The 57,671-nt window shown below is 70.9% G+C and carries 39 protein-coding genes (2 of these 39 cut by a window edge); 21 read left to right on the plus strand and 18 right to left on the minus strand.

Translation table 11 applies throughout. The features are described from left to right. The 5 genes from ACFYYF_RS33300 to ACFYYF_RS33320 all read right to left on the minus strand — a co-directional run. Positions 1-9,515, minus strand: the 5' portion of a protein-coding gene (locus ACFYYF_RS33300) for an SDR family NAD(P)-dependent oxidoreductase (protein ID WP_388781197.1). The gene continues 4,483 nt to the left of window position 1, outside the view; the window shows 9,515 of its 13,998 coding nt (coding positions 1-9,515); its start codon is at positions 9,513-9,515; its stop codon lies off the left edge, out of view. 207 nt (positions 9,516-9,722) lie between these two features. Continuing rightward, positions 9,723-11,471, minus strand: coding sequence for a fatty acyl-AMP ligase (locus ACFYYF_RS33305; RefSeq protein WP_388781200.1), 1,749 nt, complete (start codon positions 11,469-11,471; stop codon positions 9,723-9,725). A gap of 492 nt (positions 11,472-11,963) precedes the next feature. Next, on the minus strand, positions 11,964-12,848 hold the full coding sequence (locus tag ACFYYF_RS33310; RefSeq protein ID WP_388781203.1) for a hypothetical protein: 885 nt from the start codon (positions 12,846-12,848) through the stop codon (positions 11,964-11,966). A 532-nt stretch (positions 12,849-13,380) separates the two neighbouring features. Beyond that, the gene (locus tag ACFYYF_RS33315; protein WP_388781206.1) at positions 13,381-14,316 is read right to left on the minus strand and encodes an alpha/beta hydrolase family protein; all 936 of its coding nucleotides are present in this window, start codon (positions 14,314-14,316) and stop codon (positions 13,381-13,383) included. Positions 14,317-14,695: 379 nt separating this feature from the next. After that, positions 14,696-15,340: a GAP family protein gene (locus ACFYYF_RS33320; protein WP_388781208.1), complete on the minus strand. Its 645-nt coding sequence runs from the start codon at positions 15,338-15,340 to the stop codon at positions 14,696-14,698. A gap of 434 nt (positions 15,341-15,774) precedes the next feature. On the opposite strand from ACFYYF_RS33320, the gene ACFYYF_RS33325 reads away from it, so the two are divergent. From ACFYYF_RS33325 to ACFYYF_RS33335, 3 genes are all read left to right on the plus strand, one after another. Then, positions 15,775-16,371, plus strand: a complete 597-nt coding sequence (locus tag ACFYYF_RS33325; RefSeq protein ID WP_388781211.1) for a dihydrofolate reductase family protein — start codon at positions 15,775-15,777, stop codon at positions 16,369-16,371. Positions 16,372-16,523: 152 nt separating this feature from the next. Continuing rightward, positions 16,524-17,648 carry a DUF6183 family protein gene (locus ACFYYF_RS33330; RefSeq protein WP_388781214.1) on the plus strand — a complete coding sequence of 375 codons (1,125 nt, stop codon included), beginning with the start codon at positions 16,524-16,526 and terminating at the stop codon, positions 17,646-17,648. Positions 17,649-17,964: 316 nt separating this feature from the next. After that, complete coding sequence (locus ACFYYF_RS33335; RefSeq protein WP_388781217.1) at positions 17,965-19,467, plus strand: FG-GAP repeat protein; 1,503 nt, start codon at positions 17,965-17,967, stop codon at positions 19,465-19,467. A 180-nt stretch (positions 19,468-19,647) separates the two neighbouring features. Here ACFYYF_RS33335 and ACFYYF_RS33340 read toward each other — a convergent pair whose 3' ends face one another. Continuing rightward, positions 19,648-22,146, minus strand: a complete 2,499-nt coding sequence (locus tag ACFYYF_RS33340; protein ID WP_388781219.1) for an ABC transporter permease — start codon at positions 22,144-22,146, stop codon at positions 19,648-19,650. Then, positions 22,143-22,958 carry an ABC transporter ATP-binding protein gene (locus ACFYYF_RS33345; protein WP_388781222.1) on the minus strand — a complete coding sequence of 272 codons (816 nt, stop codon included), beginning with the start codon at positions 22,956-22,958 and terminating at the stop codon, positions 22,143-22,145. The genes ACFYYF_RS33340 and ACFYYF_RS33345 overlap by 4 nt, the downstream gene beginning before the upstream one ends. 850 nt (positions 22,959-23,808) lie before the next feature. On the opposite strand from ACFYYF_RS33345, the gene ACFYYF_RS33350 reads away from it, so the two are divergent. The 4 genes from ACFYYF_RS33350 to ACFYYF_RS33365 all read left to right on the plus strand — a co-directional run bounded on the left by ACFYYF_RS33350 (position 23,809) and on the right by ACFYYF_RS33365 (position 29,657). Beyond that, positions 23,809-24,690: a phosphotransferase enzyme family protein gene (locus tag ACFYYF_RS33350; RefSeq protein WP_388781225.1), complete on the plus strand. Its 882-nt coding sequence runs from the start codon at positions 23,809-23,811 to the stop codon at positions 24,688-24,690. 185 nt (positions 24,691-24,875) lie between these two features. Continuing rightward, a complete protein-coding gene (locus ACFYYF_RS33355; protein WP_388781458.1) occupies positions 24,876-26,642 on the plus strand; it encodes an ATP-binding cassette domain-containing protein in 1,767 nt (588 codons plus the stop codon). Between the two features lie 340 nt (positions 26,643-26,982). Further along, positions 26,983-27,453: a hypothetical protein gene (locus tag ACFYYF_RS33360; protein WP_388781227.1), complete on the plus strand. Its 471-nt coding sequence runs from the start codon at positions 26,983-26,985 to the stop codon at positions 27,451-27,453. A 14-nt stretch (positions 27,454-27,467) separates the two neighbouring features. Then, a complete protein-coding gene (locus tag ACFYYF_RS33365; RefSeq protein ID WP_388781461.1) occupies positions 27,468-29,657 on the plus strand; it encodes a tetratricopeptide repeat protein in 2,190 nt (729 codons plus the stop codon). 1,215 nt (positions 29,658-30,872) lie between these two features. On the opposite strand, the gene ACFYYF_RS33370 is transcribed toward ACFYYF_RS33365, so the two are convergent. Continuing rightward, positions 30,873-31,700, minus strand: a complete 828-nt coding sequence (locus tag ACFYYF_RS33370; protein ID WP_388781230.1) for an SAM-dependent methyltransferase — start codon at positions 31,698-31,700, stop codon at positions 30,873-30,875. A gap of 152 nt (positions 31,701-31,852) precedes the next feature. Then, on the minus strand, positions 31,853-32,482 hold the full coding sequence (locus ACFYYF_RS33375; protein WP_388781232.1) for a tetratricopeptide repeat protein: 630 nt from the start codon (positions 32,480-32,482) through the stop codon (positions 31,853-31,855). A gap of 542 nt (positions 32,483-33,024) precedes the next feature. On the opposite strand from ACFYYF_RS33375, the gene ACFYYF_RS33380 reads away from it, so the two are divergent. Together ACFYYF_RS33380 and ACFYYF_RS33385 are read left to right on the plus strand one after the other, a co-directional pair. Beyond that, positions 33,025-33,330: a DUF1905 domain-containing protein gene (locus tag ACFYYF_RS33380; RefSeq protein ID WP_388781235.1), complete on the plus strand. Its 306-nt coding sequence runs from the start codon at positions 33,025-33,027 to the stop codon at positions 33,328-33,330. Positions 33,331-33,467: 137 nt separating this feature from the next. Further along, the gene (locus tag ACFYYF_RS33385; RefSeq protein ID WP_388781237.1) at positions 33,468-33,953 is read left to right on the plus strand and encodes a hypothetical protein; all 486 of its coding nucleotides are present in this window, start codon (positions 33,468-33,470) and stop codon (positions 33,951-33,953) included. A gap of 83 nt (positions 33,954-34,036) precedes the next feature. On the opposite strand, the gene ACFYYF_RS33390 is transcribed toward ACFYYF_RS33385, so the two are convergent. Next, entirely contained in the window at positions 34,037-34,729 is a 693-nt protein-coding gene (locus ACFYYF_RS33390; protein ID WP_388781240.1) for an SMI1/KNR4 family protein, read from the minus strand. A gap of 364 nt (positions 34,730-35,093) precedes the next feature. On the opposite strand from ACFYYF_RS33390, the gene ACFYYF_RS33395 reads away from it, so the two are divergent. Both ACFYYF_RS33395 and ACFYYF_RS33400 read left to right on the plus strand, forming a co-directional pair. After that, a complete protein-coding gene (locus ACFYYF_RS33395) occupies positions 35,094-35,450 on the plus strand; it encodes a hypothetical protein (RefSeq protein WP_388781242.1) in 357 nt (118 codons plus the stop codon). 135 nt (positions 35,451-35,585) lie between these two features. Further along, a complete protein-coding gene (locus ACFYYF_RS33400; RefSeq protein WP_388781245.1) occupies positions 35,586-36,389 on the plus strand; it encodes a phosphotransferase in 804 nt (267 codons plus the stop codon). On the opposite strand, the gene ACFYYF_RS33405 is transcribed toward ACFYYF_RS33400, so the two are convergent. Next, a complete protein-coding gene (locus tag ACFYYF_RS33405) occupies positions 36,359-36,934 on the minus strand; it encodes a DUF4259 domain-containing protein (RefSeq protein WP_388781247.1) in 576 nt (191 codons plus the stop codon). The two genes, ACFYYF_RS33400 and ACFYYF_RS33405, sit on opposite strands and share 31 nt — an antisense overlap. Before the next feature lie 123 nt (positions 36,935-37,057). Then, positions 37,058-38,074 carry an NADP-dependent oxidoreductase gene (locus ACFYYF_RS33410; protein ID WP_388781250.1) on the minus strand — a complete coding sequence of 339 codons (1,017 nt, stop codon included), beginning with the start codon at positions 38,072-38,074 and terminating at the stop codon, positions 37,058-37,060. A gap of 100 nt (positions 38,075-38,174) precedes the next feature. Between ACFYYF_RS33410 and ACFYYF_RS33415 the strand changes: the two genes are divergently transcribed. Beyond that, positions 38,175-39,089, plus strand: a complete 915-nt coding sequence (locus ACFYYF_RS33415) for a LysR family transcriptional regulator (RefSeq protein ID WP_388781252.1) — start codon at positions 38,175-38,177, stop codon at positions 39,087-39,089. Here ACFYYF_RS33415 and ACFYYF_RS33420 read toward each other — a convergent pair. The 3 genes from ACFYYF_RS33420 to ACFYYF_RS33430 form a co-directional block, all read right to left on the minus strand. Continuing rightward, the gene (locus ACFYYF_RS33420) at positions 39,042-39,836 is read right to left on the minus strand and encodes a DUF6348 family protein (RefSeq protein ID WP_388781255.1); all 795 of its coding nucleotides are present in this window, start codon (positions 39,834-39,836) and stop codon (positions 39,042-39,044) included. The two genes, ACFYYF_RS33415 and ACFYYF_RS33420, sit on opposite strands and share 48 nt — an antisense overlap. A gap of 73 nt (positions 39,837-39,909) precedes the next feature. Then, positions 39,910-40,581, minus strand: coding sequence for a transcriptional repressor LexA (lexA, locus tag ACFYYF_RS33425; RefSeq protein WP_361685279.1), 672 nt, complete (start codon positions 40,579-40,581; stop codon positions 39,910-39,912). 212 nt (positions 40,582-40,793) lie between these two features. After that, positions 40,794-40,982 carry a hypothetical protein gene (locus ACFYYF_RS33430; protein ID WP_388781258.1) on the minus strand — a complete coding sequence of 63 codons (189 nt, stop codon included), beginning with the start codon at positions 40,980-40,982 and terminating at the stop codon, positions 40,794-40,796. 98 nt (positions 40,983-41,080) lie between these two features. Between ACFYYF_RS33430 and ACFYYF_RS33435 the strand changes: the two genes are divergently transcribed. Further along, a complete protein-coding gene (locus tag ACFYYF_RS33435) occupies positions 41,081-42,142 on the plus strand; it encodes a LuxR C-terminal-related transcriptional regulator (RefSeq protein ID WP_365481169.1) in 1,062 nt (353 codons plus the stop codon). 62 nt (positions 42,143-42,204) lie between these two features. On the opposite strand, the gene ACFYYF_RS33440 is transcribed toward ACFYYF_RS33435, so the two are convergent. Beyond that, complete coding sequence (locus tag ACFYYF_RS33440; protein WP_388781261.1) at positions 42,205-44,307, minus strand: BTAD domain-containing putative transcriptional regulator; 2,103 nt, start codon at positions 44,305-44,307, stop codon at positions 42,205-42,207. Positions 44,308-44,720: 413 nt separating this feature from the next. On the opposite strand from ACFYYF_RS33440, the gene ACFYYF_RS33445 reads away from it, so the two are divergent. The 5 genes from ACFYYF_RS33445 to ACFYYF_RS33465 are packed head-to-tail and all read left to right on the plus strand — an operon-like array spanning position 44,721 to position 50,766. After that, a complete protein-coding gene (locus ACFYYF_RS33445) occupies positions 44,721-45,842 on the plus strand; it encodes a radical SAM protein (protein WP_388781463.1) in 1,122 nt (373 codons plus the stop codon). Further along, entirely contained in the window at positions 45,839-46,531 is a 693-nt protein-coding gene (locus ACFYYF_RS33450) for an iron-containing redox enzyme family protein (RefSeq protein WP_388781263.1), read from the plus strand. The genes ACFYYF_RS33445 and ACFYYF_RS33450 overlap by 4 nt, the downstream gene beginning before the upstream one ends. Further along, positions 46,524-46,733 (plus strand): aroma-sacti cluster domain-containing protein, encoded by a 210-nt coding sequence (locus tag ACFYYF_RS33455; protein ID WP_361685291.1) that lies wholly within the window; start codon positions 46,524-46,526, stop codon positions 46,731-46,733. Before ACFYYF_RS33450 ends, ACFYYF_RS33455 begins: the two co-directional genes overlap by 8 nt. Further along, positions 46,733-49,909 (plus strand): AAA family ATPase, encoded by a 3,177-nt coding sequence (locus ACFYYF_RS33460; RefSeq protein WP_388781266.1) that lies wholly within the window; start codon positions 46,733-46,735, stop codon positions 49,907-49,909. The genes ACFYYF_RS33455 and ACFYYF_RS33460 overlap by 1 nt, the downstream gene beginning before the upstream one ends. Next, the gene (locus ACFYYF_RS33465) at positions 49,906-50,766 is read left to right on the plus strand and encodes a S8 family serine peptidase (RefSeq protein WP_388781268.1); all 861 of its coding nucleotides are present in this window, start codon (positions 49,906-49,908) and stop codon (positions 50,764-50,766) included. Before ACFYYF_RS33460 ends, ACFYYF_RS33465 begins: the two co-directional genes overlap by 4 nt. A gap of 30 nt (positions 50,767-50,796) precedes the next feature. Here the strand turns inward: ACFYYF_RS33465 and ACFYYF_RS33470 are convergent, their stop codons facing one another. Next, on the minus strand, positions 50,797-51,993 hold the full coding sequence (locus tag ACFYYF_RS33470; RefSeq protein ID WP_388781271.1) for an RNA-guided endonuclease InsQ/TnpB family protein: 1,197 nt from the start codon (positions 51,991-51,993) through the stop codon (positions 50,797-50,799). A 182-nt stretch (positions 51,994-52,175) separates the two neighbouring features. Between ACFYYF_RS33470 and ACFYYF_RS33475 the strand changes: the two genes are divergently transcribed. Next, entirely contained in the window at positions 52,176-52,787 is a 612-nt protein-coding gene (locus ACFYYF_RS33475; protein WP_365481182.1) for a GAF domain-containing protein, read from the plus strand. A 33-nt stretch (positions 52,788-52,820) separates the two neighbouring features. On the opposite strand, the gene ACFYYF_RS33480 is transcribed toward ACFYYF_RS33475, so the two are convergent. Next, a complete protein-coding gene (locus ACFYYF_RS33480; protein ID WP_388781274.1) occupies positions 52,821-54,122 on the minus strand; it encodes a glycoside hydrolase family 6 protein in 1,302 nt (433 codons plus the stop codon). A gap of 861 nt (positions 54,123-54,983) precedes the next feature. Between ACFYYF_RS33480 and ACFYYF_RS33485 the strand changes: the two genes are divergently transcribed. Further along, complete coding sequence (locus ACFYYF_RS33485; RefSeq protein ID WP_388781277.1) at positions 54,984-56,411, plus strand: GH1 family beta-glucosidase; 1,428 nt, start codon at positions 54,984-54,986, stop codon at positions 56,409-56,411. A gap of 65 nt (positions 56,412-56,476) precedes the next feature. Continuing rightward, positions 56,477-57,671: the 5' portion of an extracellular solute-binding protein gene (locus tag ACFYYF_RS33490; RefSeq protein ID WP_388781279.1), read on the plus strand. The gene runs 104 nt beyond the window's last position; the window shows 1,195 of its 1,299 coding nt (coding positions 1-1,195); it begins with the start codon at positions 56,477-56,479; its stop codon lies off the right edge, out of view.

Below are 57,671 nucleotides of genomic sequence, written 5' to 3' on the forward strand. Positions count from 1 at the left end.
GCGGCCTCTTCGGCCGTGGCTGTGTCCACGACGGCCGGGGCGTCGAGCGCGGAGAGCTGCACGACCCGCTCCGGCGGCGCGTCGGCGAACGCCTCGTCGAGCAGGCGGGTCAACTGCCCCGGATCTGCCGTATCGAGGACATGGCGGCCGGGGCTCTGGGTGGCGAAGGCCGAGCCCCTGCGGGCGATCACGTGGGGGACGGCGGCCGAAGCCAGCCGCTCGGCGAGCGCGTCGGCGACTCCGGTCTCGTCGGCGAGGATGAGCCAGGGGCCGTCGACGGGCCGCTCCTGCGCGGCCGGGCGCGGTTGCCACCGGGTCTCGAAGAGCGCGCCGTCCAGGGGCGAGAGCGCGGCGAGCTCGAACTCCGTCGCTTCCAGGATCAGTTGTTCCTTCTCGTCCCAGAGCCGCAGATCCAGGAGAGCGGTGTCGCCGTCCACGGAGCGTAGTCGGCAGGTCGCCCACGCGGGAGCGGAGCGCCTGCCGGTGTGGCGCAGCTGTCCGACGCCGGCGGGCACGAAGGCCCGGCCCGTGGGCGCGTGGGCCGGCAGGGCCGCGGTGTGGAACGCGGCGTCGAGCACGGCGGGGTGCAGCAGGTGACCGGCGGCGGGCTGCCGGGCGAGTCGGCCGACCGCGGCGGTGTCCGTTCGGTGGCCCTGCTCCAGGCGCCGGAAGGCGGGTCCGTAGTCGATGCCCAGGGCCGCGAGTCCCGCGTAGACGGCGGACAGATCGGCTTCTTCCTCGCACCGCTCGCGCAGTAGGGCGAGATCAGCACCGGATTCGGGCTGGGCGGCCGTCGGCTGGGCACCACCGTCGACGACGCGGCCGGTGACATGCCGCTCCCAGGCCGCACGCAGCTCCCCGACGGCCGCCGAGGAGATGGTGAAGTCCCGTGAGCCGTCCTCGTCGGCGGGCTGCAGCACCAGTTGGAGCCGTACGGGCGTGTGCTCGTCGAGCGCGAGGGGCCGTGCGAATCTCACGTCGGCCAGTCGTGCCTCGCCGCCGTCCCGCAGCGTGGACGCGGCCTCCAGTGCCAGGCCGAGGAGGGCGGCGCCGGGCATCCAGACCTCGCCGGTGACCCGGTGGTCGCGGAGGTAGGCGAACCGGCTGTCACGCAGGTCGATGTCGCTCTGGAAGAGGTGGCGGCCCGGTGTGTCGCTGGCCTCGACATGCGTGCCGAGGAGTGGTGATCCGCCGGCCGTCCGGGTCGCCAGGACGGGCGCGCGCCAGTGGCGTTCACGGGCGAAGGCATATGTGGGCAGGTCGACCCGGCGGCCTTCCGGGAACAGCGCCTGCCAGTCGGGGGTGTGTCCGGCCTCGTACAACTCCCCCAGCCGGTCCAGCAGTACGCCCCGTCCTTCCTGTTCGCGGCTCAGCGAGCCGACGGTGATCGCGTCGATTCCGGCCTCGGTCGCCACCGCCTCGATCGACGCGGTGAGCGAGGGGTGCGGGCTCAACTCCACGAAGTAGCGGTAGCCGTCGTCCAGCATCCGCCGGATCGTGTCGGCGAAGCGGACGGGGTGGGCGAGGTTCGCGTACCAGTGGTCGGCGTCCAGCCGGTCGCCGGGGACCGGTTCGGCCGACACCGTCGAGTAGAGCGGGGTCGCTGTGCGCGTGCCCCGAATGTCGGCGAGCGCGTTGAGCAGGTCCGCGCGCACCGGTTCCATCAAAGGGGTGTGGGAGGCGAACGGCGTCGACAGCCGCCGTACCCGTATGTCCCGCGCTTCGAGGTGCGCGCGCAGGTCGGCGAGCGCTTCGGTGTCGCCGGACACGGCCGTGGAGTGAGCGCTGTTGACCGCCGCGACGAACAGCCGGCCGTCGTGGGGTGCGAGCAGTCCCTCGACCTCCGCACGCGGCAGCTCCACGGAGAGCATGCCGCCCTTTCCGACCAGCGGGGCGACCGCCTTCGCGCGCCCCGTCACGACGGCCACGGCGTCGTCCAGGCCGAGGGCGCCCGCGCTGTAGGCGGCGGCGATCTCGCCGAGGCTGTGCCCGGTCACGGCGTCCGGGCGGACGCCGAGCGCACCCCAGGCCGCGGTCAGGGCCGCGTTGACCGCGAACAGCACCGGTTGCAGGTACTCGGTGCGGTCGAGCGGGGCGAACTCCTCCGGGGCCCGCAGCACGTCGAGGACCGACCAGCCGACCTGACGGCGCACCGCGGAGTCGATGCGGGCCAGCTCCTCACGGAACGCCGGTGACTGCGCTGCAAGTTCCAGTCCCATGCCGGGTCGTTGTCCGCCGTGTCCGGCGAAGACGAAGGCCACCTTGCCGGTCGGCTCCGCGCGCGGCGGGGTCAGCGGCAACCGTCCGGCCGCCAACCCGACGAGTCGGGTGCGCAGTTCGTCCCGGTCGCCGGCCACGATCGCCGCTCGGTGTTCGAAGTGGCTGCGGTGTCGGGCCAGGGTGTGGGCGATGTCGGGCAGGGCGACGTCGTCGTCCAGGTGGCGGGCCAGGCGTGCCGCCTGTTCCTGTACGGCGGCCTCCCCGCGCCCGGACAGCACGAACAGCCGGGCTCCCGGGGCCGTTTCCTTCTCCGGCGGTGCGTCGGCCGGCTCCGCCTCCTCCACGATCAGATGCGCGTTGGTCCCGCTGATCCCGAAGGCGCTCACACCGGCCCGTCGTATGCGTCGGTCCGACGTGCGCCAGGGGACCGTCTCGCGCAGCAGGTGCAACCCGCTGTCCTCCCAGTCGACATGGCGGCTGGGGGTGCCTGCGTGCAGCGTGCGCGGCAGGGACTGGTGGCGCAGGGACTGCACGACCTTGATCAGACCGGCCACCCCCGAAGCCGCCTGCGCGTGACCGATGTTGGACTTGAGCGAGCCGAGGTACAGGGGGTGGCCATCAGGGCGTGAGGTGCCGAAGACCTCGGCGAGGGCGTTCGCCTCGATCGGGTCACCGAGCGTGGTGCCGGTTCCGTGCGCCTCGACGTAGTCGATGTCGCCGGGTTCGAGACCGGACAGCTCCAGGGCCCGCCGGATCACCTGTTCCTGGGCCGGACCGTTCGGCGCCGAAAGGCCCTGGCTGCGCCCGTCCTGGTTGACGGCCGTACCGCGCAGCACGGCCAGTATCTCGTCGCCGTCGCGCCGGGCGTCGGCGAGCCGCTTGAGTACGAGCATGCCGGCGCCCTCGGCCCAGATGGCACCGTCGGCGTCGTCGGAGAAGGAGCGGCAGCGCCCGGTCGGGGACAACCCGCGCAGACGGCTGAACTCGACGAAGGTCCCCGGCGTCACCATCAGCGTCACCCCGCCGGCGAGCGCCAGGTCGCACTCGCCCGACCGCAGCGCCTGCGCCGCCAGGTGCACCGCGACCAGGGACGACGAGCATGCGGTGTCCACCGTCAGCGCCGGTCCGTTCAGGCCGAGCGTGTACGCGAGCCGGCCGGAGGCCACGCTCGGCGCCGACCCCGTGCCGACGTAGCCGTCCAGTTCGTCGAGCCGGGTGCCCGAGAGGTAGTCGCTGCCGAACATGCCCACGTACACACCGGTGTTGCCGCCCGACAGCTCGGCCGGGACGATGCCGGCGCGCTCCAGCGCCTCCCACGTCGTCTCCAGCAGCATCCGCTGCTGCGGGTCCATGGCGGCCGCCTCCTTCGGCGTGATGCCGAAGAAGCCCGCGTCGAAGGACTCCAGGCCGTCGAGGAAGCCGCCCTCCTTGGCGTACGACGTGCCCAGGGCGTCCGGGTCGGGGTCGTACAGCGACTCCAAGTCCCAGCGGTCGGCCGGGAACGGACCCACCGCGTCACGGCCCTCGGCGACGAGGTGCCAGAGGCCTTCGGGGTCGCTCACGCCGCCGGGCAGGCGGCAGGCCATGCCCACCAGGGCCAGCGGTTCGTCCGACGCCGCCGACGTGGTGCGGGGGGACCTCGGTTCGGGTGCGCCGCGGCGAGTGGTGCGGCCGTCCGTGGCGAGTGCGGTGGCCAGCAGATGGGCGGAGAGGCGGGCCGCGGTCGGGTGGTCGAAGAGCAGGGTGGCGGGGAGCCTGACGCCGATCCGGGTGCCGATGCGGTTGCGGAGCTCGACCGCCGTCACCGAGTCCATGCCGAGTTCGCGCAGGGGCTGATCGGGGCGGACGGACTCCGTCGAGGGCAGGCCGAGCGCCCGGGACGCCTCCTCGCGGACCAGGGCCAGGACGCGTGCGGCGCGGTCGGCCTCCGGGATTCGGGCGAGCCGGTCCGCGAGACCGACACCGCCGCGCCGAACCGTGTCGGGCGCGGGCAGCAGCGAGCTCCAGAGGGCGGCCGTGCCGTCGTCCGTCGCGGTCGCGGTCGCCCGCAGGCGGGGCAGGTCGAGGGCGGAGGCGATCAGGTGCGGTGTGCCCCGGCGCAGGGCGAGTTCGACGAGTTCGCGGCCCTGGTCGGGGGTGAGGGGGCGGTGGCCGAGCCGGGCCATGCGGTCCAGGTCGGCGTGTTCGGCGGCCAGGCCTTCGCCGGCCCAGGCGCCGAACGAGACCGAGACGGCGGGCAGGCCCAAAGCCCGCCGATGGTGGGCCAGTTGGTCGAGGAAGACGTTGGCCGCCGCGTAGTTGCCCTGGCCCGGGTTGCCGAACACGCCCGCGGCGGAGGAGATCAGCAGGAACAGGTCGAGTGGCGTGTCGGCGGTGAGCCGGTGCAGATGGGCCGCGCCGTCCACCTTGGGCCGCAGCACACGCGCGAGGCGTTCGGGTGTCAGCTCGGCGACCACTCCGTCGTCCAGGATTCCGGCGCAGTGCACGACCCCGCGCAGCGGCAGGGCGTCGCCGACCTGGGCGAGTACGCCGGCCAGGGCCGCCGCCTCCGCCACGTCGCACTCGGCGATCGCGACCTCGGTGCCGAGCGCGGACAGTTCTGCGGCGGCTTCGGCGGCACGCGGGTCGGCCGGTCCTTGACGTGAGGTCAGAAGAAGTCGGGGGACCCCGCGTTCGGCGAGGAGCCGGGCGATGTGCAGGCCGACGGCGCCGAGCCCGCCGGTGATCAGCACGGTGCCGTCGGTGGGCGCCGACACCTCACGGCCGACGAGGGCCGGGGGCGCCACCGCGCGCAGGGTCGGGTCGTCCGTCGGAGCGGCCGGTTCGTCGGGGCGTTCGGCCGGGCTCCGCGGCGCGTCCGCCGGGCGGGCACGCACGAGACGCGGGACGAGCAAAACGCCGTCCCTGTGGGCGAGTTCGGGTTCGCCGGTGTGGCTGACGGCCGCCGTCAGTGGCCCGGCGGGATCGGGACCGTCGGGTTCGAGGTCGAGCAGGGTCAGCCCGAGGTGCGGGTGTTCTGCTCGGGCGCTGCGGGCGAGGCCCCACAGCACCGACTGGGCCAGGCCGGATGCGGTGTCCCCGGCCCCGGCCGCGACCGCGCCGCGGGTCACCCAGAGGACCCGGGAGGGCAGCCGGTCCTGCGTGGGCGCGATCAGGTCGCGCAGTTCGGCCAGCGCCAGGGCGGCCAACTCGTGCGCTGCGGCTGCTGGTTCGGTATCGACCGCCGGGCGCGGCCAGAATCGTACGACGATGTCGGCACCCGTTGCGCGCACCTCGACCCCTGCCGCCGCCAAACCGCGCAGGGCGGCCGCGACATCGGGATCCGCGGGGTCGCCGTGCACGGCCCACGTGGCACGCGGTTCCGCCGCGCGCTCTTCGGCGGGGGCCGTCCACGCCACTTCGTACAGGTGACGGCCGTTCTCCGACGCACTGGTCAGGTCCGCCGGATCGGCCGCCCGAAGGCGTACGTCCTCCAGCCGGCCCGCCGGGAGTCCGTCGGCGTCCCACAGCGTCACGTCGAGCGTGACGTCCGTTTCCGTGCCGCCTGTCCGCCGTACCAGCGCCGTGAGGTCGCTCGCGCCGCCGGGCGGCAGGACGCAGCGGCCCACCGCGACCGGCAGCAGCACGCGGCCGTCGGACGCGTCCAGCGCGGCGGCCACGTGCAGCGCGGCATCCAGCAGTGCCGGGTGGACGGGGTACGGATCGGTCGTGCCGCGGACCGCGGCGGGCAGGGACAGCCGGGCCAGGAGTTCTCCGTCCACGGTGGTCGTGACCGCCGACCGGACGCCCTGGAAGGAGGGGCCGTAGCCGAGACCGAGCACCGCGAGCCGTTCGTACGTCTCCGCACTCCAGGCGGATTCGGCGGCCTCCGGCCACACCGGCTGCTGCTCCCCCGTGACCGGGGCGGGGGCGGTCGCCGACGCGGTGGCGTGCAGGGTCCAGCTCGCGCTGTCCCCGCCGCGCGGACGGCTGTGCACAGTGACCTCAGGCACGGTTCCCGCAGTGATCACTTCGACCGACACCTCGACCGTGCCGGTCCCGGGCAGCACGAGGGGCGCGAGCAGGAGCAGATCGGTCACGTCGCCGGGAGCGTCCGGCCGGGCGACGGCGAGCGCGGCACGGCACAGCTCCATCATGGTCGTGCCCGACACCACGGTCCGCCCGAAGACGGTGTGGTCGGGCAGCCAGTCGGCGATGGCCGGGGACCATTCGTTGCGGAAGGTCCAGCGGGTCGCGTCCGCCGACTGCAGATGAACACCCAGCAACGGGTGCGCGGCACGGTCGAAGAGACCGGCCGCCTCGGAGCGAACCCCGGGTTCGGACTCGATCCAGTAGGTCTGCGGATCCCAGGCGTACGTGGGCAGTTCGGCCACATGCGCTTCGGGTGCGAGGCGGTGCCAGTCGATCCGCCGTCCGTGGACGTGGAGTTCGGCGGCGGCACGGTCCAGGCAGGCGGGTCCGTCCTCGTCGCGGCGCAGCGATCCGACGGCGACCAGGTCCTCGTGGCCGTGTTCCTCGGCCACCGTGCGCACGGCGGTGAGGAGGGAGGGGTGGGGGCTGAGTTCGACGAACCAGCGGAAGCCGTCGGCGGCCATGCGTTCCACGGTGGGCGCGAAGCGGACGGGTTCCCGCAGGTTCGTGTACCAGTAGTCGGCCTCCAGTTCCCGGGTGACGGGCTCGCCGGTGACCGTGGAGTACCAAGTGACGGTGGTCGGGTAGGTGGTCACGCCGTCGAGTTCGTCGTGGATCGTCGCGCGCAGCGACTCGACCCGGGGGCTGTGGGAGGCGTAGTCGACGTCGAGGCGGCGGACGAACACCTGCTCGCGGTCCAGGTCGGCGATCAGGGCGTCGAGGGGATCGACCTCACCCGCGATCACCGTGGAGCGACCGCTGTTCACGGCGGCGACGGACACCCGGCCGCCGAGGTCCGCCAGGCGCGCCTCGACCTCGGTGTGCGGCAGCGCGACGACGGCCATGGTGCCGGTGCCGGACAGTTCCCTCAGGGCTTGGCTGCGCAGGGCGACCACCGCCGCGGCGTCGTTGAGGCTGAGCGCCCCGGCGACGCAGGCCGCGGCGACCTCGCCCTGACTGTGGCCGATCACGGCGTCCGGTCTGACTCCACGGGCCCGCCACACCGCGGCCAGGGAGACCATCACGGCGAAGAGGACCGGCTGCACCACGTCGACCCGTTCGAGGGAGGGCGCGCCCTCGTCGCCGCGCAGGACCGCGGCCACCGACCAGGTGGTGAAGGGGCGCAGGGCGGCGTCGCAGCGGTCGAGTTCGTCGGCGAACACCGTTGAACGGTCGAGGAGTTCACGGGCCATGCCGGACCACTGGGCACCCTGGCCGGGGAAGACGAACGCCAGCTTGCCCGACGGGAGGGTCTGTTGCGGGCCCACGACCGAGTCGGGGTCCGGCGTCCCCTCGGCGAGGCCGCGGAGCGCGGTGAGCACTTCCTCGTGGTCGCCCGCCCGCACGACGGCACGGTGCTCGAAGTGTGTGCGGTGGTGGGCCAGCGTTCCGGCCACGTCGGACAGTGCGGGCCGCGGGTGCGCCGCTAGCGCGTCGAGCAGACGGGCCGCCTGTCCCCGGAGGGCCGGAAGGGTACGGGCGGACAAGGGGAAGAGCGTGGCCCGCGTCGTGGGCGCGTCCGGGCCGGCCTGGTCGTCCGGTGATTCCTCCAGCACCACATGGGCGTTGGTGCCGCTGATCCCGAACGCGCTCACCCCGGCCCGGCGTACGCGGTCGGCGCGCCTCGGCCACGCCTCGGCGCGGTTGTGCACGCGCAGGCCGCCGTCCGTCCAGTCGACGTGTTCGGTCGGGGTGTCGGCGTGCAGGGACGCGGGGAGCCGTTCGTGGCCGAGGGACAGGACCGTCTTGATGACGCCGCCGATGCCCGCGGCGGCCTGCGTGTGACCGATGTTGGACTTCAGGGAGCCGACACTCAGGGGCCGGTCGGCCGGTCGTCCCGGTCCGAACACCGAGGTGAGCGCCCGGCCCTCGATGGGGTCGCCGAGCCGTGTGCCCGTGCCGTGTGCCTCGACGTAGTCCAGGTCGTCCGGCCGCAGCCCGGCGTCGTCGAGGGCCGCGCGCACCACCCGTTCCTGCGCGAGGCCGTTCGGCGCGCTCAGACCCTGGCTGCGGCCGTCCTGGTTGATCGCCGTCCCCTTGACGACCGCGAGGACCCGGTCTCCGTCCCTGCGCGCGTCCGCGAGCCGTTTGAGAAGGACCACACCGCAGCCCTCGGCCCACACCACCCCGTCCGCGTCGGCGGAGAACGGGCTGCAGCGTCCGGACGGTGACAGCCCCCGCAGCCTGCTGAACTCGACGTGACCGCGCGGTGTCACGAGAACCGTCGCGCCACCGGCCAGCGCGAGATCGCACTCGCCACCGGCCAGTGCCCGGGCCGCCAGATGCAGGGACACGAGCGAGGAGGAGCAGGCGGTGTCGACCGTGACGGCCGGACCCTGGAGCCCGAGGGCGTACGCGATGCGCCCGGACGCCACGCTGGACGCCGAGCCCGTGCCGACGTGCCCGTCGAGCCGGTCCAGCGGAGCCGAGGCGCCGTAGCCGCTGTCGTACAGGCCGACGTAGACCCCCGTCCGGCTGCCGTTCAGCGTCTCCGGGACGATCCCGGCGCGCTCGATCGCCTCCCAGCCGGTCTGCAGCAGCAGTCGCTGCTGAGGGTCCATGGCCGTGGCCTCGCGCGGTGAGATCCCGAAGAAGCCCGCGTCGAAGCGGTCGATGCCGGTCAGGAAGCCGCCGCGCAGCGTGTACGCCTTGCCGGTCGCGTCCGGGTCGGGGTCGTAGAGGCCCCGGGTGTCCCAACGGCCGGCGGGAACCTCGCCGATGGCGTCCTCGCCGGCGGCCAGGAGACGCCACAGTGCCTCCGGATCGTCGGCGCCACCGGGGAACCGGCAGGCCATGGAGATGATCGCGATGTCGTCGCCGCTCCGCACGGCCGGATCGACCGGCGGGGAGGCCGGGGTCGGGCCCGGATCCGTCGTGCCCGGGGGGTTTTCGTCGAAGACGGCCGCGGCGATCCCCGCGATCGTGGGGTGGTTGAAGACGACGGACGGATCGAGAGGCCGCCCGGTCCACTCGGACAGGCCGGCGACCAGCCTCACCAACTGCACCGATCCCAGACCGAATTCGGCGACCGGCCGCTCCGGCGCGACGGCGGACGGGGAGAGCCCGGCCCCTTCGGCGACGGCGGACGTCAACCAGGCCCGTACGCCCTCGGCTGTGGTCGGGGACATCTCGGAGTACTGCTTCGGGGACTCGTTCGCAGGCATCTGGGTTGGTGTCCTCGTGAACTTGGGCGCAGGTGGATTCGTAGAGCTGACGCGACGGTTGCGCACGGCGGCGTGCGGCTGATGACGCCGTCGCACCGCGCAGGACACGCGGCGGACGGCGGAGAGGGGACGGCCGTGCGGTAACAGGGCTGCCCGAGGCTTCCGTTGAACCTCCGGTGGCGCGTGGGCGCGCCGCCGGAGGGGAGTTCAACGCGTCGCCGGCTCGCCGACCAGGGACAGGGTGCCGTCGAGATACGCCGCCCGGGAGGCACCACGCTGGATCTTCCCGCTGGACGTCTTGGGGATGGTGCCCGGGTGGACGAGCACGACGTCACGCACCGGCAGGCCATGTGCCTCGCTGATGGCTCCGCGGATCAGATCGATGATCTCCTCGGACTCGCCCGCCGCCTCGGGGGCCGTCTCGGCGACGACGACCGGCTGCTCCCCCTCTCCTCCGCTGTCCACGGAGAAGGCGGCGGTGCAACCGGGCCGCAACGCCCAGTGGGACATCTCGGCGGACAGTTCCAGGTCCTGCGGGTAGTGGTTGCGTCCCTCGATGACGATCAGGTCCTTGAGCCGACCGGTGACGAAGAGTTCGCCGCCCCGCAGGAATCCGAGGTCGCCGGTGCGCAGGAACCGGCCCTCGTGACCTTCGAGGATGGCCCGGAAGCTCTGCCGGGTGGCGAGCGCGTTGCGCCAGTAGCCCTTGGCGACACTCGCGCCGGACACCCAGATCTCGCCGACCTCGCCCTCGGGGAGTTCCTTCTGCCGTTCGGGGTCGGCGATCACGACGGTGATGCCGGGGCCGGGCCGGCCGGAGCCCACCGCGGCCGCGTCCAGGGACCTGGCCTCCGGTGCGGAGCCCTGCGGCCCGACCTCGGTGGTGCCGGTGGCGGTGGCCAGTGTGGGCGGGGCCTGCACCGAGCCGCCGGTGACGATCAGCGTGGCCTCGGCCAGGCCGTAGCACGGATACAGGGCCTCCCGGCGGAAGCCGGCGGCGCCGAACGTCTCGGTGAACCGTCGCAGCGTCGCGGCCCGCACCGGTTCGGCGCCGTTGAACGCGACCCTCCACCGGCTCAGGTCGAGGCCGTCGAGGAGTTCCGGTGTGGCCTGCTTCAGGCACAGCTCGTAGGCGAAATTGGGACCACCGCTGGTGTGCGGACGGTACCTGCTGATGGCGTGCAGCCAGCGCTCGGGCCGCTGCAGGAAGTGCAGCGGGGAGAAGAGCGTGGCGGTCACACCGAGGTAGGCCGCGTTCAGGACCGGGCCGATGAGACCCATGTCGTGGTAGACGGGCAGCCAACTGACGAAGAGCTCATGGCCGTACTCCTCGATGACGTCGGGGGTGTGACCCATCCGTTCGGTGATCACCCGCTCGTTGTCGAGCAGGTTCCCGTGGGTCACCATCACGCCGCGCGGGGCGGAAGTCGATCCGGAGGTGTACTGGAGGAAGGCGACCGAGTCGGCGCTGAGGTCGGGTTCGCGCCAGGAACCCGCGGCCTCGTCGGGGATGTCCTCGGTGGCGACGCAGGTGATCTCGGCCAGCTCGGGCAGGTGTTCCGCCATGGTGGCGAGTGCGGCCATCACCTCGCGGCCGCCCAGGATGACCTTGGCATCCGCATCCGCGATCAGGCGCTTCATGCGGAGCAGGGCGCGGTGGTTCTGCGACCGTCCGTGCGGGGGCAGTCCGGGGACGGCGATGACTCCGGCCGAGAGACAGCCGAGATAGCCGCAGATGAATTCGATGCCGGGCGGGTACAGCAGCATGACGCGGGAACCGGCCAGGCCGCGCTCCTGCAGCCAGGCGGCGATGGCGCGGGACCGCTCGGCGAGCCGACCGTAGGAGATGTCCTGGATCTCGCCGTCGCAGTCACCCGTGACGAGGTACCGGTACGCGGTCCGGTCAGGCTGTCGGGATGCGTGCAGGGTTAAAAGATCGACCAGGGAACGAGCCATGAGAGGAGTCTCACCTGTTCGGATGAGTGAGCGAAAAGAACTGGAGTTCGAAGGCCGCGTGATGGGTACGCGCAGATGCCGCGTCCGCCTGGCCCCCTTGCCAGAACGTCCGTCTCGACCAATCCGCCCGGGAAGCGGCGGCGTTGCACGCGCCGGCCCCCCGAAGCCCCCTACGGATTGCTACCAACGAGTAGCACGATAGCAAGACTGATCGACCAGTCAGATGTAACTCCGGGTACTAAATGCGCGATTGGACGACCTGACGGTCGGTCACCACCCATGAACCCAGCGAAGTGGCTGGTACACGGGGTACACCGGAAAAACATGTGTGCCGCGTCACGCACTCCGAACGGCGTTCGAGCCAACCGGCCCATGGGGCCGACGACGGAGAAAGGGGACGGCTCCGCCCGTGGGCCGACGCCGGGGGCGTCGATGCCGTACGGGCGGAGCCGGTTGAGTGCTCCAGGGCAAGGGAGTTGCCCGATTGCTACGTCAGGAGCGACGCGAGCGGCGGGACATGACCAACGCACCGGCACCGGCGACGATCACCAGCGCCGCGCCCCCGGCGATCGGGCCGATGGGGCCGCTGGCACCCGTCTCGGCCAGCGGCGGCGTGCTCTCGCTGGGCGACGGCGACGGGGTGGTGGGCGGCGTCGACGTCAGCGGCGGCACGTCCGGCGTGGTCGAAGGCGTGCTGGACGGCTTGGGCGTCGCCGGCTCGGTCGTCTCGTCGGCCGGCGGCTCGCTGGACGAGGGGGTCGCGGGCGTGGCGGGGGTGGAGGGCGACGGCGCGGGCGAGTCCGGGGTCGCGGGGGCGCACGCCTTCTCGCCACCGTTCCAGGCGGCTATCAGGTGGTACGGGGTCGTGATGTTGTCGGGCTGGTAGGGCAGGGGGCCGTGGCCCTCGCCGGTCTTCCCGTCGTACGAGATGTCGTCGCCGTACAGGTCGATCTGGCCGTAGCAGTCGGGCGTGGGCACCTCGAGCTTCTGCCAGGTCTGCTTGGCGTCGCCCGAGTCGGCGACGTCCGCGGCGGTGAGGTAGACGGTGGCCTTGTCGACCAGGCCCTGATGACCGGAGGCGAACCAGTTCGGTCCCTCGGTGGTGTATTCGGCAAGGGAGACGGGGTACTTGCAGCCGTCGCCGACGCTCTGGCCCGGCGCCAGCCGGACCTCCACCGTCCCGGGAACGGAGTCCCACTGGTGGAATCCGCCCTGGGAGGACCAGTCGGCGCCCACGGGCTTTCCGTCCGCGTCGACGATGCGGTACTGGACCGTGGCGGACTGGCAGTCGGCGGACGTCGCGGCGCTGGCGACTCCGGCGCCGACGAAGGGAACCACGGCACCCGCGAAGGCCGTTGCGGCGAGGGCGGCGAGCATTCTTGTTTGTTGCGAACGCGACAAGATGAGCCTCTGTGAAGGTCAAGGTGTGGGAGGTGGGAGAGTGCGAGCGGTCGACACGGGCGGGTGCCATGAGGCATGGCCGAGGAAGACGTGGCCGCCTGTGTCACTCGCGTCACTTCGCTCTCTCAAGACACGGCGAAGCGAGCCGTATTCTTGTCGGCTTTCACAACTCCCGTCAATTCTGCACGGGTTGAGCACAGCAATTCTTTACGGGAGGGCTCCGCGGCGGCGATCGAATGGGTGAGGCCGCCCCGATTCCACCCGTAATGGCACCCGGCCCGCGGACCGCCGAGGCGGTCGTCGCCTCCCTGCGACTGTCAGGCCGCGTCGGCGACTGCCCGTTTCCGTGAAAGGAGGGGGCAGTCGCCGAGTCCGTGATGTGCGGGTGAAGACGACGTCCGCGCCCATCTGGGTGACGAGAAGGGCGAGTTCGGGCCTGTGACCGGTCAGGCTCGTATCCCCCGGCTGGCCTTGGACGACCAGTCGGCGTCACCCCGCGAGGCGAGGATCAGGGCTTGGCGGAGTACACGACGCCCGCCAGGTTCTGGGCGGCGGAACCCCACACCTGATCCTGGAGGGAGGAGTCGAGGCCGAGTGTGTAGAGCAGCCAGGAGGTCGTGACACCGTAGGTCAGTTTCAGCTGGACGGCCCGGGAGACGCTTCCGCTGTCGCAGCCGAAACCGGAACTGTCCTCGAACCCGCAGTGGAATCCCCCGGTGATGACCCGCAGTTGGGTGCGCGACGCCTTGGCGTCGTACATCTTCTGCTGGTTGCCTGCCACACCGGCGATCGTGTCGGCACTGCCGCCCACGAACTGGGCGGGGGCGCTCAGCACGGAGGAGGCGGTGACCGCCGAGGGGTTGGTCTCGGCGGCGGCGAGGGTGGTGACCGACTTGACGGCAGGGTTACGGCTCGCGGCGAGCAGCGCCGCACCACCGCCCATCGAGTGGCCCGAGACCGCGTACTTGGTCGTGTCGACCCGGTCCGCGAAGCGCGAGCCGCTTGTCGTGTTCTGCGTGGTGAGCCAGGTCAGCGCCGCGTTCAGGTCGTCGGCGAAGGCGGAGTGGTTCGGGAACAGGCCGCCTTGGGACTTGGGAACGACGGTGATGATGCCCCAGGAGGCGTAGTGCTTGAGCAGGCTCTCGTACTGGGTGATGGCCTGGAAGAAGCCGTGCCCGAAGGCAAGACCGGGGTGGTTTCCGGTGGCGACCGGCGCGTTCGCCCCGGCCGTCGTGCCCGGATACCAGACGCGCGCGCTGTACGAACGGCCCGCGGCCGACACCGTGACATCGGTGTAGGCGACGGGGAACGAGCCTGTGGTGGAGGGGTCGAACGCCTGCACCGCGGCCGTCGGCTGATGAGCGCCGGCGGCCGGTGCGAGGGTGACGATGGCTGCGATACCCAGCAGCAGCGCGGCCATCGACCGCATGAGTGTACGGAACACGACATCACCTTTTCTGTGGGGACGAAACAGTGATTTGCGGCGGTACATGTCCGTGTTGTTCGGGTGTTCTCCGGCGGAATCGAAAGAAGGACGCCGACGGGATGCGCGTGAAGCGCCCTGGTCGTGGATCAAGGGAATGCACCCGGCTGAATCGCTTCGATCGAGCCAAACGAATTGGAGCCATTGCGGGCGGAGTTCAGCCAAGCGCATGCGGAACTCTGCCGAGGACGCGGCGAGTCGAAGCCAGGCGGTTGTGGACGTGAGCGTTCCTGCTCATGACCGGGCGGTCATGTGACCACCCGGTCATGGTGGAGGCGCCCGCACCGGATGTCAACGACTGTGACAAGCCGTGCCTACGTCGCGGCGATAACGTCCGCTGTCAGTCGACGAGTTGGTAGATGCTGTGGGCCGTCAGCCACAGTCCGAGGACCAGCGAGAGTGTGACGATCAACTGCTCCTGGTGACGGTCCATCCAACTGCGCAGGGCGTTCAGCCGGGCGTTCGCGGCCGTCGGCGCCCAGCGCGCGTACGTCTCCATGACGATGAGGCTGAGCGTAGCCAGCAGGCAGTAGCCGGTCAGCGCGAGCCAGTCCTCGACGGCGGAGAGGTTCGCGTCGACCGCGGTGGCGGCTCCCGCTCCGACCATCGCCCACGGCTGCAGCAGCCACGCCAGGCCGGCCGCGGTGACGGTGGAGGCGTCGTCGATCCGGGCCTGCCAGCGCGGCGGTCCGTGCGGGCGTGGCGGTCGGCGACGCCGGTACGCGCCGTAGATCACCAGCGCCACACCGATGGCCAGCTTCGCGGCGACCGACGCGGTCGAGGGCGTGCTGTGGTGCTCAGGGGGCTGACCGCCGGTCAGCAGCATCACGCAGACGATGACCGCGATGAGGTTGACCAGCCACGACAGGAGGAACGCCAGGCCCAGGCGGAGGCCACGCCGCGCGGAGAGCAGCAGGATGAAGGCGCTGTTGTGCAGAGGCCCCAGGGTGATGGCCATACCGATCACGGCGAGGTCGAGGACCATCGGATCAGCCGCTCCTCGATGTCGGGACGGTCTTCCGACTGTGACGGGCAGGACAATCGGCAGAATCGGACGGCGCTCACGCTGCGCCACATGCCGACTTTGCAGGGGCCGATACGGCAGGTCAAGCAGGTCCGGGTCGTGTCCCCGTGTCGCCGGATCCCGTGACCGATGGAAGGTCGCACGGTGCCGCCGAGGCCCGAGGGGGCGTGGGGCGAGGAGCGCAAGGCTCGGGGCTCCGGAGACGGGCACGGGCAGAGGTACGGGCGCGGGCAGAGGCAGAGGCAGAGGCAGAGGCACGGGCGAATGTTCATGAAATTCGGCGACACGGCACTTGTGCCGTAGCCCGAATGCCATGATCACTCAGTGGCCCCGCGCCTCGGCACGCCTTGCGGTGGCTCCGGCCACATCGACGACGTGACAGCGAAAGGCTCCGCATGCGCAAACTCGTCCACTACATCGCCACCACGCTCGACGGTTTCATCGCGGGCCCGGACGGCGACGACCCCACCGGGCCGAACGGCTTCTGGCCCCTGTCGGCCGACTACATAGAACACCTGGCGGCCGAGTACCCGGAGACATTGCCGGTACAGGCCCGGCAGGCGCTGTCCGTCACGGCGGAGGGAACGCGCTTCGACACGGTTCTCGAAGGCCGTCGCAGCTACGAGATCGGACTCGCGGCCGGAGTCACCGACGCCTACCCCCACCTCCGCCACCTGGTGTTCTCCCGGACCCTGACGGAGAGCCCGGACCCGGCCGTCGAACTGGTCGCCGACGACCCCGTGGCGACGGTGCGCGAGCTCAAGCAGCAGGACGGCAAGGACATCTGGCTGCTCGGCGGCGCCGAACTCGCCGGCTCCCTGTACGCGGAGATCGACACCCTGATCCTGAAGCTCGGCCCGGTGACCGTGGGCGACGGAATCCCGCTGTTCTCGCGCAAGGCGGCCTTCGACCCGCGCACCTGGACACTCGAAGACCACACCGTTCTCAAGGGCGGCGCGGTGTTCCTCACCTACGCACGCGCCAAGGACTGAACGCGTTCCAGCGAGCGGCGCCGGGCGAGCCCGAGGAGGGGCACTTTGGCGGTCCCGAGGAGGCACCCGTAGGCCAGCCCCCGACGACGGGTCGTCTGAAGTGCACCGTGCCCGCCGGGAGAGACCCCCGGACGGATGCGTAGGCTCAGGTCGTGGCTGATCAGATGCGGAAGATCGTGGCGGAGCTGCCGGACCTGACGGATGTCTCCGGTGTGTCTGCGGTGATGGACGAGCGGGTCGCGCAGGGGGACGCCGCCTTCGTCGCGGACCTCGGCATCGCGCTCGCCAGGACGTACGGCGCCAGTGGACAGCCGTGGCAGTGCAGAAGCGCTCTCGACCACGCCGTTCGGCTGTTGGCCGTCTCCACCGGTCGCGAGAACGTGACCCAGGCGCTGCGGCTCTTCTCGTCGGCCGGGATCAGCAGCAGGAAGCTCGATCGCCGCGCGGCCTCGTTGCTGGCTTCCAGCCACGAGGCCGCGGACTTGGCCGCGGCTTTCACCGGTCACGCTTCCGAGGAGTTGCGGGCCTGTCTGGTCCACGAGCTGGTTCTGAGGGGTGTGGCGGCCGGCGAGGCGCCGGGCATCGCGGCCTGGGCAACGTCGCCGCATTGGAGGTATCACCCGCTGGCCTGGATGCCTCTGATGCTCTCCGGCATGGAGGAGGGTGCGGATCTGCCGAGTTACAGCGCCTACGGCAGCGGCCACGCGATGCCGTACGGACCGTCGCAGGGCCGTGAACTGGCGAGGACCGCCGACGCCGGCGTGCCATCGGCGCAGGAGACGACGACGGAGACCGATGTCAGGGCCATGGGCAGGGCCGTGGCGAGCTGGGCGGAAGAGTCCAACGGACGCATCGAAGCGCGCGTGTTCCAGTTCGCCGCGCCCCTGAACGCCGAGACGGTCCCGGGTGTGATCCCGACGCTGGGGCTGGAGTGTCTGCGCGGAGCGGGGAGGAAGACACGGCTGTCCGTCGCCTCTTGTCCCCCGGCCCGGGCATGGCGCGTGCTCTTCGCCGCGGCGTCCACGGGAGGGGCGTACGGCTCGGGTTCCTACGGCGCCTACGGCCGTCTGGCGGCCTGGAAGTCCGTAGCCGCGCTCACCGGATGCCCGGAGGACTCCCGTGCCGCGGAGGTGGAAGCGCGGGTGATGGCTTGCGACTGGTACGCCTTCGACGCCGACACGAAGTGGTTCGAACAAGTCGCCTGGGACATCGGCCTGGCCACGCTCTCCCCCGACGGCAGGCGCCTGGCCGTGCTCGCCGCTACGGACACCGACTGAGGGTCCGGGGCGGGCGTGCGAGGTCATCCACGTCGTACGCGTTCGCGGCGGCGGCGGCGGCGAGCCCGGTCGGCCACCACCCACGCGCCCACGCACGGACTACAACCCTGGACGAACCTCGGGTGTCTTCTGGGTGAGCGGAAGTAGGCGCTGCTCCCACCGCGCCGTCCGACAGGGGGACTTGCATGACTCCGGCCGCTGCGTGGCGAGCCCGGCGTCTTGCCTGCCCTCCCGGCTCCCAGACCCCCTCCGCCCCACCCGCCTCGGCCGAGCAGGACGCCGCGGGCAGTTCAGGAACCCAAGGAGGTTCGCTCCTGTGCGTCACATCCACAGTGCGACACTGACAGCCGCGGCAGTCTTCGCCCTCGGTGGCGGTGCGGTGATAGCGGCCCCCGCGGCGCAGGCCGTGGCGCCCTTCCCGTCGATCGGCTGGCAGCAGCACAACTGCGACTTCGACGGCAACGGTTTCGACGACGTGCTGATCGGCGCCCCGGGCGCCACGGTGAGCGGCGCCAAGGGCGCCGGCTACGTCTCCGTGCAGTACAGCTCGTCCAGCGGCCTCAGCACCACCAGGAAGAGCGTCCTCCACCAGAACACCTCGGGCGTTCCCGGCGCCGCGGAGGCCGGCGACGGCTTCGGAAGCGCCGTGGCCTCCGGTGACCTGAACAACGACGGCTACGACGACGCGATCGTCGGCATTCCCGGCGAAGACCTCGCCGGGCTGTCCGACGCGGGCGGCGCCGTCGTCTTCTGGGGCTCGCCCAGCGGCCTGCACGGGTCCGACAGCACCTGGCTGGAGAACGCCGACCAACCCCGGGCCGGCGCGAGGTTCGGCCTGGCCGTCGAAGCCGCCCGGTACTTCGCCCCGGATCCGGCGAATCCGGACGCCGATCCGCGCGACAGCATCGCCGTCCTGGAGAACGACGCCTTGTTGTTCTTCACCTCCACGCCGACGACGGCGACCCGGCAGCTGAAGGCCGTGGAGACGAATCTCCGTGCTCGGGACCTGAGCCCGTCGGCGACCGGCTTCGCTTTCCGGAGCCTGAGCCACGGCAACTACAACGAGGACTCCTGGGCCGATCTGGCGATCTCCGGTGTGACCACCGGCGACCACCCGGGCATCGGTGCCACCCAGGTGCTCCACGGCGCACCCGGCGTGGAGAGCCTGGGCGACGGCGGCGCGTTCGAGGGTGGTCCCGCCGTCGTTTCCAGCGACTTCAACCACGACGGCCAGGACGACCTGGCCATCGGTGACACGGGTACCGGCTCGGCCCTCGGCGGCTCCGTCTCCGTGTACCTGGGCAAGGGCGACCTCTCCGGCCTCGACCCGGCACCCGCCCAGACCTGGACGCAGGACTCCCCCGGCGTCCCCGGCACGGCAGAGGCAGGCGACCGCTGGGGCGCCGAACTGTCCTCCGGTGACACCGACGGCGACGGCCGCCCGGACCTCGCCATCGGGGCCCCTGGGGAAGACGTGGGTTCCGTGTCCGACGCGGGCGCGGTCTGGACGCTGCGTGGCGCGCCCGGCGGCCTGACGGCATCCGGGGTGCGCAGCTTCGACCAGAACTCCACCGGCGTTCCCGGCACGGCGGAGGCCTCGGACCGCTGGGGCGGCCAGATCCGGCTGATCGACGCCAACAATGACGGCCGCTTCGGTCTGCTGGCGGCGGCACCGGGTGAGAACACCGACGACGGCTTCGTCTGGGTCCTGTCCGCGTCGTCGTCGGGCCTGACCGCCAGGGATGCGTGGACCTACGACGGAGCGCGCCTCGGCGCACCCGCGGCGAACGCACGGTTCGGCGCGGCGATCGACGAGTAACCGAACCACACCAGGAGACCGGCGAGTTCGAAGGATTCGCGTCAGAACTCGCCGGTCTGTACGTGTCTTTCGGGCCGGTGCGAGCTGCGCACCGGCCCGTCGGTCAAGTCGCGTGCGCGAGTGCGAGTTTGGGGCCTGACAGCCGGATCGTGCTCGCCACCGATCCCGCGCACCCATGTCTCAGGCTCGCCCGTCGCCCAGTACCGCGCGGGCGGGGAGGCTGACGGCGAGGAGGCCGAGGCCGATCGCGGCCGCCGCGAAAGCCCCGTACAGCAGTGGAGGCACGTACGGGGACTCACCGGTCAGGCCGCGCGTCATCGGGATCAGCGTGGCCGCGGCGATGACCGTGCCCAGGACCACGCCCGCCGTCGCCACGAGCAGACCCTCCCAGCGGAGCATCCGCATCACCTGGTGCCGGGTGGCGCCGACGAGGCGGAGCATTTCCAGCTCGCGGCGTCGGTCGAGGACGGTCATCACCAGGGTGTTGACGGCGGCGACGGCCGCGAAGCCGCCGAGGACGCCGGCCATCGTGTAGTTGGCCCAGGCGTTGAGCTCGCGGTCGGTGTTTCGGGCGACTGCGTAGCCGGAGGCGTCGACGACCTTCCCCAGGGGCGCCAGGTCCCTTGCGTCGCCGCCCCGCACCAGCAGCGTGCTGTCGAAGCCCGACGTGACGTGGGCGGCCAGCGACGCCCGGTCCATGGTCACCGCCGCCAGGCCGAGGCCTCGGCCGTAGACCGCGACGACTTCGGGGCTGGCCCTGGTGCCGTCGGGGAGGTACAGCGGCAGTCTGTCGCCGATCTCGACCTTCGCCGAGAGCGCGAGCATCCTGTCGATGGCGATCCGGCCCAGGCCGACCCGGTCCAGGCTGCCCCCGCGTACGTCGAGGTCCTGCACCTTCGCAAGCTGGGCGCCGGAACCGGAGATGCCCTGGGTCGCCGCTGCCTCGAGCCATCGGTCGCCGCCGGAGCCGACGGGCACGAGCACCTGCGCGTCGAGAAGGCCGACGACCGTGTCGACTCCCGGCACGCGGGCAACCCTGTCGACGGCGTCGACGGGCAGTCCGGCCGGATCCGTGACCACGTGGTCCGCGATGAGGCCCGCACGCAGCTGCTTCGCGGCGACGTGCGTCCCGCTCGTGTGCAGGAAGACGAGCGTCGACGCGAACGCCATGGCCAGCACGACCGGGGTGATCGCGGACGCCATCCGACGGGCGTTCGTACGGGAGTTCGCGGCCGCCAGCGACGCCGCGGCGCTGCCGTCACGCAGCGCCAGTCCGAACAGCGTTGCGCACAGTCGAGCCACCAGGGGGCCGAGGAGGGCGACGGCGAGCATGAAGAGCATGACGACACCGAGAGCGGCGTTGGCGGCGTCGTCCCCGGCCGAACGAGCGGCCAGGCCGGTGAGGAGGCCGCCGCCGACAAGGGCCGCGACGCCCAGTCCGGTGCGGATCACGCCCGGCCGCAGCCGCTCCACCGACGCCTCGGCGAGCGCCTGGCCCGGCTTGATCTTCGCGGGCCTTCGACCTGCCGTCCGGCCGGCCGCGAGCGCGGTCAGTAGTCCCATGCCGACGGCGACGACGAGCGGGATGAAGGATACGTGCAGGTCGACAGCCGCTGGGATGGCTCCGCGGTCCTTCAGCTGACCGAACCACCAGTGCGCGAGGCCGACTCCGGGCAGGCAGCCGACCAGTCCCGCGACAGGTGCGACGAGCAGTGCCTCCGCGGCGACCGCGCGGCGGATCTGGCGCGGGGTGGCTCCGATGGCGCGCAGCAGTGCGAATTCACGGGCGCGTTGGGCGACGGACAAGGCGACCGTGCCGGCCGCGGTGAGGACGGCGACCACGGCGGCGATCCCGCCGAAGGACCCGCCGAGGCCGGTGAGCGTCTCCCTGGCGTAGCCGAGCCCGCGCTCCTCGACCGCGCCGCGGCCGTCACCGGTGTACACCTTGGCACCGGAGCCGCCCAGCGCCTGGTCCACAGCGTCGGCGACGGCGTCCGCGTCAATCCCGTTCCTCGCCATCACGGCGATCGCGTCGGCCTTGCCCGGATGCCCGGCGAGCGCGGGGGCCTGGGCGTCGGCGAACCAGCCCGTGGCGCCCCCGGCCGTCGCGTCTCGGGACCCGGCCGTCGCCAGCCCGGAGATACGGAAGTCGGCCCGCCCGCCGGCGGTTTCGAGGGCGACGGTGTCGCCGACGTCGGTCTTCGCGGCCCTCGCAGCCGCCGTGTCGAGCACGACCTCGCCGGTGCGGGGCGCGGTCCCGGAGACGAGCGCGGCACCGGTGAAGGCGTGCGATCCCCAGCCGTGCCCGGTCAGCGCGCCGGCGCCCCGATGTACGGGGAACGTGAAGTCCGCTACGGCGGCGTGCACTTGGGGCAGGCGCGCCACCTCGTGCGCCAGCGCGGCATCCACGCGTGCCGTGTCCGGCAGGAGTGCCGGGGAGTCCGACCGGCTGTCGCCGCTGCCCGTCACCAGGTGGGCGTACTGGTCGGCGGCCACGACGACCGTGGCCTTCGCGTACCGCTCCGCCGGCACCGAGGCGCGGGCTCCCGTCTCCAGGAGGATGCCGCAGGCCGAGACGATCAGCGCCGACATCATCAGGGCGACGAAGGTGCCCGCGAACGACGCGGGTCTGAAGCGCACGGCGGCACGGGCGAGGCCGTTGAGGGCGAGGCTCCTCACGCCGCGGCCCTCGCCATCGCGCCCGTCCTGGACGTGAGGGCGGCCATCCGCGCCGCGATCCGCTCCGGCGACCCGCGGTCGAGGCTTCCCGCGAAGACGCCGTCGGCGAGGAACAGCACGCTGTCGGCCCAGGCGGCCGCTGCCGGGTCGTGCGTCACCATGACCACGGTGGCACCCAGGGCGTCCACCGCGTGCCGGAGCAGGCCGAGGATCTCGGCGGCGGTGGTGGTGTCGAGGGCGCCGGTGGGCTCGTCGGCGAAGATGACGTCCGGGCCGGTGACCAGCGCGCGGGCGATGGCGACGCGCTGCTGCTGGCCTCCGGAGAGTTCGCCGGGCCGCCGGCCGGCCTTGTCGGCGAGCCCGACCCGCTCCAGGACCTCCGCGGCCCGACGGCGGTCCCGGCGCTGTCCGGCCAGTCGCGTCGGGAGCAGCACGTTCTGCTCCACGGTGAGGGACGGCAGCAGGTTGAACGCCTGGAAGACGAAGCCGACGCGGCTGCGGCGCAGTTCGGTGAGCTGGTTCTCCCGCATTCCCATGATCTCCGTACCACCGAGGCGTACGGAGCCGGCGGACGGCCGGTCGAGCCCGGCCGCGCACTGCAGGAACGTGGACTTGCCGGAGCCGGACGGGCCCATGACGGCCGTGAAAGTGCCGCGGGACAGGGCGAGGTCGACGCCCGCGAGGGCGTGGACGGCACCATTCCCGCGGCCGTACTGCCGTCGTACACCGCGCAGTTCGACGGCGAGAGCCGACGTGCCCTGAACCCCCGCCGGGCTGTCCGTCTTCTGCCGCTTGTGCCCGCGCAGCCTCAATGTTCCGCCCTCTCACGATCTTCTCGTAGCGACACCTCGAAGCTACGGATCGCGGTCACGGCGGACCATGGCGGCTGCCGGCGCATCGGGGGTGGGGTTAACCCGAGGCGGGGCTTGCGCGGAGCGCGGGAACGGTGCCGCCGCGCACGTCACCGTCGGGGACACACCCGGCGTGGAGGTGCCGACGATAGCTGCCCGCCCGTCCGACAGCGGTCCGCCACTCCGGAATCCGACCATGCCGATCGCACGGTCCGGGCAGTTCAAGCCATCTCGCCGACCGCTCAACTCCGGTGCTGTGCGGTCCGGTTCGAGAATCCTTTCTCCTGACTCCGTCCCAGGCCATTCGGCCCCGTGAAGGACCGATGCCCGACGCCGGACAGCCCGCTCGGATTGTCCGGAACCCGGCATCGCACCTCCCTGATTGTCAGTGGCGTGACCCAGGGTTCCGTCCCGTGACCCCATCCAGCCCGACCGAGGAGACCGGTGCTTCCGACGCCCTCACGCAATCCCCCGTTCGAGTCACGCCGTCGCCGGTGTCCCCTGGCCGAGTGAATCGAACGAGCACGAGCACCGACCACGCCTGCCCGGCGCACGACTTCTCGAACCTGCGCTCGACCCGTCGCCCGGCCCACCCCGTATCGACCCCGTGAACAGCCGCGTTGTCCGGGGTGCTCCACCCGATCCCTACCGAGGAGAAGTCCATGAATCCCGTACGTCCTCTTCCCGCCGCCCACCCCGCGTTCGAAAATCCTCCTGCCGTGTCCGTCAAGCCCGTGGCGCTCCGGCGCCCGGCGGACGCGCGCCGCGCCCCGTTCGCATCCGCATCACGACCGTCACCGAGGTGGGGGGCATGAGCGACGCGAAGACCCTTCCCGCGGCTCCGCGTGACTGGGCCGAACGGGAGATCGGGGGCGTCGCCGAGATCCGGGACACCGCGCACCCGCGGCGGAACTCCCCGGTGTGGGAGCTCGTGCGCCCGGACGGCTGCCGGTTCTTCCTGAAGGTCTCCCGCACGGCGCGGAGTTACGAGAGGGAGACGCTCGCCCTGAGGCACGCGGTGCCCGCGCTGGGAGCCGGCAGAGCGCCCCAGCTGCGGGCGTCCAGCGCCGAGCACCTGGCGCTGCTGACGACCGCCGTGCCCGGCCGACCGGTACGGGAACTCGCGCTCACGGCGGCCCAGGAGTACGAGGCACACCGACAGGGCGGTCTGCTTCTGGCCAGGCTGCACGCGGCCGGCGACCTGACCGGCCGCCGTCGTGCCGAGGCCGAGGGAGCGCTGTGCTCCGTGACGCAGGACGCGGACAGACGCCTGGAGGAGGCCGGGGACCGGCTGACCGAGGCGGAGCGCGCACTCGTCCGTACCTTGACCGAACAGCTGCGCTGGGTGGGCCCGTTGCCGCTCGGGTTCATCCACGGCGACGCCCGGCCGAGACACCTCCTCTGGTCGGGGCGTGCGGCCTGGGTCGGATTCGAGAGGTCCCGATTCGCGCCCGTCGTCCAGGACTTCGTCACCCTGGCCTGCGGAGTGTGGGCCGACCGACCGCGGCTGCGGACCGCCTGCCTGAGCGGATACGGACGCGAGCTGACACCACAGGAGCTCCATGTGCTGAAGTGCCTGGCCGGACTGGACGCGGTGAGTGCCCTCGCCCGGGGCGACGAGCACGACGATCCGCCCCTCGCCGCAGGCGGGCGGCGCACCCTGCACCGGCTCATGACGGGGGTGTTCGTGTGAAACGGCCCCGTGTCACCGCGCGAGCGTCCGCGGCCCCCGCGCCGCAGGACCTGTCCACCACCGGGGACACGGCGGCGGCCGTTCCCGGCGCCCGCTCGGCGGGCCCTCAGCCCTCGGCTCCCCCCGAACTGGACTACAACGGGCGCAAGCACCGCCGGGCCATGGACGACGCCACCTTGTGGGACATGGCCCGCCGGATCCCCATGGCGCTCGCCCAGTCGGCCCGGCTGGCCTGGTCCGTCGACCGACGCATGACGATCACGATCCTCGTGTGCCAGCTCCTGTCCGGCCTCGGCACCGCCGTCATGCTCACCGCGGTCTCCAGAGCACTGCCCCACCTCGCCGCCGCCGACGCCCGCACCGGTCTGCGTCAGGCATGGCCGGCCCTGGCGGTCGCGGTCGTCGCGATGGCCCTGGGCGCCGGAATGTGGATCCTCGCGGACTGGGCGACCCGTCGCCTCAATCCGAAGATCGCCTCGGCAGCCGATCTCACCCTGGTCGACCTCCACATGAGAGCCGAGCTGTCCGCGTACGACACCGACGGGTTCACCGACCGCAGCCAGGCCGCGGAGATCGGCGCGCTGCGCGCGGTCGACCTCGCCGACGACGCCAAGACACTGACCAACGGCTTCGTCCAGCTGGTATCCGCCGCGACCGTCCTCACCTCCCTCCACCCGCTGCTCCTGGGTGTGCTGCTGCTGTCGGTCGTCCCGAGGGGCCTCGGCGGAGTCATCGCCGCGCGCATCGACTACCGCGTCCACGACCGCACCCTCTCCGCCCGCAACGTGCGCGGCATGATGCGCTGGTGGCTCACCACCGCAGACCTCGCCGACGAACTGCGTGCCAACACGATGCGCCCTTACCTGCATTCCTGGTACCGGGCGATGTGCGACCGGGTCGAGGGACGCGAACTGCAGGGTGCTCGGCCGTACTTGCTGGTGACGCTCCTCGCGGCGTCCTTGGCGGGCCTGTTCACGCTCGGCATGTGGGCGTCCCTGGCGGCGCTGGTCGTCTCGGGAGCGATGTCGACGGCGATCGCCGGAACCGCCGTCGTCGCCTCGCAGACCGCAGGTCGCGCCCTCAACTCGATCGTGCGGTACGGCGCGGTCATGTTCCACCACGGCCTCTACCTCAGCGACTACTACACCTTCGTCGACGAAGTCCGCTCCATGACCAGCGCCCGCGGCACCACCCAGGCCAGGGCGCCGCAGCAGATCCGCCTGTGCGAGGCGGAGTTCACCTATCCCGACAAGGAGGCTCCCGCCCTGCACCCGATCACGCTCACCCTCAACCGCGGCGAGGTCGTCGCGCTGGTCGGCGAGAACGGTGCGGGCAAGTCGACCCTGATCCGCCTGCTCACCGGGCTGACCGTGCCGACGGGCGGAACCGTCCGGTGGGACGACACCGACCTCGCCACCACGGACGCCGAGTCCGTCTGGCGGCACGTCGGCCTCGTGCCGCAGAAGAACGGGCACTGGCCGCTGCGCGCCCGGGAGAACATCACCCTGGGCCAGCCTCGCGAGTTCGGCGACGAACGCGTATGGGATTCCGCTGAACGCGTCGGGATGACCGAGCGTCTTCAGGATCTGCCGGACCGGCTCGACACCCTGCTGGCTCGCTCCGTCTGGGGCGGACACGAGCTGTCCGGCGGGCAGTGGCAGCGTCTGGCGTGCGCACGGGCGATGTACCGCGAGCCGGCCGTCCTCGTCCTGGACGAGCCGACCAGCGAGATGGACGCCCGCGGCGAACACCTGATCTTCCGCGAGCTCCGCGAGATGGCCCCGGACCGGATCACCGTGGTCGTCACGCACCGCCTGGACAACGTGAGGATGGCCGACCGCGTCATCGTCCTCGACCGGGGACGCATCCGCGAGGAGGGCACCTTCGACGCCCTCGTCTCCACCGAGGGAAGCCTCCTGGGCGAGCTGTACGCACTCGCCCAGGACCGCTGACTCCTCTCCCCCACAGCGGGCGGGGCCGCGCGCGAACGCGGCCCCGCCTCTGTCCGTTCGTGAGTCGGTCTTCACACCCTCGGGCACGAGAGTTCCCTTGGGTCTCTCTTGTTCGACATCTTTCGGGATCCTGGGTGACTTCGTCCGCGGTCATTCGTTGGGAATGGTGGCAACGGCTGCGACAGGGAGTTCGCGTTTGCGCCCGCCTTGCGCCCTCTGCTTCACCGCCCACGGTTGACCGCCGTCATGCGCGGAATGAATACGGACAGGGATTCGCGACCCCTTGACGAGTTCGGATCACGGGCGCTTCGGCCAATGGGACCACGGGGGGACACACGTGTTGAACGAGTCCATTGTCGCTTTAGCGGCGGCAGGGGGCGCTGCCGTGGTGCAGGCTGCTGGAACGGACGCCTGGACTGCCACGAGGGAGCGCATACGCCAGGTGTTCTCACGGCATCACGACCGCGGCCATCAGGCAGCGCTGCTGCTGGACCGCATGGAATCGGAACTGACCGCGGATCCGTCGTCCGCCGCTCAGGATCTTCTGCGCAACCAGTGGCGGGGTGTGTGGCACGGCTACCTGGAGAGCTGGCTGCAACAGCTTCCTCATACCGAGCGCGAGGTCCTGGTGGATGAGTTGAGGAGCGCTTCCGCCCCATCGGAAGCGGCACACAGGACAGTCGACGTACAGGTGGGCCGAGACGTCACCGTGCGGGCCGAAAGCGGGTCGGTGGCCAGTGCGTCGCTTCGCGTCGAGGGAGGAATTCACCTCTCCGCCCCTTTCACCGGTCCTCCGCAGCCGGGGAGGTAGAGCCGGGCGGTGTGATGGCGCGTTTCGGCCCGGTGGCCGCCGAGAATCTGAATATCGCCCAGGTGGTGATGAGCGGGCAGGCGAACGGGTTCGAGGGCGATGTCACATTGGCGCCGCCCGTCGGGGATCGTGACTGGCGCATCCCCCTGCGGGGCCGTGAGGAACTGGTGACCCGGTTGACGCGGTTGTGGCAGGAGCCGGCGGACGGCTTGGTGCATGTGCTGCATGGAATGAGTGGGATCGGAAAGACGGCCGTGGTACTGGAGATGGTCACGCGGGTCCGCGCCGGAGCCGGCGGGCGGGCGCCTGCTGAGCGGGTGTTCTGGGTGGACGGGCGGCACGAGGCGGCATTCGTCTCTGGCATGCGGGCGGTAGCCCGGCAGATGGGGGTCGGCACGCGGGACGTCCACTGCGGCAGCGTCGTCGACGCGCTATGGGAACGCTTTGAGCACTCCGCGCTCCGGTGGCTGCTGATCGTGGACGGCGTCGAAGACCTGACACTGCTGGACGGTCCCGGGCGCCTCAGCGCGGGAACGGGCTGGGTCCGTCCGCACGGCTGCCCAGCGGGACTGGTGGTGATCACCTCCGCCTGCGGCATCGCCCGGCTGTGGGGACGCGGCGCGCTCCTCCACGCCGTGGGTCCACTCGCCGTGGACGAGGCGGCGAGCGTGTTGCTGGACCACTCAGGGGGCTCAGCGGGTACACGGGCCGATGCCTCCGGCCTCGCACGCCGGTTGGGCGGACTTCCGTTGGCACTGCGACTTGCGGCCTCCTACCTGTCAGAAGCCGTCGCCATGCCGCAGTCATTACGCAGCGACCACACGCCGACCGACTTCACCGGATTTCGCCTGGCTCTGGACCAGTATGGGAGCGACCTGAATCCGGCTGCGGCAGTCGCCGGCACATGGCGGATGTCGGTGGAGCTGCTGCAGCGTCAAGGGCTCGTCCACGCGCCCTATCTGGTTCGTGTCCTGGCCTCCTTCAGCGCCGCGCCGATCCCGTACACGCTGCTGCTGCGACCGGCCGTACTGAGCGCGCTCCCCGGGGGAACGGGGCTCGACGGGACCACGGTCTGGCGCACCCTGCAGGAGTTGGCCGCACTGCAGCTCGTCGAACTCGACAGGGCTGCCCCCAAGCACGAAGGACCCCTTTGCGTGAGTCTGCATCCGCTGATCCGTGACATCGCCCGCGCCGGGGCCCAGTCCACCGTTCCGGTGGCCCTGATGGAACGCGTGCTGCGCCTCAAGGAAGTGGAAGAGGCGCCGGAAAGCCCATCTGCTTGGCCCGTGTGGCGGGCGTTGGCCCCGCACTGCCTGGATCTTCTGCGACAGGGCCGCTCGGAGGCCGCCGAACTCAGTCCCGCGGAACGCGAGGTGTGCGCGGAGGCGGCCGAGCGGGCAGCGCGCTTTCTGCAGGCGCAGGGCATGCATCGACAGGCGCGCGAAAGCCTGGAGGAGGTGCTGGCACTCCGGGTCCGCCTGGGCGCCGACGACCTCAGCACAGCCACCACGCGGCACAGCCTCGCGCTCGTCCTGCACAGTCTGGGCGAATGGGCGGCGGCGCAGACCCTGTACACACAAGTGTGGCAGGCGCTGTCGGAAGGCAGGGGCGCGTCTCACGCCCATACGCTCAAAGTCCGGCATGAGCTGGGGCGAGTCCTCTTGGACCAGGGGCAGCTGGAGCAGGCCCAAGAACACCTGCGGGCTGTGCGCGAGACGCGTGAGCGCATCGGCGGAGCGGAGGACCCGGACGCTTTGACCGCCCGGCACGAACTCGCGCGCGTCCTCCACGGAATGGACCGCTGGGCCGAAGCCCGTGAGGAGTACGAGGCCTTGTTGGCGCTTCAGGAGCAGGTCTCGGGAACCGGACATCCCCGGACAGTGACCGTGCGACACAACTACGCCTGCCTTCTGCAGGACATGGGCCAGGCCGAACAGGCGCACGAGGAATGCGAGCAGGCGCTTGCGGACCGACGTGCACTGTACGGGGACGATCACGGTCTGACGCTGAGTACGAGGTATCTGCTGGCCGTCATTCTGCGCGCGAGAGCCCTGACCAGGGAGGCGCGCGTGGCCCTCGAGGACGTGGGCGAGCGTTGCCGGGAACTACTGGGTGAGCATCACCCTCAGACTGTGCGCTGCAAGTCCCTGCTTCAGCGGTGGGACGGTCTGGACCAGGAAGCGTGTCCCACGTCGAGTGGATAGGACCGTCATACGGCCAGATAGTTTGTGGTGCGTTGCCCGCGTGGCCCTCTCGTCAAGCGCCGCACCCGCCGCCGTAAACCTCCCGTGGATCTCCAAGCAAGTTGCCCATAAAACACGACACGCGGTACAGATCACCCCATCGGGATGCTTGCGCACTACTGTGAACACGCACGAACACGACAGGACATGCCCGCACCCAGGGCAACTGGGCTTCCCAGTCCGAAGAGACATACCGCCTGCAAGGCATCGACTACTTGCGGTCCGGAGGTCTGACCGGAGGCGATGCATGTCGAGGATTGGAATCGCCTTGCCCCGTGGGCGGGGTCTCGGGATCCGCACCAATGCTCGGCACTCAGACTTCCCCTCTCAGGTCATCCGTATGAAAATACTTAATACGTGACAGGTGATCGGGCGCTACGAATCCCGAACGGGACTCGATGACAGGACCGTTCCTGCGGAATCTCCCGCCACAGATGAGGAACACCACCTACCGACCACCCACCTTCAACAGGAAGTCCATTTCAGCGCTCCCCAGATGAGTACCACACCGGCATGAGAGTCGGACACATGGGTCCCTTCTTGCACTCCCCCAGGACCCAGACTTAACCCACCAGCGGCCAGTACGTGATTCCCCCAAATCACGCAACCCAACAGAGTTCCGCGCGACCGTACCCTGCGTCGGCACGGGAATCCGCAAGCCACGCCGGGCAGACCTACTCGAGGACTCCGCGATCCTGACGAGCTCGCCACCTGCAGGGCAGCACGAACGCCCGCCGCACTGGGCCAGGTTGCGTCGACTCACCTCGTGCACTCATGTTCCGCGGCCGGCAAGGCCACGAGTTGCGTCGTAGCCTCGGGCACCAAGAGCGCGATGATTCGACCCACGCAATGCGCCAGAACGGTCACGCAATCAGCATTCAACTACTGCACAGGCGCATGGATATGACCGCAAGACCGTGGCCACAGCGCCCGTGGGAGTTCCGCATGGATGCAACACCGTTTCCGGCGGGGCGAACGCCTCTGCCAACCTCAAGCTCGTTTATGCACAACTGAATTCCCGTACTACACCGACCACGACTGATGGCATCCACAAAGAAGACGATCTTCTTTTCATAGAAGACTTGGCGGACTGGTGGTGGTCATGTAGAAGAACTGCCAACCCGTGCCCCCCGGTCAGCACGCGCGCCACTCGGGGGCACCGACAGTCGGTTGCATTCAGACCTTGCGAGCCAGCCCCGCGGCGATGAGGTGTTCCCAGACGGTGAGTTCCCTCTCGCCGCCGTCGCTCCACGGGTTGTCCACCGCCACGGGGCGCCACAGGGAAGCGGGTACGACTCCGGGGTCGAGGATCTCCAGGCCGTCCAGCAGGGAGGCGATCTCCTCGTCGGTACGCCAACGGCCACGGCCGAAGGTCTTCTGTAGGACCTGCTCCGCCTCCGCCGTCTCCGGGTTGTTGCCGGACCGGAAGTGGCTGACGAAGAAGTAGCTGCCGGACGGTACGCGGTCACGCCAGAAGCGGACGATCCCGGCGGGGTCCTCATCGTCGTTGACGTGGTGGAGGATCGCGCTGAACACCACGGCCACTGGGCGCTCGAAGTCGATCATCTCCCGGGTCTCGGGGTGGTTGTAGACGGCTTCGGGGTCGCGGACGTCGGCCGCGATGACCCGGGTCCGGTCGTTCTCCTCCAGCAAGGCACGTCCGTGGACGAGCACTTGGGGGTCTATGTCGACGTACACCACACGGGACTCCGGGGTATGGCGCTGCGCGACCTGATGCACGTTGTCGGCGGTCGGCAGACCACTGCCCAGATCGATGAACTGGGTCACGTCGGTGGTCGTCGCGATCTCCGCGACCGCCCGGGTCAGCGCGGAACGGTTGGCGAAGGCGATCGCCACAGAACCGGGAAGGTCGCGTTTGAACACGTCGCCGACCTCCCGGTCAACGGCGTAGTTGTCCTTGCCTCCCAGCAGATAGTCGTAAACACGCGCAATGCTGGGCTTGGTGGCGTCGATCGAGGTGCCTTCGCTCGTCATGACAACCATCCTCCCCTGCGAGGGAACCCGCTGCCCAGCACTTTGAACCATCGAACCGGCTCACTCGCATCGGTGCGCTCGGACGGCCCTCGGCGTCCTCCTCGGGACGCGGGAGGCACAGACCGAGAGCGAACTGGACGAACCCCCAGTCCTCGCCAGGGTCAACCAAGCGCCGGTCGGGCACTCACCTTGGCGGCCAGGAGCACGCGCCATTCCTGAAGGTGCTTCATCTCGTGGTCGCCGAGGTTGTCGTCGACGCCATAGAGCGTCCCCGACTCGACGGCGATCTCCTCGTCCAAGAGGTCGAGGGCTTCCGTGACGTCGCCGTTGAGTTCCAGTGCCGTGACCAGCGTCTTGCGGACGGAACGGGTCTCGTTCCACCGTTCATGGCCGAAGGCCCGGGACTCGTCGTACAGGGCGCGCAGCAGTCGTACTCCCTCGGCCGGTTCCCCGTTCTCCGCGAGGAACTGGGCGAGCACCGCGCGGCAGCGATGGGTGTCGGCGTGTTCGGAGCCCAGTACCCGGACGGAGTCGTTCACGACGGCCCGCGCATCGGTGACGGCCCCTTCCAGGTCGCCGATCCTTCGGCGGATCCAGGCGAGGGAACGGCGCCAGTTCAGGGTCTCGGGGTCGTCGAACCCGAACTCCGCAGTTCGCTCGGCCACTTCGGCTTCGATCAAGCGCAGCCTGTCATCGTGCAGGTCTTCTTCGAGGAGCCACATGAACACCGTGGAGCGGGCGGCGAGGGTCTGGGGGTGCCAGCGACCCAACTCCGTCGTCAGGTGAGCCATGTCCTCGTACACCTGCGGCCAGCTGCGCGAGGTCGGTCGTCGCGCGTGCCGGAAGCGCCGCCTCACCCTCCAAGTGCCTGGGGTACCACGCGTCCGACCCTGCTTCGCACGAGCTCCGGTACCGCCCCGACTCTCCGGCTGCTGTGACCCGACCACCATCAGAACGCGCCTCCGCTGTCCACTCTCACGTCTCCTTCTCCGCCGGCCCGTGTGATCCGCGCCCGTTCATTGCGGAGCCCCCCGAGGGGCATCGTCGTGCGGTTAGGTACGAGTGGGCGCGGCCGCGCGCCGAGGACGACCCCGGCGTGCGGTGGATCGGCAACGCACGTCCACTTCAGGCTATCCGCCCCAACTGAGCCTGCCCAGACAGCCCTTGGTCCGCGCCCCGCCCGACAACTGGATGCGTCAGGACACTGACCCGGGACCGGGCAGCCGGCACTCCGGGCGGCCGAGTGATGAAGCGTTGAGGAGTGAGAGGATGCCGGAAGCCTTCGCAGGCTCCGTCGCACGTCCCGGTCGTAGGCATGGAAGGAGACCGACGCATGGAGTTCGCCTTCTCCGGCCGAGTGATCGAATGGCGCGGGCCCGCGCCGTACTACTTCGTGCCCGTTCCGGACGAGGAGTCCGCGGACATCCGCGAGGTGGCCGCCATGGCCACCTACGGCTGGGGCGTGATCCCGGTCGAGGCCCGGATCGGTGAGGTGGCCTTCCAGACGTCGCTCTTTCCCAAGGACGGCGGCTATCTACTCCCTCTCAAGGTCGCCGTGCGCAAGCCGAGCGGCCTCACGGCAGGAGAGGAGGTGACGGTGGAGATGACCGTCCGCCTCCACGAAACACAGCCCCGGTAGGTTCTCGGCCTCGACTCCCTTGGAAAGGAGGGTGTTTCGCCATCGACCCTGATCTCCTGGTGGCCTTGTGGAGGGAACGGCATCCGTCGGGTCCTCCCGTCGCTCACACGTTCCGTACGCGGTACGCGGATCGCTGGGTGCGCTTCCACAGCCTCCCCGAATCGAAGCGCTACCCGGAGTCCGAGGAGGAGTACGCGATCGTGCTGGACCGGTACAACACGGTCCTCGACGAGTTGTTCGCGAACACGGATGTGTTCGTGGTGACCGTGGACTGGTCGCCCACACCGACGGGGCCCGCGGGACACCCGACACGACAGACCCTGCACCCCGAGGGCATCCGCTGGTGGACCGAGTCGCACCAGGACGACCCCGACCCCGAATTCCGCATCCACACACGGCTGTACGCCGACCGGCGCCGGTGGCACCGCGGCTGCCTCGACGAGCTGTTGCGGGCCGTCGCGGACGACGCACTCGCCGAAGTCTTCGTCGCCGACACGGAGCTGCGACACCTCCATCATCCCTACGACGGCGGCGCGGACGTCATCCTTGCCACGCCCGCGGAGCGTGATCGCCTGCGCGACCTCCACAAGGACTGGCTGTCCAGCCACCCGGCCGGCCTCTGAGAGAGCCGCGGCGGTCTCCCTTCCTCGGCCTACGCAGTGGTCCGTCGACACTGCGCGCGGACTCGGCCGACGCGTCCGTGTCCTCACCTCCGTGAGTTCTCGTACGCATCACGGATTGACGCGGGGACGCGCCTTCGATCATTTACGAGAAAGCCGTTCGCGCGTGCCCAGCGGCGTATCGGCTCGTCGTCCGGGCGGGGATCCGGTTCACGGAGTGGTCGACCGGGGCCACTCCAGTCTCCCGAGGAGCGTCCTTCCATCAGGTCCGCCGTCTGTTGAAAGAAGGCGAACAGCGAAGCGTAGACACCTTCCTCGGGCACGTGCGCCTCGGCCCATGTCCCAACGGTTCCGGTGAGGGTGTCGAGAAACGTCCCGTAGAGGCCGTCCCGCTCCGCGGCGATGGGCACCCACTCGCGACGCCAGAACGGATACCGGGGATCGCGAGACGGCTCCGACTCCTCCACGCCCATCTGACTGAAGTAGACCCGCTGAATGTCCGTCAGACCGAGAAGAAGATGGCCTCCAGCGATGGGCACGTCGCATCCCAGCGCCACCAGGCAGGCTTGGTCATCGGGCTGTCTGCCGGCGTCGACGTCGGTCGTCAGAAGCCACTGCCGCAGCTCCCTCGGCAGCTCCAGACCCATGCGCAGTTCGGCTGCGCCGATGGCTGACGGGCTCCCCGGAGCACCGAGCGCGGCACACACCTCAGGGTCGTTCCGCTCCAGCCACGCAGTGACCCGTTCCCATGCTTCTCGCACGTCTCCCGTCTCGGGCATCGGAGACTCATTCACGCGCCGTCTCCGCCCGGGCAGGGTGCACACAGGTATTGCTGACGCGCACCCGTGTCGCTGACACTCGGCGAGCGTTGCGCGGTCTCCGCGACCGCCGTGTCGTGCCACCGTCGAAGCAACGGCCCATGGTGATCCATGCGAGAACCGTATGGCCACCCACTGACATTCAGCTCTTGCAGCCTGTTCCGTCGTGCGATGCAGCGCCCCTCTGGTGCCCCGGCCGCCGTCAGCGCGCGGTGAACCGTTCCTCGGGTTGGCGTGAGGTGAATGAACCAAGGCTCTCCGTATTCGGCAGCGTCGCGTCGACGCAGGCATGACGATCACCGCGCGATTGAGGAAGACTGGGCAGATGCGTCTCGATCCCGGCGGACTCCTGTTCATAGCGCTCGGACTCGCCCTTGTCGCCGCGGGCTTCCTCTCGCGGGGACGTGTCGTGCGCCCACTCTCCATGCATCGGGCCCAGGCGGCCGAGAACCGGGTTCGTGCCAGAAACCTGCTGCGTTCCGCGGACATCGCGATCGCCCAAGCACGCCGCCAGGCTACGCACGGCGAACCCGCAATCGTCCCGGTCAAGGACGTGAGCAGGGTGGCCTGTCAGCACTACGGGCACGTCTCCGTGGATCGCGAGGAAGCAGCCGCCGCCCTCCGTCGACGCTATGCGGCCGCCGACTGCCAGGCGGACTGCATGACCGACGCTTTCAACTGACGGGCTCCTCGGCGACCAAGTGATGTGGTGATCGGGCTCTTGCAAGCGCCTCACCTGTCTGAAGGATGGCCGACCCTCTGCGGCGCAGATCAAAACCGTTGGCGCGACACCCGCCGCTCTGGCGAGACTGAGTGGATGCCTGCCAGCGCACCCCATGGACATGTCGAGCCTCCACCTTTCGTCACCGAGTTCGCGGCGGGGCGGCCGGCACGGGCCGTGTGGAGGAACGAGGTCGGTGGACTGACCTTCGAAGTCGGGTCGGGTGACGGCCGCCAGTTCGTGAAGTGGACGCCAGTCGGCAGCGGGATCGACCTCGCCGACGAGGTGGCTCGCCTGCGGTGGGCGCTGCGGTTCACCGCGGTGCCTCGGGTGCTCGGCGAGGGCGCGGATTCCTCGGGCTCCTGGATCATCACCCAGGGCTTGCCGGGGTGGAGCGCGGTGGACGATCGCTGGCAGCGTGACCCCGGCACCGCCGTGCGCGCGATCGGCTCCGGGCTGCGGGTTCTCCATGACACCCTGCCCGTCGCCGACTGTCCGTTCGACTGGTCCGCCCAACGGCGACTGGATCGTGCGCGGTCCCGTGCGGCGGCGGGACGAACGCGTACGACGGACTGGCATCCAGAGCTTCGGAGGTTCGGGCCGGTCGAGCGCGCACTTGGTGTGCTCGCCGACATTCCGGCCGTCGACCGGCTCGTCGTGTGCCACGGGGACGCCTGTGCTCCCAACACCTTGGTCGGTGACGACGGCACCTGCAGTGGACACGTCGACCTCGGCGCGCTCGGTCTCGCGGACCGCTGGGCCGACCTGGCGGTCGCGACATGGAGTACGCAATGGAACTACGGTCCGGGCTGGGAGGAGCCGCTGCTCGAAGCCTACGGAGTCGAGCCCGACCCCGAACGAAGCCTGTACTACCGGCTGTTGTGGGAGCTGGCGGACTGATCGGGCGGTTCCGCTGCCGAGGACGGGCGACGAGACTCCGGGCTGTCGGTGACCGGCTCGACGTCGAAGAGGGTTTCCTCTTGCGGCGGAATCGGCGGGTCGAGGACGTCGCGGAGATGAACGACCCCTTGGCGCCATTTCGGCCCGTCCGGTACCTCGTCCCACAGCTCGGCGATTTCGGACAGCTCGGCAATCACCTGGTCCAAGGCGTCGACGGCGAGCGTTCGCAGTTCGACGGGGAGCTCCGGCAACGGCTCCGACGGCCCGTAGACCGAGCACACAGGCTCGCCGTCGGGGTGCTGGGCGACGACGAGGGCCGCGGCGGCCACGGCACGTTCGGCGTCGGGGGTGATGAGCTCTTCACCGTGATCGGCGGCCCGTTGGAGGACGCTGCGGATCATCGCCGCGCGTTCCTCCCTCGGTGACTCGTCCAGGTCGCCGGCGAAGTCGGCGGCAGTGTCGTTGTCGAACGGACCGATGTCCCACGTGCCCATGTGGCCCCCAACCTTCGAACGTTGTGTTTCGCAGATCCTGACACCGCCCACTGACAATCGGTCCTCGGCCCGGACCGCCGTCGCCGGTCCGCGGCTTTCGGGCTGCCGTCTGCCCGAAGCGGGGTGGGGCGGCCGGCAGGGAACTCGCGCTCCGCGACACCGATTCGCTTCAGTTCACGGGCGGGCCTGGGTTCGGTCCCGGACAATGATCTTGCCCGTGTTTTCGCCGCGCAGCATTCCCAGGAACGCGTCCACGATGTGCTCGAAACCGTCGACCACCGTCTCGTCCAGGGCGAGCCGGCCGCTCTGCAGGTGCGGCACCGCGAACTCGTACAACTCCTCTTGCAGTTCGAGGTAGTTGCGGACGAGGAAGCCCTCCATGCGCAGGCTCTTCTCCACGATGTCCGCGTGGTCGAAGCGCGGCGACGCAGTGCCGGGGAGGTTGTACTGGCTGATCGTGCCGACGCGGACGATGCGTCCGAACTCGCGCAGCGCTCCCACCCCCGCGGCCAGTTGCTCGCCGCCGACGTTGTCGACGAACACGTCGATGCCGTCCGGGGCCGCCTTCGCGAGCAGGTCGGCGGCGGGCCCGTCGTGGTGGTCGAAGACGGCGTCATATCCCACCTCACGCGTGAGGTGGCGGGCCTTGGCCGCCGAGCCCGTGCTGCCCACGAGCCGTCCGGCGCCGAGCAGTCGGGCGAAGCGCCCGGTCGCCGTGCCGACGCCGCCCGCCGCTGCCGACACGAACAGGTCCTCGCCCTCCTGGAGACGGGCGATCCGGGTGAGGCCCACGTAGGCGGTCAGGCCGGTGCCGCCGAGAAGGCTCAAGTACGCGGTCAGCGGGACCCCGTCGAAGCGGGGCAGCCGGCGGACCTCCTCGGGTGCGACCGCCGCGTGGGTTCGCCAGCCCTTCCGATGGAACACGATCTCGCCCTCGGCCAGCCGAGGCGTGCGTGAGGCGATGACCCGCCCGAGGGTGCGGCCCTCCAGCGGAGCGTCGAGAGCGAAGCCGCCGGGTGCGTCGTCCATCATCTCGCGGTGATACGGGTCCACGGACCAGTAGAGGTTCTCCACGAGCGCGCTGCCGGCCTCGGGCTCGGGGAGCGGGGATGCGACGAAGGCGAAGTGCTCGGCGGTGGGGAAGCCGTGAGGGCGGGCGATCTGGTGCACGGTGTGCGCGGTCTCGGTCATGCCCGGACCGTAGGGCGGGAATGCGCCGCCTGGTCAGCCGGTTGGGCTCATGCGACACACCGTTCCATGAGCAGTACTCATACCCTGAGGTGAGCACCCCGTGGCCCGCACGACCGACTCCGATCTCGCCCCGCGGGAACTGCGCGTACTGGTTGCGGTCGCGGACGCCGGGGGCTTCTCGGCCGCGGCCGAGGCACTCGGCCTGACCCAGTCCGCCGTCTCCCACTCGGTACGCGGCAGCGAGCGCAAGATCGGTGCCGTGCTCTTCGACCGCGGCCGCACCGGCGCCCGCCCCACCCCCGCCGGGGACAAGGCCGTGGCGCACGCCCGCCGCGTCCTGCGCCTGCTGGACCTCCTGACCGCCGAGGCGCGCGGCGCGGCCCGGTCCAACGCGGCGCAGGGGCCGCTGCGGATCGCGGCCTTCCGCAGCGCGGCCCTCCACCTCCTGCCTCCGGTCCTGGAGCGACTGCGCGCACGGCACCCGGGGATCGAGCCACGGGTGCGGATCGTACGAGAAGTGGGGCGCGGGACGGCGGGTGAAGTGGCAGACGGCAAAGCCGACATGGCCATCGCCACGCTGGGCGGCTCCGCGCCGCTGCCCCCGGGCCTGGTCGCGAGCGGGCTCCTCGAAGAGCCGTACTCCCTGGTCCACCCGGCGGGGCACACGGCTCCGCGCTCGTTGCCGCTCGTCGACTGGGCCGAGAACTGCGGCTCGTACACCCGTGACTGGTGGGCTGCGCAGGACTGGATCCCAGCGGCGACCGTCGAGGCCGAGGACGACGGAGCGGTGCTCTCCTTGGTGAGCGCGGGTCACGGAATGGCGATCATGCCGGCCCTCTCCCTGTCAGGAGCGGAGGACTCGGTCGGCATCACCGATCTCGGCGCCGGCCGCCCGACACGCCGGGTCGGCTACGTCACCACCGCCGAGCTGGCCGGCTCCGCCGTGGTGCGCGCCCTGGTCAGGGAGCTACGGGCGACCGTCCCGCAGACAGTCAGTCCGCTCGGGGTGGGCTGACGGAGCGTCCGACCCTCCGCCGTCATCCGGCTCGGGGAGCAGCAGGGCGTAGGAGCGAACAGCCGTGAACACCTTCGGCTCAGGCAGGTTCAGCTGTGCCATGGCGGCCGAGGCGGCTTCGTGTCGCTCGCCGTTCACCCGGATCTCGGCCTCCATCGCGCCCGGTCGTCCCCCGTAGAAGACCTTGACCCCGTTGAAGAACGGCGATTCGAGGTCAGCGGCGAAGGTGTTCGCGACGCGGTGCAGGATGTTGAGGTCGAGCAGGGCACTCTGCATGCGCCGGTTCTCGTCGGTGTCGAGCCCGAGGCCGACCGCCCCCGAGACGATCGAGTGCCAGCCTGGAACGCCGCGCTCGTCATCGGGGCTCACGTGGTCCGCGAACTGACCTCGCGGGTCGAGGAGTTCGAGGAGGCACGCGCCCGCCGTCTGGACCCACGCGTCGGCCGCGTGGCGAGGGTCTCCGGACATCGCCACGACACAGTCCATGAAGCACGGAACGTCGGGCTGGAGGCTCACGTCGGGCATCGCCACGAGGTCGTAGTGGTGGCCGCCTCCGTGGTGGGGTGGCGTCACGCCCACGGCCCATCCGTGCGGGCTGCTCAGCGAGTTGCCCTTGAGCACAGCGCCCTCGGTCACTCCAGGCGCGTACGACTCCAGGCTCGCCTTCACGACGGCGAGGAACTCGAGGTCGGCCAGGCGCCCTTCGGGCTTACGGGCTGAGCGCGCACGGCGTCGTATCCAGGGCATGCCGTGGATCCTACCGAACGGCGATCATGCCCGGCCCGCCCTGCCAACAGCCGTCATCCCGCCCGCGGGTTGCTCACAGCAGGCGCAGGACGCCGACCACCTTGCCGAGGATGCGGGCGTCGTCGCCGGGGATCGGGGCGAAGGAGGCGTTGCGGGGCATCAGCCACACCTGGCCGTCCTGCCGGTGCAGCACCTTCACGGTCGCCTCGTCCTCCAGCAGGGCCGCGACGATGTCGCCGTGTTCGGCGCTGTCCTGCTTGCGCACGGTCACGATGTCCCCGTCGCAGATCGCCGCGTCGATCATGCTGTCGCCGGACACCGTCAGGGCGAACAGCTCGCCCTCGCCGACCACCTGGCGGGGCAGGGAGTACACGTCCTCGACCATCTCGTCGGCCAGCAGGGGCGCACCGGCGGCGATCCGTCCGACGAGTGGCACCTGGGCCGGCTCCGAGCTTCGGGCGGCGAGTTCGGGCGCCCAGGAAGGACGCACTCGGTAGGCACGGGGACGGTGCGGGTCGCGGTAGAGGACGCCCTTGAGTTCGAGTGCGCCCAGCTGGTGGGAGACCGAGCTGGTGCTGGAGAGCTCCACGGCCTCGCCGATCTCGCGCATCGACGGCGGGTAGCCCTGCCGGGCGACGGACTCGGTGATGTAGCGGACGATGGCCGCCTGGCGAGCGGTCAGCTCACCCTCCACGGCTTGGACGCCCGGGGGTCGTCCCCGGCGTACTGGCGCGTTCTTGTCCATCCCCGGGCCCCTCCGTGTCAAGATCCTCGCGGAACCTGACCTTAACCCGCCATCCGGTGCGCATGGAACGCCGGTACGGGAATTCCGAGCCACCATGACGCGAAACGGGCTTCCCGGCTGCCGGGACGGTCACCCTTCGGACCGGTGCGAGGGGAACGCCGAGCCCCGGCTGCTGGCGGGCCCGAGGGCGTCTTTGCCCTGGCTTTCCAGGGTCACCAGTGCGGTGTCGGCACGCCGGGTGAGTCGTCGTCGCCCTCGCGTACCGGGCGCGGAGGCTGGTCGAGGATCTCGCGGGCCGTGGCTTCGTCGGCTTCGCCTCGGCGCTGCCGGGCCCGCACCCAGTCGCCGAGCACGGTGAAGCGTTCGTAGAGCATGACGAATGCGCCTTTGGCCGGTTTCACAGTGATTCCTTCCAAGGGGGTCTGGGAAACTCCATCGCACATCTGAACAATGGACACGGCAGCGGCTGCTGGAGTCTTCTGGCTGATGAGGGGGCTGCGTGGGCGGCATCGGTGAGGACGGCACGGTTTCGGACGTTCGTACGGCGGCTGGGTGGCCGTCGCACGAGACGCAGCTGTCCGAGGACGCCGTCCGGGTGTTCCGGTGGGTGAGCGACCAGGGGTCGTGCGACGCGGGGACACTGGGCGCGACGCTGGGGCTGCCGGAGAGCCGCGCCGTCTCGGCGGTGGCGACGCTGACCGAACTGCTGCTGTTGCGCCGTCTGCCCGGGAACCCCGACCAGTTCGTGGCGGTGGCGCCGGACGCGGCCCTGGCCGCGCTGGTCGCGCCGAGGGAGGCCGGGTTGCGACGGCAGCTCGCCGAGATCGATCGGCTGCGCGCAGAGCTTTCCCTCCTGGCGCCGTTCTATGCGGAGGGCCGACGGCAGTGGCAGGGGCGGGCGCCGCTGACGGAGATCACGGACCTGAAGACCGTCGTGGGGATGATCACCGAGGCCACGATGCGCTGCCGGAAGGAGGTGCGCACCTGTCACCCCGGCGGCGGCCGCTCCCCCGCGCTCCTGGAGCAGGCCTTCATACAGGACCGCGACATGCTGCGCCGCGGCATACGGATGCGCACGCTGTACCAGCACACGGCCCGCTACCACCTGCCCACGCAGGAGTACGCGCGGCGGATGACCGACGAGGGCGCCGAGATCAGGACGCTGAGCGAACTGTTCGGCCGCATGGTCGCCTTCGACGGGGAGACGGTGTTCATCCCGCACCAGGACGACCTGGACGCGGCGATCGTCATCCAGGACCCGTCCACCGTCTCGTATCTCTGCGCGACCTTCGATCACGCCTGGTCCCTGGCCGAGCCCTATCACCCTGCCTGGACGGAGAGTTCGGCGCGGGACGAGGTGAAGCAGGCCATCGTGCGGCTGCTGGCCGAGGGCATGAAGGACGAGATGGTGGCCCGGCGGCTGGGGATGTCGTTGCGCACCTGCCGCAAGCACATCGCCGAGATCATGGAGCAGTTGGGCGCCGCCAGTCGCTTCCAGGCCGGATATCTGGCCCGCGTGCAGTCCTCCGGACCGGCCTCGGCGACCACGGGCGGAGCCTGAGAGTCCTGCCGGGGCAGGCATCGGGCGGCTCGGAGCCGGACGACTCGGCGGTACGTACGGACTCAGCACCTCTCTCCCGACGCGGCCGCCTGCTCACGCGCGAACAACAGGGTCAGCCAGGGGAGTTCGTAGCGCACCGTCTCCGGGGCGCCGGCCAGATGCGCGCTCACCTCGGGCGGAGCGGGCGGGGGCAGGACGCCGACATCGATCAGTTCCTCCAGCGAGCGCTGCGCGGCCCGTCCGTTCGTGCCCAGGACACGGGCCGCGGCGGGGAGCGCGAAGGAAGCGTCGGGCAACGCGGCCAGCGCGTGGAGGGAGTGACGGGCGGCGGCGGGCAGCCGGGCCCAGGCGCCGGCAAGCCGGGCGCGGACTCCCAGGCCCCCGGACGCGAGTTCATCCAGGGCCTCCAGCGGATGTTCGAGGCGCTCCGCGTACTGGCCGAGCGGCACGTGACGCAGCACCGACAGGCGGTTTCCGGCCGCTCGCAGGGCGAACGGGAGGAAGCCGGTGGCGGCGACGACCCGTACGGCCGCGATGTGCTCGGTGGCCAGCCGGGTCCGTCCGATGATCGCGCCCAGCAGGTCGAGGCCCTCCTCGGGGGACAGCGGCGGGAGTTCCACCCGGTGCGCGGACTCCAGAAGGGGCAGCCGGTCTCGGGAGGTGACAAGAGCGGCGGCCGTACCCGACGGCGGCAGCAGCGGGGCGAGCGCGGTGGCGTCGGGGGCGTCGTCCAGGACCAGCAGGATCCGGCGTCCGGACAGCCAGGAACGCCAGACGGTGGCGGCCTCCTCCCGGTCGGCGGGCAGCCGCTCGGTGCATCCGAGGGAGCGCGCCAGCTCCGCCAGCACCGACGCCCACGGACGCGTCGAGCCGTCCTCGGCACACAGCCGGGTGGCGACCACGCCGTCCGGGTAGTGGGCGGCGAGACGGTGCGCGACGTGCACGGCGAAGGCCGTCTTGCCGACGCCGACCGCGCCGGTGACGAGGACCGGGGGTCCGCCCTCGGCTTCCAACTGGGCACGGACGAAGTCCAGTTCCCCGGTGCGGCCGGTGAAGTCGGCGAGGTCCGGCGGGAGGAGCAGGCGTGACCCGGCGGCTGTGCCGCGCGGCCGGGGCGGGGCCATGTCGTCCAGGAGGGAGCGGTAGGCGCGCTGCAGTGCGGCACCGGGTTCCAGGCCCAGCTCCCGGGACAGCCACTGACGGCAGTCGTCGTAGGCGGCCAACGCCTCTGTCCTGCGGCCGACTTGGTGCAGAGCGGTGAGCTGGGCAGCGCGCAGCCGCTCCCGCAGCGGGTGCCGGCCCACCATCTCGTCGACGGTGTCCGCGACCGGGCCCGGGTCGCCGATCTCGAGCTGCGCCTCCGCCCAGGCCTCGTACACGGCCAGTCGCCGGGCGTGCTGCCGTTCGACGGCTGCGCGCAGCACCTCGGCACGGGGTGCCAGGTCGCTGAAAGGGTCGTGCCGCCACAGGTCGAGCGCCTGGCGGTACGTACGGGCCGCGTGACTCGGGGCGCCCGCGCGCGCCTCGGTGTCGCCGCGCCGGGCGAGTTCGTCGAAGCGCAGGGTGTCGCATTCCTCGGCGGTGAGATGCAGTACGTAGCCGCCGGGACCGTGGCTCAGCCGGCCGAGGTCGTCGGGGTCGAGCACCCGGCGCAGGGTCGAGACGTACGCCTGGAGGTTCTTGCGGGCCGTGCGGGGCGGGTCGTCCGGCCAGACGGCGTCGGTCAGTTCCTCGACGGACACCGGCGCGTTGGGGCGGGTGAGCAGGACCGCCAGGACGAGGCGCTGCTTCAGGGGTCCGAGCGCTAGCGGCAGGCCGCCGCGGGTGGCCCGCAGTGGGCCGAGAAGGCTCAGTCGCAAGGGGGCGGTGACGGACACGTCCCCGCCCGTGCTCGTGAAGCAATCCCCGCCGGTGCCGGTGAAGCTCTCCCGGCCGGTGCCGGTGAAAGCCTCCGCGCCGGTGCCGGTGAAGGCCTCCGCGCCGGTGCCGGTCCCGGTGCCTGCGAAGGCTTCTCCGCCGATGCCGGCGAAGGTTCCCCCTCCGCTGCCGGTGGCCGCTTCCCTCTCGCCGGCGACGGCGGGCTCCGTGCCGATGTCACCGGCGGGCTCTCGCGGAATTCCGGTATCCCCCGCCACGTGGCGGCTTTCCGTGAGCGCGTCGGCCATCTCGCCCCCTCAGCCCCTTCCCCACCCGGTGTCGGGGTCGTCGGAGTTCTGACAGAGGAAAGGAATTCTGTGCACGAAAGCCTCCGAGGAGCCGCAGGGGGTGAGGGAATCCGTGAGGAGCCGTGAACCTTCGGAAATTCGATCGAATTCCTCCGGCCTTCACAGGATGCGCACGGGCCGGTTCCGGGGCCATGGACTCGAGGATGGCTCAAGGTGCATGCAGCAACGCACCCGCCGGGACGGAAGACGAATAAGGGCATGAAAGCGACCAAAACCATCACCGTTCCCGGAGCCCCGCCAACGGCCGACCGATCCTGCGCCGCGTACCGGCCTCGAACCGCCCGCGAACCGCGACCGAACCGGTGCCGCGCACGCTGGCACCGCACGTGCCGGTGACCTACGGAGGTGACGAGATGCGGCTGGCGGAGATCATCGAGCTACGTCCGGTACCGGCGGCCGGGCTCCTCGCCACCCTCACCAGGCGCTGCCCGCTGAGCTGCGCGCACTGCTCGACCTCGTCGGGGCCGCGCGGCGAGGACACACCGGCCGAGGCGCTGCGCCGCTTCGTCGGCGGTTTCACTCCCGACGACCGTCCGGAAGTCCTCATGCTCACGGGTGGCGAGCCGCTGTTGCGGCCCGCGCTCGTGGCGGACCTCGCGGCGCTCGCCGCGGCGGCCGGAACGCGAACCTCGGTCCTGAGCGGCATGTTCTTCGCCGCCGACGGCCGGGTGCCCGCCCGCATCCTGGGCGCCCTGCGGCACGTCGACCACTTCTCGGCGAGCATCGACGTGTTCCATGAGCGTGAAGTTCCGCGCACCGCGGTCTTTCGCGCGATGCACCGCATCAGGGAAAGCGGAATCGCCGTGAGTTTCCATGTCGCGGGCACCACGGCGGACGACGCCTATCTCGCGGACATCACCGGGGCCATTCGTACGGAATTTGACGACCAAGCGGCCGTTCTCGTGAATCACATACGACCCGTGGGGCGGGCGGCGGGCTGGGCGGCCGCCCGGACCGTCCCACTCCGGCGCCGCGAGATCGAAAATCCCCTCCAGGGCGCCGGGGACGAGCATCCCCTCCGGAGTTCCGCGACCGAGAATCCCCCCGAGGCACCGCCCGCGCCGTGCGCGATGGCGGCCTGGCCGACGGTGGCCTTCGACGGCACCGTCGCCGCCTGCTGCAACCAGCGCGTGGTGGACGGCCGCCCCGTACCGGAGCACCTGCGCCTCGGGCACATCGCCCAGGACGACTGGGCCACGATTCGGCGCCGGTGCCAGGAGTCGCCGGTGCTGCGCACCATCCGTACCGCCGGGGTCGGGTCGTGCACCGCCTGCCGAGCCATGGCCCGGCGGCCGGACGCTCTGGAGGCGGCCGAACGGTCGGGTTCGCGCCCCGCGGCCGGCGCGATGGACATGCTCGGCGCCCGGCTCCAGCGCGACGCCGGGGCCGCCTCGCTGCTGCGACGCTACGGCAGCGACCGGTACGCACCGCTCGTGCTGCTCGGCGGCCCCGGGGCAGAGGAGGCCTCCGCGTGAGCCCGTCGGCCGTCGCGAGTCTGCGACTCGAACTCTCCCTCGTACAGCCCGTGTTGTGGTCCGCCTCGGCCCACATGTGGCATTCCGATCCGGGGCTGCCGGGCCGCTACCGCCGCTACCTGCGCGCCATGCATCAGGTGATCCGCGCCTCCGTTCCGCTGATGGAGCGGGCCGCCGCTCGCTGCGAGGCGCTGTCCGGGGACCCGGTGGCACGGCCGCTCGCACCGTATCTGCGGGCGCACGCCGAGGAGGAACGAGGGCACGACGACTGGCTGCTCGCCGACGCGGCGGCGGCCGGGACCTCGCCCGACGAGCTGACCGGCGCCGTGCCGCCGCCCCAAGTGGCCGCCCTGGTCGGGGCTCAGTACTACTGGATCGAGCACTGCCATCCGGTGGCCCTGCTCGGCTACATCGCGGTACTGGAGGGCAACGCGCCGGCGCCCGGACTGGCCCCACGGCTGGCACGCGAGACCGGGCTGCCGGAGACCGCCTTCGAGACCGTACGTCTCCACGCGGACCTCGACGACGGGCACAGCGCCGACCTGGACCGGCTCATCGAGCGGCTGCCGCTGGACGGCGCACAGCGTTCCCTGGTCGCCGTCAGCGCGCTGCACACGGTCGCCTCCCTCGCCGAGCTGTTCGACCGCATCACCGCGGCACCAACCGAAGGGGAGAGCACCGATGACTGACTCCGCACCCGATCACGAGCGCCTTCGCGCGCTGGAGGACGCCGGGTTCCCGCTGCACAGCCTCTCCCCCGAACAGCGAGAGGTGCTCCAGGACCTCAGCACACAGGAACTCACCCTGCTGCTGGACCTGAAACGGCGGCTGGACGCGGCCGAGCCGGAGGTGCAGGCGCACAGCGAGATCGCCGGCGGAGCGCTGTTCTGATGACCGCGGCGACGACCGGCGACGCGCGCATGAAGTGCCCGCAATGCCCCGAACCCCCGCCGGACGGAGCGGCGTTCTGCCCCCGGTGCGGCACCGCGTGCGTGCCCGCGGGCGATACCGCCACCGCCGAGGAGCGCCGGGTGGTGACCGTCCTCTTCTGCGACCTCGTCGGATCGACGGCCCTGTCCGGGCGCCTCGACCCGGAGACCATGCGCACCGTCACCCTCCGGTACTTCGCGCTGATGCGGGCGCGGATCGAGGAACACGGCGGCACGGTGGAGAAGTTCATCGGCGACGCCGTGATGGCCGTGTTCGGAGTACCCGTGCGCCACGAGGACGACGCACACCGGGCGCTCGCCGCCGCACGCGGCATGGTCACCGGCCTCGACGGGCTCAACGTCGAACTGGAGCGGGAACACGGTGTACGGCTGGCCGTCCGCATCGGCGTGAACACAGGTGAGGTGGTGGTCAGCGTCGATCCCGCCGCCCGGCAGGCCCTCGTCTCCGGCGAGGTCGTCAACATCGCGGCCCGGCTCGAACAGCACGCGGGCGCCGGGGACATCCTCATCGGCCCGGCCACCCTGCACGCCGCCGGACCCACCGCGGTCACCGAGTCCGCGGGATCGCTGTCCCTCAAGGGAGTCGGGACCCCGTTCCCGGCCCACCGTCTGGTCGCCCTGCACGAGGACGACCCAGAACGGGTACGCCGGTTCGACACCCCGTTCATCGGCCGCGAGCAGGAACTGGCCGAACTCCATCTGCTGTCACGCAAGTTGGACACCGACCCGCGCTCGCACCTGGTGACCGTCTATGGCGAGGCGGGCCTCGGCAAGACGCGACTCCTGCGTGAGTGGCTGCGGGACTGCCCGGCGTACGGCGAGGGCCGGTGCCGCCCGTACGGCGAGTCAGGCTCCCTGTCGCCGCTCGCCGAAGCCGTACGCCAAGTCCTCGCGGCCGCCGGCGAGGACACGGCACTCGCCCAACTGCCCACCTCCGAAAGGACGGAGGCGGAACAGGCGCTGCGCCTGCTGCGATCCGGCCTCCTCGCGGACGGCACCCCCAGCCCCTCGGCCGACGACACCCTCATGGCCCTGGCCTGCCTCCTCGACGCACTGTCCTGTGAGCGGCCCGTGGTACTGGTCCTCGACGACTGCCACTGGGCCTCCGACGCACTGCTGGACATGGCGGACCGACTGCTGGACGAGCTCGACCGCTCCCCCGTGGCCCTGGTGTGCGTGGCACGGCCGGAGCTCCTGGAGACCCGGCCCGGCTGGGGCAGCGGGCGGATGCGGTCCGCGTCGCTGCTGCTCACGCCGCTCACCCGGGAAGAGGCCGCCGCCCTCGCCGGCGAGCTCGTCGAGGTGGCGGCCCACCGGCAGGGCGTGCTGGAGGACGCGCTCGACCGCGCCGAGGGCAATCCGCTGTACCTGGAACACCTCACCGCCATGGCCGCCGAGTGCGACGACCTGCCGCTGACCGTGCACGCCCTGCTCGGCGCCCGCATCGACGCACTGCCGCCCGAGGAACGCACCCTGCTGCAGGTGGCCGCCGTCCTCGGGCGGGAGTTCCAGCGCGCCGACCTGACCGAACTGGCCACCGTCGAGGAGCCCTTGACGCCCGCGGAGTCCTCCGGCAGTCTGTTGCGCGGCCTCGTACGGCGACGGCTCATCGAATCCGGCGGCCGCGCCCGGTCCACCGGCTCCCACCTCCGGTTCGGCAGCGCACTCGTCCAGGAGACGGCGTACCGCGGCATGGCGAAGAAGGTGCGGGCCCGGCGCCACGAGCACGCCGCCCGGGTCCTCGTCCGCCACGACGCGGGAGATGCCGCCGTCGGCTTCCACCTGGCCCGCGCGCACCGGCTGCTCACCGAACTGGGCATCAACGACGACGGCACGCACGCGTTGCGCACGCGCGCCGCCGGTCTGCTCGCCCGGGCCGGAGCGGCCGCCCTGGCCCGCTCCGACCTCGCCTGGGCCGACGACCTGCTCACCCAGGCCCTGGACCTGGCCACCCCCGGCGAACCCGTCGCCCGCGAGGCGATCCGCCGCCTCGGGGAGACGAAGGCCGCCCGCGGTGAGCCCGAACGCGCCCGGGAACTGCTGGCGGCCGCGCTCGACGCGGCGCAGCGGGCCGACGATCCGCTGGGCGCCGCCCATGTCCGGCTCGCCCTCACCGCACTCGATCCGCGCCACGGAACCGCGGCCGAGGTCGCCGAGACCGCGCTCCCGCTGTTCACCCGGGCGGGCGACGACCAGGGCATCGCCCGTGCCTGCGTCCGTATCGCCCAGGACCGCCAGCGCCGCGGACTGCACGCCGAGGCCGAGGAGCTGCTCCACCGGGCCCTGGACCACGCCGACCGCGCCGACGCCGAACCCGAACGCGCCCTGGCACTGGGCGCGGTCGGCATCTCCCTGTGGCGCGGCCCCGCCCCGGTCGCACAAGCCGTGGCGCGCTGCGAGGAACTGCTTTCGGCTCAGGGAGCCGGCCGGCCCACCGTCCGTGCCACGCTCGGCTGCCCGCTCGCCGTGCTCCTGGCCCTGCAGGGCCGCCCCGAGGAAGCGCGCGAACGGCTGGCCGAGGCGGCACGCCTGGCCCGCGGCCTCGGCTACGCGGAGAGCGCCCTGTTCATCCCGCTGTTCGCCGCGGAGGTCGAGGCGCTGACGGGCACACCGGCCCGGGGTCTGCCCCTGCTTGAGGAGGCAGCCCGCGCGGGGCGCGAGCTCGGCGCCACAGGTGCCCTCCCCGTCATCGCCCGGGAGCGGGCGCGGATCCTGCTGGACCAGGGAGAACCGGCGGAGGCGCTGGCCCTGCCGGACCCCGGGCCCACCGGCCTTCCGCCGGCCGAGTCCGCCGACGCGTACGGACTACGGGCCCGTGCCCTGGCACTCGCCGGCGACCCGGACCTCGCCCGCGCCTGCGCCGAGCGGGCCGTCGCCGCGGCGGACGAGACGGACTCCCCGGTCGTACGGGGCACCGCCGCTCTCGACCTCGCTCACACGCTGCGCGCGCTCGGTCGGACCCCGGAGGCGGTGCGGGAGGCCCACCGGGCGCGGGAGCACTTCGCCGCGAAGGGACACCGGCTGGGCGCGGACCGCGCGTCCGCGCTCGCCGAGGAGATGACGGCCACGGTCCGGGGCGCCGAACGCCCGGCCGCACGAGAAGGCAGGACCCGATGACGACAGGAACGGCGGCGGGGCTCACCTGGAGCCTGCGTGACCGCTCCCCCGAAGACCTCACGATGCTCGCCGACACGGTGCCGGACCTGCCCGCCGATCCCTCGGAGTGGTCGGACGGCGCCGGAGTGCGGGTGTGCGTGGTCGACACCGGAGTGGAGTGCGGCCACCCCACGGTCGGCGCCGTACAGGGCTCGTACGAAGTCGCGGCCGCCCCCGACGGAGGGCTGCACGTCGTCGACAGTGGCCGGCTGCCCGACGGAGCCGGCGACGGCTGCGGGCACGGAACGGCCTGCGCCGGAATCGTGCGAAGGGTGGCGCCGGAGTGCGAGCTGTACAGCGTGCGGGTGCTGGGCGAGGGCTTCACCGGCACGGGCGAAGCCCTGCTCACCGGGTTGCGGTGGGCCGTCGACCAGGGCTTCGACGTGGTCAACCTCAGTCTGTCCACGACCCGGCCGAAGTTCCTCGAAACGCTGAGGGCCCTGGCCGACCAGGCGTTCTTCACCGGGACCACACTCGTGGCGTCCGCCCACAACACACCGGTGGAGAGCTTCCCCTGGCGATTCTCGTCCGTCATCTCGGTCGGCACGCACCGCGAGGACGACTCCGGGCTCTTCCTCTACAACCCGGCGCCACCCGTCGAGTTCTTCGCCCCCGGCCAGAACGTGCAGGTCGCCTGGACCGGCGGCAAGACCATCCGCACCACGGGCAACAGCTTCGCCACCCCCTTCATCAGCGGGATGTGCGCACGCCTGCTCGGCACCCGCCCGAAGCTGACCCCGTTCCAGATCAAACACGCGCTCTACCTCTCCGCCGCGAACGTGCGCATCGGCGACCCAGGAACCCGAGGTGAATCTTGACTTCCTCCCTCTCCTGACGGAGCGGGATTCCTACGGCTCGCGCCGCAGGGCTTCCTGCTTCTTCGCCGAATGCCCCGTCCGGGAGGACTCCCGTTGAGGTCTTACACCAGCTCCACAGGCTGTCACCGCCAGTCCGGCGGCCAGCAAGTTCTTCGCCGCGTTCACGTCCCGGTCGTGAACCGTGCCGCAACCGCATGTCCACGTGCGGACGCTCAGCGGCATCGACGCAGCGACATCGCCGCAGTGATGGCACAACCGGGAGGAAGGGAAGAAGCGGTCAACCACGACTATTTGCCGCCCGTACCAGTCGGCTTTGTATTCCAGCATGGTGCGGAACTGCGACCACGCGGCGTCACCGATGGCGCGAGCCAGACTCCGGTTCTTCACCATGTTTCGGACCGCCAGATCCTCGACCACGAGCGTTTGGTTCTCGCGCACGAGTCGAGTCGTCAGCTTGTGCAGATGATCCCGGCGCCGGTCGGTGATCCGGGCATGGATCCGGGCGACCATGCGCCGGGCCTTGACCCGGTTCGCACCATCTCTCTTCGCCTTCCTCGCCAGTCGGCGTTGGGCGATGGCGAGCCGAACGCAATCACGTTGCTCATGCCTAGGGTTGGCGATCTTCTCGCCGGTGGACAAGGTCAGCAGGTGGGTCAGACCCACATCAATGCCAACCGCTTCGTTCCCACCAACAAGGAGTTCGACAGCAGGATCCTCCACCAGGAGAGACACGAACCAACGGCCGGCCGCGTCTTGCGACACGGTCACCGTGGACGGGGCCACGCCCTCCGGCAAGGAGCGCGACCACACGATGTCCAGCGGGTCCTTCATCTTGGCCAGGGTCAGCTTCCCGTCACGGAAACGGAACGCGCTGGTGGTGTACTCCGCGCTCTTGCGGGACCTCTTGCGCGACTTGAACCGCGGGTACTTCGATCGCCTGGCGAAAAAGTTCGAGAAAGCCACCTGCAGATGCCGCAAGGCTTGCTGGAGCGGCACGCAGGAGACCTCGTTGAGGTAGGCCAGTTCCTCGGTCTTCTTCCACGCTGTCAGCATCGCCGACGTCTGATTGTAGTTGACCCGCTCCTTGCGCTCCCAGGCATCGGTTCGGGCCGCGAGCGCCATGTTGTAGACCTTGCGCACACACCCGAAGGTGCGCGACAGCTCAGCCGCCTGCGCATCCGTCGGGTAGAAGCGGTACCGGAACGCCCGCTTCACGTACGTGGGCACGTATCACAAGCTAGCGCATCGGCAGGTCGACATTCACCGGTTCGCGCGGGCGAGCTACGGCTGGCCCTCCCGTCGAACCGGCTCCGCTCGTCCTGCTGCACAGGAGCATCACCTCTCTCCCGCAAGCGGGAGGTACCCCCACCCCGGTTTGAAGGCTGGGGTATCCACAAAGGAGAGCCCCGATGAGCCAGTCTCCCGGCCTCGTCCCCGCCACCGGCGTGGACCCCGCGACGCGCGTCGGCAGCGCGGAGCACGATCTGCTGCAGTCCGTCGTCGACACCGCGCGGGCCATCTTCGGCGCCGCCGCCAGTTCCGTCCTGCTGCACGACCGGGAGACCGACGAACTGGTCTTCCAGGCCGTGGCCGGGGAGGGAGAGGAGTCGCTCGTGGGCTCGCGTTTCCCTGCCGGCAAGGGCCTGGCCGGCTGGGTGCTCGTCTCCGGTGAACCCATGATCGCGGACGACCTGCGGGAGCAGAGCATGTTCGCCAAGGACGTCGCGAAGTCGACCGGATACGTGCCCGACGCGCTGATGGCGGCACCGCTCGCCCATCGCGACCGGGTGCTCGGCGTACTCGAAGTACTCGACCCCGCCGAGCAGTCCCGGTCCAGCCTCTCCGAACTCGACCTCCTCGCGCTCTTCGCCCGCCAGGCCGCGGCTGCCCTCGCGGTCATCGCCGACCGGCGTCATGAGGAGACACCGTCCGCGGTCCGCGCCCGGGGCCTGGAACTGGTGGCCGCGCTGCGGGACGTACTGCTCGAAGGAGTGCCGCCGCAGGGGTCGCAAGAGGGGTGAGCGGGACGCGGCGGGTGTGCGGTGCCGCGACGTTCAGTGAGGGAGATTCCAGTTCAGGGACGGACGTGCGTTGCGTGCCAGGGTGTGGGCGAAGTCGGGCCACCAGGCGCCGGCCGGCGGGTCTTCGACCCCGCCGTACTCGGGGTCGCCGGGACCGGGGGTTCCGCGGTGGCACGTACCGTCGGACTCTCCGATGATCTTCACGTACAGATAGGCGTCCGCGAGGGGTTGGCCGGTGTCGGCGGTGGGACGGACCCCGACGCCGCGCCCCGGTGCGTTGCACCAGTGTTCGTCGTCGGTGTACTTGTCGGGAGCGGTCCAGGCGCCCAGGCCGTTGCGGCTGGTGTCGAGTACGTAGTGGGTGAGCCGGTCGGCCGGGACGGTTCCGACGTGGCTGTCGTACCAGGCGTCGGACCAGTGCCAGGTGCTGGGGTCTTCGAAGGTGACCGCGTTTCCCGGTGCGCCGTCGTTGGGTGCCGACGCCGAGTAGTACTGGCCGGCGCACTCGGCGGCCCGGCTCTCCTGCGTTCCCGTGCCGCCCCGGGTGGCGTAGTGGATGCACTTGGACACCCACGTCGCGTACTGGTTGAGCTGATCGGTGGGCTGGTAGTTGGACACGTTGAGGGCGATGCCTTGCGCGCTGCGCACACCAGCGGCCAGCAGGCGCTGTGTGATGACGCCCGGCGACTGCCAGTTGCTCGTGCCGCCGTCGACGTAGACAGAGGTGGACGGCTGCCGTTCGAGCGTCTCGATCGCCGACTTGATGCTGGCCAGGCGTTGAGTGGTCAGCGCTCCATCAGGGTCGCTGCCGCTGCCGCAGTCCTGGGGCAGCAGCGCGAGTCCGTCGGGTTCGACGATGGTGAGCGCCTTGCCGTCACCGATTCCTCCGGCGACGGCCCGCACCCAGGCGTCGTAGGCGGCGGCACTGGCGGCTCCGCCACTGGAGTAGTTGCTGCAGTCCCGGCCTGGGACGTTGTACAGAACGAGGACCGGGACCGTGCCGGTCGCCTTCGCGGCGCGCATGATGCCCCGGACCTTCGCGCGCACCTGTTCCGGAGTGCCTTCGGTGAGCCAGAAGGACTCGGGCCACGAGGCCAGCTTGGCCATGTTGCGGGCGTCGGTGAGGTGGCCGGCGCGGAGGTCGGCGACCGCCTGCTTGGCCGCCTTGCTGTTCGGATCGACGAAGAAGCGTGTGTTGTGGGTCAGTTGATGGCTGCTCAGCGGGCGAGAAGTGGCTGTGGCCGTGGCCGTGGCCGGTGATGATGCGAGGCCCGCCACTGCGATGGTGGCGCCGGCCAGCACGGCCAGTCGGCGTATGGGTTTGACGCGGCTCATGAAGGTGCTTCTCCCTTGTCGGGGTGATGCTCCGATACCGGGGCGGGACGGCGTGGCTGAGCGCTGGGCGAGAAGGAGGCGCGTGCCGTCCACGGCGGTCACGGAGGCGGTCCGGTGCGGGGCGCCCTCCGGGGTGGGGGCGCCGGCCCCGAGGAGGCTTCGGTGGAGACTTTTGGGAGCGCTTCCTGACGTGCAGGATGGTGCGGAGGTGACAGCGTGTCAAGCAGATCAGCGTCAACTGTTCGGGAATTGAAGGCTCTTGCTTCTGATCAACGGACGGTACGGGGCGCGGATCGCACTCGCTTCCCGTCGCGAACAGTGGCGCGGAGCGCATGGAACCGTCACTATCCGTGGATTAACTTCCAGCATGTCGCGTTTTGGGCGGTAGCTCACGTCATGGCGGCAAACAGACCGACGGACGCCGGGTTCTTCGCCCAGTGGACCCGATCGTTGGCGTGATTCACCCTCAACGCCTGCTTCTTGAAGCCAAGTTCACTCACCGCCACGGCCGCCCGGGGATGCGGGTGCCGATCGGTGCTCGCTTTCCCGCTCGCGACTGGAAGCGCTACCAATCATGACGCAAAACCACGCCCGAACTCTTGAGAGCGGATCGTCGCCGGTTCCGGCCTGACCGACGACACGCGTGACGCTGAAGTGCAGTTCAGGCTGCATAGACCGCCCATCGCTGGCAGATCTTCCGCAGTGCGTCGTCCCGTCACCCTCCTCGCACGCCTCTTGACAGGCCCCTCACGGCAACCCATCTTCTTGGGAGCGCTCCCAAATCGGAGTCGCGAACCGGGACTCCGCCTCTCCGGCCGGGGCCCGTGATCCGGTCGTACCCCGCCACCGACGGAGACCCCCATGAGTACGGAGCAGCGCTCCGCCCTGCCCGGTCAGACCACCGCGTCATCACCCGAAGTCCTCGACCTCCCGGCCGACTTCCTCTGGGGAGCCGCGACGTCCGCCTACCAGATCGAGGGTGCGGCAACACTCGACGGTCGCACCGCGTCGATCTGGGACACCTTCAGCCATACGCCGGGCGCCATCCACAACGACGATCACGGTGACGTGGCCTGCGACCACTACCACCGGATGCCGGAGGACGTCGCTCTCTTACAAGAACTGGGCCTGGACGCCTACCGGTTCTCGCTGTCCTGGCCGCGCATCCAGCCGGGCGGACGCGGACCCGCGAACGTCAAGGGGCTCGACTTCTACGACCGGCTCGTCGACGAGCTCCTGGGTCGCGGCATCGCCCCCTGGGCGACGCTCTACCACTGGGATCTGCCGCAGGAGCTCGAGGACGCCGGCGGCTGGCCGGCCCGTGACACCGCCCACCGGCTGGCCGACTTCGCCGGGATCGCCGCCGGGCGCCTCGGTGACCGGGTCCGCCATTGGATCACCCTCAATGAACCGTTCTGCTCGGCCGTGCTCGGCTACCACATCGGCTGCCACGCGCCCGGACGCAAGGAGTTCCCCTCGGCCGTCCGCGCCGTGCACCACCTGCTGCTCGGACACGGCCTGGCCGCCGAGCGCATCCGTGCCACCACCTCTCGTCATGCCCGGGTGGGAATCACGCTCAACCCCTCCCAGGTGTACGCCGCCGGCACCGCGCCAGCCGACCTGGCGGCGGCGCATCAGGCCGACGGCATGGGCCGACGGCTCTACCTCGACCCGGTCCTGCTCGGGCGCTACCCCACGGACGTGACCGCGGACCTCCACCGCCGGGGCGCCCCCTTGCCCGTACGGGAAGGGGACTTGGGTGTCATCGCCCAGCCGCTCGACTTCCTCGGTGTCAACTACTACTTCAGCGACACGGTCGCCGCGGGCGACGGCGACGATCCGCGGAGCGTCCCGCGGGCTGATTTGCCCCTGACGGCGATGCCCTGGGAGATTCACCCGCAGGGCATGACGGACCTGCTCGTCGGCATCCACCGGGACTACCCGGCACCGCCGATCTACGTGACCGAGAACGGTGCCGCCTTCGACGACGGCGCATGCGGCACCGACACCGAGGGCCGGCTGCGGGACACCCGACGCACCGCCTACCTCGCGGACCACCTGGCCGCACTGGTACGGGCTCGGGCGCAGGGCGTCGACGTCCGCGGCTACTTCGCCTGGTCGTTGATGGACAACTTCGAGTGGGCCTACGGCTACGACAAGCGCTTCGGCATCGTCCACGTCGACTTCGCGACCCAGGAGCGCCGCCTCAAGCAGAGCGCGCTCTGGCTGAGCCGGACGGCACGGGCCACCCGGGCACGCCGGCCTTCCGCGACGCCGACGCGCCCGTGACATCACCGCGCGGCACCCGAACCGCCTGTTTCCGCCCCTTCACGACACGTCCTGGGAGGCTTCCCATGCACCTCGCGCGAGCTGCGAGAACCACCCTCGTACGGCTGGGTGCCGTAGCCCTGACCTCGGCCCTGCTGGCCGCCTGCGGAGCCGGATCGACCGGGGCTCAGCAGGGCGGCGGCAAAGTCACCCTGAGCATCGACCTGTTCGGCACGTTCGGGTTCAAGGAGGCCGGGCTCTACAAGGAGTACGAGAAGCTCCACCCGGACATCACCATCAGGCAGACCGACACCGAGCAGGAACAGAACTACTGGAAGTCCATGCAGACCCGGCTCGCGGGTGGTGGCGGACTCGCCGACATCCAGGGGGTGGAGATCGGCCGCATCACCTCCGTCGCCCAGCTGCAGAGCGACAAGTTCGAGGACCTCAACCAGTACGGCGCGGCCGGGTTGAAGAAGAACTTCACCGCCTCGAAGTGGGGCGCGGCCACCGCGAAGAATGGCGCGGTGGTCGGCCTGGGTACCGACAACGGCCCCGAGGCGATGTGCTATCGCACCGACCTGCTGAGGAAGGCGGGTCTGCCCACCGACCGGGACGTGCTCGCCAAGCGCTGGTCCACCTGGCAGGGGTACATCGACCTCGGCCGGCAGTACAGGAAGAACGCCCCGGGCAAGAGCGCCTGGATCGACAGCGTGCGCAGCATCTACACCAACGTCGCGGGCCAGTCCAAGGAGCGCTACTACAACGCTTCCGGGAAGCTGATCTGGGACACCAGTCCCGCCGTCAAGCAGGCCTGGGACCTGTCCGTCGATGCCGCGCACGCCGGCCTGAGCGGCTCCCTCGACCAGTGGTCGCCATCCTGGAACCAGGCGTTCGCGGCCGGGTCCTTCGCCACCCTGCCCTGCCCGGCGTGGATGCTCGGCTACATCAAGGGCCAGGCCGGCAAGTCCGGCGACGGGAAGTGGGACGTCGCCGCGCTGCCCGGCCAGGCCGGCAACTGGGGCGGCTCCTACCTCGCCATACCCAGGATGAGCCGGCACAAGAAGGAAGCCTACGAACTGATCAAGTGGCTGACCGCACCGGAACAGCAGACGAAGCTGTTCGAGAAGGTGGGCAACTTCCCCTCCAGCGTCCCGGCGATCGAGAAGGTCGCGGACACCAAGGACCCGTATTTCTCGAACGCGCCGATCGGCCGGATCTTCGGCAGCGCCGCCGAGAAGGCACCCGTGCAGATCCTCGGCGTGAACGACCAGGACGTGC

The sequence above is a fragment of the Streptomyces sp. NPDC001914 genome, from assembly GCF_042891215.1.
Classification (GTDB): domain Bacteria; phylum Actinomycetota; class Actinomycetes; order Streptomycetales; family Streptomycetaceae; genus Streptomyces.

Excerpts from the sequence above, each read along its gene's own strand:
- ACFYYF_RS33445 (WP_388781463.1), top strand. The coding sequence starts at position 44,721 with ATGCGGCTGGCGGAGATCATCGAGCTACGTCCGGTACCGGCGGCCGGG.
- ACFYYF_RS33410 (WP_388781250.1), bottom strand. The coding sequence starts at position 38,074 with ATGACCGAGACCGCGCACACCGTGCACCAGATCGCCCGCCCTCACGGC.
- ACFYYF_RS33485 (WP_388781277.1), top strand. The coding sequence starts at position 54,984 with ATGAGTACGGAGCAGCGCTCCGCCCTGCCCGGTCAGACCACCGCGTCA.
- ACFYYF_RS33375 (WP_388781232.1), bottom strand. The coding sequence starts at position 32,482 with ATGGCTCACCTGACGACGGAGTTGGGTCGCTGGCACCCCCAGACCCTC.
- ACFYYF_RS33475 (WP_365481182.1), top strand. The coding sequence starts at position 52,176 with ATGAGCCAGTCTCCCGGCCTCGTCCCCGCCACCGGCGTGGACCCCGCG.
- ACFYYF_RS33350 (WP_388781225.1), top strand. The coding sequence starts at position 23,809 with ATGAGCGACGCGAAGACCCTTCCCGCGGCTCCGCGTGACTGGGCCGAA.
- ACFYYF_RS33355 (WP_388781458.1), top strand. The coding sequence starts at position 24,876 with ATGGCCCGCCGGATCCCCATGGCGCTCGCCCAGTCGGCCCGGCTGGCC.
- lexA (WP_361685279.1), bottom strand. The coding sequence starts at position 40,581 with ATGGACAAGAACGCGCCAGTACGCCGGGGACGACCCCCGGGCGTCCAA.
- ACFYYF_RS33325 (WP_388781211.1), top strand. The coding sequence starts at position 15,775 with ATGCGCAAACTCGTCCACTACATCGCCACCACGCTCGACGGTTTCATC.
- ACFYYF_RS33465 (WP_388781268.1), top strand. The coding sequence starts at position 49,906 with ATGACGACAGGAACGGCGGCGGGGCTCACCTGGAGCCTGCGTGACCGC.
- ACFYYF_RS33460 (WP_388781266.1), top strand. The coding sequence starts at position 46,733 with ATGACCGCGGCGACGACCGGCGACGCGCGCATGAAGTGCCCGCAATGC.
- ACFYYF_RS33320 (WP_388781208.1), bottom strand. The coding sequence starts at position 15,340 with ATGGTCCTCGACCTCGCCGTGATCGGTATGGCCATCACCCTGGGGCCT.
- ACFYYF_RS33400 (WP_388781245.1), top strand. The coding sequence starts at position 35,586 with ATGCCTGCCAGCGCACCCCATGGACATGTCGAGCCTCCACCTTTCGTC.
- ACFYYF_RS33440 (WP_388781261.1), bottom strand. The coding sequence starts at position 44,307 with ATGGCCGACGCGCTCACGGAAAGCCGCCACGTGGCGGGGGATACCGGA.
- ACFYYF_RS33310 (WP_388781203.1), bottom strand. The coding sequence starts at position 12,848 with ATGCTCGCCGCCCTCGCCGCAACGGCCTTCGCGGGTGCCGTGGTTCCC.
- ACFYYF_RS33455 (WP_361685291.1), top strand. The coding sequence starts at position 46,524 with ATGACTGACTCCGCACCCGATCACGAGCGCCTTCGCGCGCTGGAGGAC.
- ACFYYF_RS33370 (WP_388781230.1), bottom strand. The coding sequence starts at position 31,700 with ATGGTTGTCATGACGAGCGAAGGCACCTCGATCGACGCCACCAAGCCC.
- ACFYYF_RS33395 (WP_388781242.1), top strand. The coding sequence starts at position 35,094 with ATGCGTCTCGATCCCGGCGGACTCCTGTTCATAGCGCTCGGACTCGCC.
- ACFYYF_RS33380 (WP_388781235.1), top strand. The coding sequence starts at position 33,025 with ATGGAGTTCGCCTTCTCCGGCCGAGTGATCGAATGGCGCGGGCCCGCG.
- ACFYYF_RS33365 (WP_388781461.1), top strand. The coding sequence starts at position 27,468 with ATGGCGCGTTTCGGCCCGGTGGCCGCCGAGAATCTGAATATCGCCCAG.
- ACFYYF_RS33480 (WP_388781274.1), bottom strand. The coding sequence starts at position 54,122 with ATGAGCCGCGTCAAACCCATACGCCGACTGGCCGTGCTGGCCGGCGCC.
- ACFYYF_RS33305 (WP_388781200.1), bottom strand. The coding sequence starts at position 11,471 with ATGGCTCGTTCCCTGGTCGATCTTTTAACCCTGCACGCATCCCGACAG.
- ACFYYF_RS33390 (WP_388781240.1), bottom strand. The coding sequence starts at position 34,729 with ATGCCCGAGACGGGAGACGTGCGAGAAGCATGGGAACGGGTCACTGCG.
- ACFYYF_RS33420 (WP_388781255.1), bottom strand. The coding sequence starts at position 39,836 with ATGCCCTGGATACGACGCCGTGCGCGCTCAGCCCGTAAGCCCGAAGGG.